The organism is Rhodoflexus caldus, assembly GCF_021206925.1.
Classification (GTDB): Bacteria; Bacteroidota; Bacteroidia; order Cytophagales; family Thermoflexibacteraceae; genus Rhodoflexus; species Rhodoflexus caldus.
Window position 1 is genome coordinate 57,672 of sequence record NZ_JAJPRF010000011.1, and the last position, 57,671, is coordinate 115,342.

General features: G+C 48.6%; 48 protein-coding genes (2 of these 48 cut by a window edge). 21 read left to right on the forward strand and 27 right to left on the reverse strand.

Annotation, left to right across the window (positions count from 1 at the left end):
* Positions 1-249: the 3' portion of a 3-deoxy-manno-octulosonate cytidylyltransferase gene (gene kdsB, locus NDK19_RS12340; protein ID WP_250632200.1), read on the forward strand. 507 nt of this gene lie to the left of the window's left edge; only the last 249 of its 756 coding nucleotides appear in the window; its start codon lies off the left edge, out of view; it ends in the stop codon at positions 247-249.
* A 359-nt stretch (positions 250-608) separates the two neighbouring features.
* On the opposite strand, the gene NDK19_RS12345 is transcribed toward kdsB, so the two are convergent.
* Genes NDK19_RS12345 through NDK19_RS12360 form a run of 4 tightly spaced genes read right to left on the reverse strand, consistent with a single transcriptional unit; the run spans position 609 to position 3,951 of the window.
* On the reverse strand, positions 609-758 hold the full coding sequence (locus NDK19_RS12345; RefSeq protein ID WP_250632201.1) for a hypothetical protein: 150 nt from the start codon (positions 756-758) through the stop codon (positions 609-611).
* A gap of 18 nt (positions 759-776) precedes the next feature.
* Positions 777-1,079: a DUF6787 family protein gene (locus NDK19_RS12350; RefSeq protein ID WP_250632202.1), complete on the reverse strand. Its 303-nt coding sequence runs from the start codon at positions 1,077-1,079 to the stop codon at positions 777-779.
* Positions 1,080-1,090: 11 nt separating this feature from the next.
* Positions 1,091-2,434, reverse strand: coding sequence for a c-type cytochrome (locus tag NDK19_RS12355; RefSeq protein ID WP_250632203.1), 1,344 nt, complete (start codon positions 2,432-2,434; stop codon positions 1,091-1,093).
* Positions 2,435-2,448: 14 nt separating this feature from the next.
* Entirely contained in the window at positions 2,449-3,951 is a 1,503-nt protein-coding gene (locus NDK19_RS12360) for a cytochrome c (RefSeq protein WP_250632204.1), read from the reverse strand.
* 143 nt (positions 3,952-4,094) lie between these two features.
* Here NDK19_RS12360 and NDK19_RS12365 point away from each other — a divergent pair, with 143 nt between their 5' ends.
* Both NDK19_RS12365 and NDK19_RS12370 read left to right on the forward strand, forming a co-directional pair.
* Entirely contained in the window at positions 4,095-5,459 is a 1,365-nt protein-coding gene (locus NDK19_RS12365) for an alanine/glycine:cation symporter family protein (RefSeq protein ID WP_250632205.1), read from the forward strand.
* Positions 5,456-6,643, forward strand: a complete 1,188-nt coding sequence (locus NDK19_RS12370; RefSeq protein WP_250632206.1) for a lycopene cyclase family protein — start codon at positions 5,456-5,458, stop codon at positions 6,641-6,643. Before NDK19_RS12365 ends, NDK19_RS12370 begins: the two co-directional genes overlap by 4 nt.
* On the opposite strand, the gene NDK19_RS12375 is transcribed toward NDK19_RS12370, so the two are convergent.
* The 5 genes from NDK19_RS12375 to NDK19_RS12395 form a co-directional block, all read right to left on the reverse strand.
* Positions 6,624-7,001 (reverse strand): DUF1987 domain-containing protein, encoded by a 378-nt coding sequence (locus tag NDK19_RS12375; RefSeq protein ID WP_250632207.1) that lies wholly within the window; start codon positions 6,999-7,001, stop codon positions 6,624-6,626. The genes NDK19_RS12370 and NDK19_RS12375 overlap by 20 nt on opposite strands.
* Before the next feature lie 9 nt (positions 7,002-7,010).
* Complete coding sequence (locus NDK19_RS12380; RefSeq protein ID WP_250632208.1) at positions 7,011-7,568, reverse strand: SiaB family protein kinase; 558 nt, start codon at positions 7,566-7,568, stop codon at positions 7,011-7,013.
* 94 nt (positions 7,569-7,662) lie between these two features.
* Positions 7,663-8,979, reverse strand: coding sequence for an ABC1 kinase family protein (locus tag NDK19_RS12385; protein WP_250632209.1), 1,317 nt, complete (start codon positions 8,977-8,979; stop codon positions 7,663-7,665).
* A 97-nt stretch (positions 8,980-9,076) separates the two neighbouring features.
* Positions 9,077-9,706, reverse strand: a complete 630-nt coding sequence (locus NDK19_RS12390) for a TetR family transcriptional regulator C-terminal domain-containing protein (RefSeq protein ID WP_250632210.1) — start codon at positions 9,704-9,706, stop codon at positions 9,077-9,079.
* Between the two features lie 418 nt (positions 9,707-10,124).
* A complete protein-coding gene (locus NDK19_RS12395) occupies positions 10,125-10,370 on the reverse strand; it encodes a MoaD/ThiS family protein (protein ID WP_250632211.1) in 246 nt (81 codons plus the stop codon).
* 145 nt (positions 10,371-10,515) lie between these two features.
* Between NDK19_RS12395 and NDK19_RS12400 the strand changes: the two genes are divergently transcribed.
* From NDK19_RS12400 to NDK19_RS12410, 3 genes are read left to right on the forward strand one after another with little or no spacing between them, the layout of a single operon-like run.
* Positions 10,516-11,874, forward strand: a complete 1,359-nt coding sequence (locus NDK19_RS12400; RefSeq protein ID WP_250632212.1) for a porin — start codon at positions 10,516-10,518, stop codon at positions 11,872-11,874.
* Between the two features lie 25 nt (positions 11,875-11,899).
* The gene (locus NDK19_RS12405; RefSeq protein WP_250632213.1) at positions 11,900-12,169 is read left to right on the forward strand and encodes a DUF4212 domain-containing protein; all 270 of its coding nucleotides are present in this window, start codon (positions 11,900-11,902) and stop codon (positions 12,167-12,169) included.
* Positions 12,170-12,201: 32 nt separating this feature from the next.
* Positions 12,202-13,899 (forward strand): sodium:solute symporter family protein, encoded by a 1,698-nt coding sequence (locus NDK19_RS12410; protein ID WP_250632214.1) that lies wholly within the window; start codon positions 12,202-12,204, stop codon positions 13,897-13,899.
* Between the two features lie 121 nt (positions 13,900-14,020).
* Here NDK19_RS12410 and NDK19_RS12415 read toward each other — a convergent pair whose 3' ends face one another.
* The gene (locus tag NDK19_RS12415) at positions 14,021-15,076 is read right to left on the reverse strand and encodes a hypothetical protein (RefSeq protein ID WP_250632215.1); all 1,056 of its coding nucleotides are present in this window, start codon (positions 15,074-15,076) and stop codon (positions 14,021-14,023) included.
* A 94-nt stretch (positions 15,077-15,170) separates the two neighbouring features.
* On the opposite strand from NDK19_RS12415, the gene NDK19_RS12420 reads away from it, so the two are divergent.
* A complete protein-coding gene (locus tag NDK19_RS12420; RefSeq protein WP_250632216.1) occupies positions 15,171-16,049 on the forward strand; it encodes a bile acid:sodium symporter family protein in 879 nt (292 codons plus the stop codon).
* Positions 16,050-16,092: 43 nt separating this feature from the next.
* Here the strand turns inward: NDK19_RS12420 and NDK19_RS12425 are convergent, their stop codons facing one another.
* Both NDK19_RS12425 and NDK19_RS12430 read right to left on the reverse strand, forming a co-directional pair.
* Complete coding sequence (locus tag NDK19_RS12425; protein ID WP_250632217.1) at positions 16,093-16,995, reverse strand: hydroxypyruvate isomerase family protein; 903 nt, start codon at positions 16,993-16,995, stop codon at positions 16,093-16,095.
* Positions 16,996-17,095: 100 nt separating this feature from the next.
* Complete coding sequence (locus tag NDK19_RS12430) at positions 17,096-18,712, reverse strand: hypothetical protein (protein WP_250632218.1); 1,617 nt, start codon at positions 18,710-18,712, stop codon at positions 17,096-17,098.
* A 17-nt stretch (positions 18,713-18,729) separates the two neighbouring features.
* Here NDK19_RS12430 and NDK19_RS12435 point away from each other — a divergent pair, with 17 nt between their 5' ends.
* Positions 18,730-19,692: an FAD:protein FMN transferase gene (locus tag NDK19_RS12435; protein WP_250632219.1), complete on the forward strand. Its 963-nt coding sequence runs from the start codon at positions 18,730-18,732 to the stop codon at positions 19,690-19,692.
* Between the two features lie 203 nt (positions 19,693-19,895).
* On the opposite strand, the gene sufB is transcribed toward NDK19_RS12435, so the two are convergent.
* Entirely contained in the window at positions 19,896-21,341 is a 1,446-nt protein-coding gene (gene sufB / locus NDK19_RS12440) for a Fe-S cluster assembly protein SufB (RefSeq protein WP_250632220.1), read from the reverse strand.
* 196 nt (positions 21,342-21,537) lie between these two features.
* Between sufB and NDK19_RS12445 the strand changes: the two genes are divergently transcribed.
* Positions 21,538-22,602 carry a ferredoxin--NADP reductase gene (locus NDK19_RS12445; protein ID WP_250632221.1) on the forward strand — a complete coding sequence of 355 codons (1,065 nt, stop codon included), beginning with the start codon at positions 21,538-21,540 and terminating at the stop codon, positions 22,600-22,602.
* 115 nt (positions 22,603-22,717) lie between these two features.
* On the opposite strand, the gene NDK19_RS12450 is transcribed toward NDK19_RS12445, so the two are convergent.
* On the reverse strand, positions 22,718-25,846 hold the full coding sequence (locus tag NDK19_RS12450) for a type ISP restriction/modification enzyme (RefSeq protein WP_250632222.1): 3,129 nt from the start codon (positions 25,844-25,846) through the stop codon (positions 22,718-22,720).
* Between the two features lie 206 nt (positions 25,847-26,052).
* On the opposite strand from NDK19_RS12450, the gene NDK19_RS12455 reads away from it, so the two are divergent.
* The 5 genes from NDK19_RS12455 to NDK19_RS12475 all read left to right on the forward strand — a co-directional run bounded on the left by NDK19_RS12455 (position 26,053) and on the right by NDK19_RS12475 (position 31,643).
* Complete coding sequence (locus NDK19_RS12455; protein ID WP_250632223.1) at positions 26,053-27,111, forward strand: c-type cytochrome; 1,059 nt, start codon at positions 26,053-26,055, stop codon at positions 27,109-27,111.
* Positions 27,098-28,567, forward strand: coding sequence for an OprD family outer membrane porin (locus NDK19_RS12460; protein WP_250632224.1), 1,470 nt, complete (start codon positions 27,098-27,100; stop codon positions 28,565-28,567). Before NDK19_RS12455 ends, NDK19_RS12460 begins: the two co-directional genes overlap by 14 nt.
* 3 nt (positions 28,568-28,570) lie before the next feature.
* Positions 28,571-29,923: an OprD family outer membrane porin gene (locus NDK19_RS12465; RefSeq protein ID WP_250632225.1), complete on the forward strand. Its 1,353-nt coding sequence runs from the start codon at positions 28,571-28,573 to the stop codon at positions 29,921-29,923.
* Positions 29,924-30,059: 136 nt separating this feature from the next.
* Positions 30,060-30,581 (forward strand): acyl-CoA thioesterase, encoded by a 522-nt coding sequence (locus tag NDK19_RS12470; RefSeq protein WP_250632226.1) that lies wholly within the window; start codon positions 30,060-30,062, stop codon positions 30,579-30,581.
* 69 nt (positions 30,582-30,650) lie between these two features.
* Entirely contained in the window at positions 30,651-31,643 is a 993-nt protein-coding gene (locus tag NDK19_RS12475; RefSeq protein ID WP_250632227.1) for an aldo/keto reductase, read from the forward strand.
* On the opposite strand, the gene NDK19_RS12480 is transcribed toward NDK19_RS12475, so the two are convergent.
* From NDK19_RS12480 to NDK19_RS12510, 7 genes are all read right to left on the reverse strand, one after another.
* Entirely contained in the window at positions 31,640-32,317 is a 678-nt protein-coding gene (locus NDK19_RS12480; RefSeq protein WP_250632228.1) for a TaqI family restriction endonuclease, read from the reverse strand. The genes NDK19_RS12475 and NDK19_RS12480 overlap by 4 nt on opposite strands.
* Positions 32,314-33,147 carry an aminotransferase class IV gene (locus NDK19_RS12485; RefSeq protein WP_250632229.1) on the reverse strand — a complete coding sequence of 278 codons (834 nt, stop codon included), beginning with the start codon at positions 33,145-33,147 and terminating at the stop codon, positions 32,314-32,316. Before NDK19_RS12485 ends, NDK19_RS12480 begins: the two co-directional genes overlap by 4 nt.
* Before the next feature lie 54 nt (positions 33,148-33,201).
* Complete coding sequence (locus NDK19_RS12490; RefSeq protein WP_250632230.1) at positions 33,202-33,963, reverse strand: sulfite exporter TauE/SafE family protein; 762 nt, start codon at positions 33,961-33,963, stop codon at positions 33,202-33,204.
* Entirely contained in the window at positions 33,963-35,111 is a 1,149-nt protein-coding gene (locus tag NDK19_RS12495) for a DUF2252 family protein (protein ID WP_250632231.1), read from the reverse strand. Before NDK19_RS12495 ends, NDK19_RS12490 begins: the two co-directional genes overlap by 1 nt.
* Before the next feature lie 193 nt (positions 35,112-35,304).
* The gene (locus NDK19_RS12500) at positions 35,305-38,850 is read right to left on the reverse strand and encodes a DEAD/DEAH box helicase (protein WP_250632232.1); all 3,546 of its coding nucleotides are present in this window, start codon (positions 38,848-38,850) and stop codon (positions 35,305-35,307) included.
* Positions 38,851-38,892: 42 nt separating this feature from the next.
* Positions 38,893-39,993 carry an AMP-binding protein gene (locus NDK19_RS12505; protein ID WP_250632233.1) on the reverse strand — a complete coding sequence of 367 codons (1,101 nt, stop codon included), beginning with the start codon at positions 39,991-39,993 and terminating at the stop codon, positions 38,893-38,895.
* A 65-nt stretch (positions 39,994-40,058) separates the two neighbouring features.
* Positions 40,059-41,201, reverse strand: coding sequence for a DUF1573 domain-containing protein (locus tag NDK19_RS12510; protein ID WP_250632234.1), 1,143 nt, complete (start codon positions 41,199-41,201; stop codon positions 40,059-40,061).
* Between the two features lie 89 nt (positions 41,202-41,290).
* Between NDK19_RS12510 and NDK19_RS12515 the strand changes: the two genes are divergently transcribed.
* The 4 genes from NDK19_RS12515 to NDK19_RS12530 all read left to right on the forward strand — a co-directional run bounded on the left by NDK19_RS12515 (position 41,291) and on the right by NDK19_RS12530 (position 47,195).
* Positions 41,291-42,304, forward strand: a complete 1,014-nt coding sequence (locus tag NDK19_RS12515; RefSeq protein WP_317207170.1) for an SDR family oxidoreductase — start codon at positions 41,291-41,293, stop codon at positions 42,302-42,304.
* Complete coding sequence (locus tag NDK19_RS12520) at positions 42,279-43,925, forward strand: ABC transporter substrate-binding protein (RefSeq protein WP_250632235.1); 1,647 nt, start codon at positions 42,279-42,281, stop codon at positions 43,923-43,925. Before NDK19_RS12515 ends, NDK19_RS12520 begins: the two co-directional genes overlap by 26 nt.
* A 6-nt stretch (positions 43,926-43,931) precedes the next feature.
* Complete coding sequence (locus NDK19_RS12525) at positions 43,932-46,313, forward strand: TonB-dependent receptor (protein WP_250632236.1); 2,382 nt, start codon at positions 43,932-43,934, stop codon at positions 46,311-46,313.
* Positions 46,314-46,388: 75 nt separating this feature from the next.
* Positions 46,389-47,195, forward strand: a complete 807-nt coding sequence (locus tag NDK19_RS12530; RefSeq protein ID WP_250632237.1) for a polysaccharide deacetylase family protein — start codon at positions 46,389-46,391, stop codon at positions 47,193-47,195.
* 41 nt (positions 47,196-47,236) lie between these two features.
* Here NDK19_RS12530 and NDK19_RS12535 read toward each other — a convergent pair whose 3' ends face one another.
* The 5 genes from NDK19_RS12535 to NDK19_RS12555 all read right to left on the reverse strand — a co-directional run bounded on the left by NDK19_RS12535 (position 47,237) and on the right by NDK19_RS12555 (position 52,564).
* Positions 47,237-48,808 carry a sulfatase-like hydrolase/transferase gene (locus NDK19_RS12535; protein ID WP_250632238.1) on the reverse strand — a complete coding sequence of 524 codons (1,572 nt, stop codon included), beginning with the start codon at positions 48,806-48,808 and terminating at the stop codon, positions 47,237-47,239.
* Between the two features lie 91 nt (positions 48,809-48,899).
* A complete protein-coding gene (locus tag NDK19_RS12540; protein ID WP_250632239.1) occupies positions 48,900-50,033 on the reverse strand; it encodes a nitrilase-related carbon-nitrogen hydrolase in 1,134 nt (377 codons plus the stop codon).
* 104 nt (positions 50,034-50,137) lie between these two features.
* The gene (locus tag NDK19_RS12545; RefSeq protein ID WP_250632240.1) at positions 50,138-50,734 is read right to left on the reverse strand and encodes a hypothetical protein; all 597 of its coding nucleotides are present in this window, start codon (positions 50,732-50,734) and stop codon (positions 50,138-50,140) included.
* A 5-nt stretch (positions 50,735-50,739) separates the two neighbouring features.
* A complete protein-coding gene (locus tag NDK19_RS12550) occupies positions 50,740-51,120 on the reverse strand; it encodes a heavy-metal-associated domain-containing protein (protein ID WP_250632241.1) in 381 nt (126 codons plus the stop codon).
* 73 nt (positions 51,121-51,193) lie between these two features.
* Positions 51,194-52,564, reverse strand: coding sequence for a UDP-N-acetylmuramate--L-alanine ligase (locus tag NDK19_RS12555; protein WP_250632242.1), 1,371 nt, complete (start codon positions 52,562-52,564; stop codon positions 51,194-51,196).
* Positions 52,565-52,626: 62 nt separating this feature from the next.
* Here NDK19_RS12555 and dnaB point away from each other — a divergent pair, with 62 nt between their 5' ends.
* From dnaB to NDK19_RS12570, 3 genes are read left to right on the forward strand one after another with little or no spacing between them, the layout of a single operon-like run.
* Entirely contained in the window at positions 52,627-55,227 is a 2,601-nt protein-coding gene (dnaB, locus tag NDK19_RS12560) for a replicative DNA helicase (protein WP_394801686.1), read from the forward strand.
* 5 nt (positions 55,228-55,232) lie between these two features.
* On the forward strand, positions 55,233-55,892 hold the full coding sequence (locus tag NDK19_RS12565) for a spermidine synthase (RefSeq protein WP_250632243.1): 660 nt from the start codon (positions 55,233-55,235) through the stop codon (positions 55,890-55,892).
* Between the two features lie 10 nt (positions 55,893-55,902).
* Positions 55,903-56,769, forward strand: a complete 867-nt coding sequence (locus tag NDK19_RS12570) for a hypothetical protein (RefSeq protein WP_250632244.1) — start codon at positions 55,903-55,905, stop codon at positions 56,767-56,769.
* Between the two features lie 42 nt (positions 56,770-56,811).
* Here NDK19_RS12570 and NDK19_RS12575 read toward each other — a convergent pair whose 3' ends face one another.
* On the reverse strand, positions 56,812-57,671 hold the end of the coding sequence (locus tag NDK19_RS12575) for an AMP-dependent synthetase/ligase (RefSeq protein ID WP_250632245.1). It continues 901 nt past the right edge of the window; only the last 860 of its 1,761 coding nucleotides appear in the window; the start codon falls outside the window, past its right edge; the stop codon is at positions 56,812-56,814.

Genomic DNA, 57,671 nt, shown 5'->3' on the forward strand with positions numbered 1-57,671 from the left:
GAGAACTGGCTGCAACACCACACTTTTTACCGCCATGTAGGTATTTACGGCTATCGCAGCGAGGTGCTGGAAGCCATTACGCGCCTTGCGCCTTCACCTTTGGAGGAATGTGAAAAATTAGAGCAACTGCGTTGGCTGGAACACGGCTATCGTATCCAGACAGCCCTCACCAACGAAGACAGTTTCTGCGTGGAAACTCCCGAAGACCTTGTAAGAGCTGTTGAAATGGCGGAACTCTCCGGTATATAAGCAGCAGACAGGGTAAGTTGCCCTGAGGAATTTTACCCTGCACCTGCAATTGCTTTGAATTACGTGAACTATTTAAGTTCTATTGGAAAAGTTATATTTTTACTTAACCTATGTTAGGGTCTGCGGCGTTCCGTCCGACCGCTATGGGGGATTTGCACAAAAACGCAGGTGGTTTGCGCAGGTGTTTTGTGTAAGTTTTTGAAAAACAAATGTTTGCGTATAAATATCCCTGACGGCAGATGAAAGTATCGTCAAAAAAATGATTACATTCTAATTCGCTTAAAAAAATCGGAAAACCTCACGGCAAAGCGTTTGAGTGCTTCACCGCGAGGTTTTCGCAAGACTGCAAGCGGCAGTTCCTACTCTGCCAGCGCGTACAAAACGGTCAGAATGCCCGCTATGAAAGCGGCAGTAGCCAGCAGGAACACGCGCACACTGTTAATGAACATGCCCATTGCCCATTTTTGGTCGTCGGTATAGGGCTTACTGAACACATTTTCGGTTTTCATGGCTCAATGCATTTAAAGTTACTTGTGAGCAGGTTTGTGTAAAAGTTTGTGCCACAGGGCTTTTTCCTTGTTCCAAAAGAATCGGAATTGCCCAAGCAGCGTTCCGTAAACGAGTAATAACAGCTGGTATGAAGGAAACAGGAGGAGCAGGTACGTAACAGTTTTTATCCACACGGGGGTGGCTTCCGTATAGCCCAACAGTTGGAAGACGAACTTCCGCACCCACACTACCGAGCTGCCGGCAAGTGTGAAGGTCAGCAAAACGGCAAGCAGTTGGGCATTGCTTGTAATTTGCCATTTGTTTTTCAATCGCTCAAACATAGGCTTGTAGGTTAGTTGATGTGCAAAATGTATTCGGAAAGCGCTTGCAGTTCATCATCGGAAAGTTGGGCAAAGCCGGGCATTTGGGGCGCATCGCTGCGCTTTTTGCCGGGGGCTTTAATCCACTTTTTGAGTCCTTCGGGGTCATTTTTGTAAATGCTGACCATTTCGGTAACGGGCGGACCAACCACTTTAACATCTTGCGCATGGCAGGCACTGCAATTTTTCTGAAAGACGGCTTCGCCTGCGCTGCCGCCCGCGTCGGCAAGCAGTTCGCCGCTCGGGTTGTTTTGCATGGCTTGGGCGTGTTGCGCTATCAGTTCGCGGTAAGCAGCGGTTTTCTCTGCCATCAGTTCGCGGTGCGGCTCTATGGCATTGGCGCGGTAGATGTGTCTGCCGCTACCCATTACCAATACGGTTACCAGCATCAGGGAAGCCACCTTGCCGAAGTGCCTGTCCAAATGAACGGGGTTGGGCGAAGTCATATCTTGCCACATCCAATACAGTGCAGGAGCTACTAAGGCTACACCTGCCAGCAGCGTAACTACCAGCGTAGGGCTGATGCCTTTGGAAGGCAGCGTGCTAATCAGAATCGGACCGACCAATGCCACCTGAACCGCCAGCGCACCGAACGCCAGCCCGTAGAACATTTTGCGCACTTGGTAGCGGTTCAAATCGGGCAATTTTTCCTCAAATTCATACGATTGCCGACCGAAATACCAAAACAGGAACAGCCCCGTAACCGCCAGCGTGCCGACGATGAAGAACAGATAGCGCGGCAGCACGTTAGGCAACATCAACGCTTCCAAAAAGCCCTTCACCGTTCCCCATTTTTCGGGGAAAAGCATCAGGTTTACGTTGGTCAGAAAAATGAACGGAATGAACAGGAAAATCAGTGCCGATACGCCGATAATGGCTAAATGCAATTCTTTTTGCTGTGCCAACTTTTCCCAAGAATATTTGTGGGCATAGGTCAGCAGGAAAGCCACCGTAACCAACGGAATAATCATAATCCACGCAAGCCCCGTGAGGGCATTGGCAGAGTAGAAATAGATGGTGTACAGCGTGTTGATAGCCAGCAGCGGGGCAACGCCCAACACTACGGCAAGGCTTTTGTTCACCGTAACGGTTTTGGCAATTTCGTGTGCCAGCGCGTCGTAGCCTTTGTTGCGCAAGCCTTTCCACTCAAACCAGAGGGTGAGCAGCACGCCGCCGACCATCAAATCCACGAAAATGATGTGCAGCAGGAACGACACCACCAGCACGCCCACCAAAAACCATTCGGGCATGGGCAGAGGCAAGTCCAAATCTTTCGGAACGGGAACTTGCGCTAATATGAACAGCAAGGTTTTCATGGCTCTTCAAAAAATTATTGTTTCAAATTGGCTTCCGTGTTGCTTTTTTCGGCAAGTTGCTTGTCGTTGCGCTCACTTTCTTTGCGGGCAAGTATGCGTTCGGAAAGTTGTTTAATCTCTTCGGGGGTTGTTTGCACGGGCGTTCCGGCAGTTTGTGCGCCCTCTATGCTTTCAGGATAGACCTGCAACTGCGCAATGTATGACACCAATGCGTCCAACTCTTTTTCATTGCCGGGGAAGGGCGGCATGTAGTAGCGGGCATTGTGCATGTTTTTGATGTAGTTTTTCATTGCTCCTTGCGGGAACGGCTGCCCCTTGCCGCCGTACATGCGGTCAAACACCGAAACGATAGAGTTAATGCCGCTTGTGGTGTGGCAGCGGCTGCACGCTACCATGAACACATCTTTACCCGCTTCTACTTTGTTGGCTTCGGTAACTTCGCGGTGCTTCACGTAGGTGGCAAATTTGAGCACGCCTTCTTTTTGCAAGAGCGGGTATTCATCTACCCGTATGCCGTTGGAATACATGTAGTTACCGATAACGTAGGGTTTGCGGATAAATTCGCGGATGCGCTCAAAGATGCCCGCAAAGCCCAGCATCACTATCACGGGGACTACGTAGGCGTAGGCAGGGACTTGCTGCGGCTTCCAACGGCTTGCCAGTGCCACGATGAAGGAAACGCCCAACGCACCGAATATGAACTTGGTCAGCAGGTTGTACCAATCCTGAAAGTCCTGCGTACCGACCGCAACCGCCATGTTGCCAATCATCAGCGTAGGGATGACTTTGTAGTACCACAGCGAAGCAGCCAACGAAAACGGCATCCAGAACAGCATCCAGCCGCCCAAGAATCGCAAGGCTTTGTAGCGGATTTCTTCGCCTTTTTTGGTGAAAACAATGGTCAGGAAAAGCCCCATTGCGCCTGCCATTACCATTGCCAGCGGCGTGCGGAAGGCAAGTTGCGGCAAATAAATCGGGTTAGTGAAGCCGTGCACCAGCGAACGTTCGGTCAGCCAGTTGCCCGTATCCATCATAAAGCCCAAAATGCCCACAATAATTGCCATGGTAAACCATGAGGCAACACTCAGACCTACGCCCAAGAGAATGTGCTTGCCTTTGCTGCGGAAACTTGCATTGGATTTTTTCCATGTGAGGAAATAAATCAGAATCAGTACGACTTCGGTAACGAATACAATCCATTCGGTAAACCATGCGAAGAAAAACACGCGAATCAGACTGCCGATGGAATAAGGATTGATAAGCGAAGAAGACAGCCAGATGCCCACGCCCGTCATTGCGCCAATGGTAGTGGTGATAACAAAGCCTACAAACATAATTTTGTAAGCCAGTTTGTCCCAGCGCTCATCCTGTGTTTTGAAGCCAAGCCATTCCATAAAAGTTACCATAGGAATGAAACCGACTGCCAGCGCGTGGTTAATCAGCACGTGCAAAATAGCGATGATGGCTATCAGCACGCGATTGTTTAAAAAGTCAAGGTGAAATATAGGAAAGTCCATACGGCTTGTGCATTTTTAGACCTATGCAAAAGTAGCGGCAGGGGGCAGGCAAGTAAAGTCATATTTTACGGTGAAAATGGTACTTTTTACGGTTTGTAGGTCGCAAAGCCTATCTTTGCCCGAAACACCCCCTTTGTAAGCACATGTTAGAAAAATTTGAAGCCATCTGCGTGGCATTCAGCGACTTTGCATGGGGCTACCACTTGGTGGCTTTGCTGGTTGGCGGCGGTATTTTCTTTGCCGTCTATTCGGGGTTTAAGCCCTATCTTTACTTGGGACATGCCGTTAATATCCTGCGCGGCAAATACGACGATAAGGATTCCCCCGGCGACATCAGCCACTTTGCAGCCCTTTCCAGTGCCATTGCCGCTACGGTAGGCATGGGTAACATCAGCGGTGTAGCGGTTGCCATTGCCACAGGCGGACCCGGGGCGTTGTTTTGGATGTGGGTAAGCGCATTTTTCGGCATGGCTATCAAGTTTTTTGACTGTACGCTTGCCATTATGTACCGCGGCAAAGACAGCGAAGGCAACATCCAAGGCGGACCGATGTACATCATCACCGAAGGTTTGGGGCAGCGGTGGAAACCTTTGGCGATTTTCTTTGCATCGGCGGGCATGATTGGTATGTTCCCCGCTTTTCAGGCAAACCAACTCACGCAAATCATCCGCGAAGTGGTGCTGTTGCCCAACGGCTGGGCTTCGGCAGACCCTTTTACCTCTAACCTCATCACGGGCATTGTCATTACGGTATTGGTGTCCTTTGTCATTTTTGGCGGTTTGCAGCGCATTGCCGATGTGGCTTCCAAACTTGTGCCTACAATGGTGGTGCTGTACGTGGCTTCTGTGCTGTTTGTGATTCTAAGCAACATAGAAAACGTTCCCGCTTCTTTTGCGCTGATTTTCAGGGATGCCTTTTCGGGGGATGCCGTGCTGGGCGGTGCTTTGGGCGCGCTCATCCTGACGGGCGTGAAGCGGGCGGCATTTTCCAACGAAGCGGGCATCGGGACAGCACCGCTGGCACACGGGGCAGCCAAAACCACCGAACCCGTCCGCGAAGGGTTGGTTGCCATGTTCGGCCCTGCGATAGATACCCTGCTGATTTGCACCATGACCGCGCTTTCCATCATCGTAACGGGCGTTTGGCAAAACCCGAAAAGCAACGGCGTAGCCATGACGCTGGAAGCCTTTCAGTCAGCCATGCCGGGCTTTGGGCAGTACGTACTGATTGCCTGCGCTGCCATCTTCGCACTGACAACGCTGTTTACTTATTCCTATTTCGGCGGCAAGTGTTTCGGCTATTTGTTTGGCGCCAAGCGGCAACATTGGTACAACTACATCTACGTGGGCAGCATCATCATGGGCGCGGTGGCTTCGCTTACGGCAATGGTCGGGCTGATTGACGGCGCATATGCACTGATGGCACTGCCCAACATGTTTGCTGCGCTTATGTTAGCCCCCAAAGTAAAGGCAGCCATGAACGACTATTTTCAACGGATGGGGAAATGACAAACCACTACGATTACATCATCGCCGGCGGTGGGTTGGCAGGTTTGAGCCTTGCCTATGCCATTGCGCAAAGTCCTGATTTGCAGGATAAAAAGGTGCTGATTATAGACCGCGAAGCCAAAAAAAGCAACGACCGCACATGGAGCTTTTGGGCTGCCGCACCGACGATGTTTGACCACATTGCCCATCGCACATGGAAAAAAATCAACTTTGTTTCCGATACGCTTAACCGACAATTTGACCTGACCCGCTACCGCTATTCCACCATTCGCGGCATTGATTTTTACAGGGAAGTAAACCGCGTATTGCAACAGGCAGCCAATATTTCTTTCACATACGGCGAAATTACCGAAGTAGGGCAGGAGGGTGAGCAGGTGTACGCAACCGTCAACGGGCAGCGGTTCACGGGCAACTACCTCTTTGATTCGCTGTTCAGGGCGGAGCTATTCAGCCCCTACCACGCTGATTATCACTATATCCGGCAACATTTCAAGGGCTATGTCATCCGCACGCCGCAGCCTTTTTTTGATGACAACGCCATCACGATGTTTGACTTCCGAACGGAACAGAAAGACGGCGTGTATTTTTTCTACATTCTGCCCTATGCCAACAATTTGGCGTTGGTAGAGTACACGGGCTTTTCACGCGATTTGCTTCCCGAAGCCGAGTATGACCAAGAGTTGCGGGACTACATCCACAATCGGCTGCAACTGACTGATTATGAGATAGAAGAAACAGAATTTGCCGTTATCCCGATGACTGATTACCGCTTTGAGAGCCGCAAGGGACGCATCGTGCGCATAGGTGTACAAGGCGGTATGTCCAAACCTTCCACGGGCTATGCCTTCATCAGGATTCAGCGGCAAGTAGAACGGATTGTCAAGAGTTTGCGGGAGAACGGCACACCGTTTTACAAAGAGTCTTACCGCCCGCAGTTCAGGGTTTACGATGCCATGCTGCTCAACATCATGCACCGCGAGGGTTGGAAAATCGCAGAAATTTTTTCGGAAATGTTTAGGAACAATCCCATTGAGCGGGTTTTGCGCTTTTTGGATGAACAGACGCACTTTGGCGAAGACCTGCTGATTATGGCATCTGTTCCGCCGATGCCTTTTTTGCAGTCTATCCGCAATCTGTTTTTCAGCCGAAAGCCTGTGAAAAAGATTAAAAAGTATAGAAGTTGAAAGGCAGATTTACGTCTTCGGCAAACTCTTGACCACTCTCGAGCATGTCAAAGTCATTGTTTTGGTAGTACCAATTGACGGTTACTTTGCCTTTTTTGCTGCGCTGGTAGTCTTCCAGCATGTCAAAAATTTCCAGAAAACGGCGAGAGCTGCTGGTGTTGAAGTAAATCATTTTGAAGTTAAAAACGATTTCTCTGCCCGGCGTTGCCAAGTAATCGCGCAGCCATTTGATGATAGGTTGAAAAAACTCTACGGTATATTCATGGTAAGATTCACCGGAAATCTCAAGCACTCCCGACTGCGCGTCGAAGTGCACGGTCGGAATATAATTTGAGCCGGTAATCGAAAAATTCTCCATCTATCTACTTTATTTTTTTTCCTGATTGATTTGTACTGTCAGAATGAAAAAACTGTGCTCATTATCGGTCGGTAGAAATTCGTAGCGCAGGGGATTTTTGGCTTTTCTGATAACGCCTACGAGCCCTGTGCTGTCTTGGTCTTCGGGTGTTCGCAACTGCTGCCTGAAATAGCCGCGCAGTTGCTCATCGTCAAGTTGGTTAATGTAATCCAATTTCTGTTTCAGATAGTCAATTTGCTCGTTTTTTACCGTATTGCCCGAACCAACTGTGAAAGCACTCTCATCGTCATTGGTTGCAATAACAACGATGCCTTTACCGACCATTTTTTTATCAGACTCCGAATAGTCTTTTTCGGCAGAGTAGAGGTTAATGTTTTGTACCAACTCCACCATAACGCTAAAAATCCGCCGTCTTGTTATATCGCTTTCCGCTTGTTCTTTTACGTTTCTGCCCATCATGGTCAGAACATCAGTAGTCATCATACCCTGAAAAGCAAGCAGAATATGATGTTCTTCCACTAACTTGTAAAAGTCGTAAGTCGTATCGTTGTTATTTTGTTGGCTCATTGTAAGCAAATATAAGGGTTTCGGGCAAATTCAGAAATTTAAAAGGTATGACTGTTAAAAAAAATGCGCCGTTTTTTTGCAAACGGCGCATTGCTTATTGCCAACTTGTATGCGTTCTGATATTGGCTTTCAGGCTGTTAAGCATGGAGTAAAGCCCGAAATAGGTGCGGTTGAGGTACAAAGCATCTTTTGCGCCCCGCGCTTTTTTGGATTTTTTGAGTTCGTCCATTTTGGACAAGCGTTCGCCAAACTGATAGAGTTGCATAAAGTAGCTTTCATCGCCAAAATCAAAAGTTTCTTCACGGAATGGGCGAACGGTCAGGTAAATCATTTCGCTGAATGTTTCCATGAACAGTTGCTTGATGGCGGGGCTGTCGTCTTCATAAATGAAACCCAAATCGTAGAAGGTTTGCTCTAAACCTGCGGGGTCATCAAAAATGCGGGGATTGATAACGCGGAAATGGGCTTTATAATAGTCAGGCGGAATAACTTTCACACAACCAAAGTCTATGATGCCCAATGTGCCGTCGGGGCGCATCAGAAAGTTACCCGGGTGTGGGTCGGCATGTACCATCAACATGCGGTGCATTTGGTAGTCATAGAAGTCCCACAGTGCTTGCCCGATTTGGTTGCGGACTTCTTGCGAAGGGTTGTCTTTGAGGAAATCATCCAAGTGCTTACCCGACATCCAGTCCATGGTCAGAATGCGTTTGGATGTATATTCGGGATAATATTTCGGGAATGCCAGATTGGGTATGTGGGTACAGGCTTTGGCGATGCAGTCGGCACGGCTCATTTCCAGTTCATAATCGGTTTCTGCTATGAGCATGTTTTGGACTTCGCTCATGTAGAGGTCTAAGTCGCGCTCATTGAGTCCCAGAATCTGTACGGCAAAGGGGCGCACCATTTTCAGGTCGGAAGCGATGCTGTCGGCAACGCCCGGATACTGAATTTTGACGGCAAAAGTTTGTCCGCCTTTGGTTGCTTTGTGTACCTGCCCAATAGAAGCCGCATTAACCGCATCTTTGGTAAACGTGTCAAATATTTCGTTCGGGTTTTTGCCGAAAAATTGCTGAAAAGTCTTCACTACCAGCGGATAGGAAAGCGGCGGCGCAGAATACTGAGCCATCGTGAACTTCTCCTGATAGGCAGTGGGAAGCATGTTTTTATCCATGCTCATCATTTGGGCTACTTTCAAAGCGCTGCCCTTCAGTTCGCTGAGCGTTTCGTAGATGTCCTCTGCATTGTCGCGGTGCAGGTCTTCGCGGCTGACATTGCTGTCCACCAATCGCTTGGCGTAGTGCTTGATGTAGTTGCCGCCGAGTTTGACACCTGTTTTAACAAATTTGGCGGCGCGTTCGGCTTTGGTGGTTGGTATAGTGTCTTGGACTTTTGGCTTATCTTCTGCCATAACGAGTGATTTTTCTTGTAGGTATGCAAGTAGAATATAACATGCGTCGGGTGCGTGTGCATCCTAACGGTTATGTTGCCTATGTGTAAGCACTTGTTCAACGTGCAAAAACAAATTTGGCGAAGTCAAAGGCCGAATCTGCGATGTTTTTACCTAACAGGTCAAAGGAGAGATTAACGGCTTTTTCAATGGCTGCATCGGTTCTTTCAAAACTTTGGCTGTTGTCTTTTATCCAGAAACCAATGATAAATTCCATTTGCCACCAAAGAAAGCCTGCATAGCGGTCGGTCAGGAAAGGGCGGTCTGTTATTTCTCCGGTATATATGCCGTCGTTGATAATTCCTTTTACAAAACTATCAAAAGATTTTTCTAAGCGGGCAAACAGGTTCGGTTCTCCGCAGAGGCGGCGTTCTAAGCTGCCCCGCTGCTCATAGGTCATTTTGGCAAAACTGCGAACATTTTTCAGTGTTTCTATGTAACCGTAGTACATGGCAAGCATCTTTTCGCGGGCACTGTACTCTTCAAAAACGCTGTCGTTGCGCAACTTGTTAATTGTGTCGTTAAAGGCATCGTCCCATACGGCCTCTTCCAAAGCGGCAAAAGATGAATAGTGGTCGTAAAACGATTTTTCATCCATATTGAGGCTTTGCATGAAGGTAAACACAGAGGCGGGGCGTTTGCCGTGATTCAGTACGTAGCGGATGTATTCCTGCTTGATTTGTTCCATAATGAGGGATGCTGATAGCAAAAACTTTCAATTTTGATTCCACCTATTTTAACTGATTGAGCAGCTAAAAGGTTCTCAAACAATGAAAAACATTGGCTGCCGTTGTTTTTTTCGCGGGGGCGTATATACAAACCTGACAGGTTTTTAAGACCTTTTAGGTTTAAACTGCTGTTTTTCAACAACTTACCAAAAAAGCATTTTTCGCAAAATCACTTACAATTTTGCATAAGTAAGCCCCAACCGGCATTTCGGGATTTGGATGTGGGATTTCAGATTTAAAAAAATCAGCAAAAATATTTTACAAATTAGCGCAATTGGTTTGCGCAAGATTAGGCATGTAACCCTGACGAATCTTGGATGCCCGTCAGGTTCTGCCTATGCCATGCATTCCATTTAGCCAGATGCTCAGGCAATGGTTTTACCCTCCGCTTACAGGCGGAATCAGTGCGATTTCGTCGGTTGGGCGAATGATGTAGTCGGGCAGTGCATACTCGCCGTTGATGGCCACCGCTACCGATTTAAGTGCGCCCATCATTGGGTAAGTGGTTTTCAGTTCGTTGAGCAAATCGGCTACGGTGTAATGTTCCTGTGCAATTTGCCACTCCAACGACGATGTGCTGAGTTGTTCGCGCAGAATCCCGAAAAGTAGAATGGAAATTTTCATGCAAACAAAAATACAATTTACCGCGCCTAACAAAAAATGAACAGATAATTGCTTTGTATGCGGATGCCTTGTTATCTTGTCTTATCAATCAGCTATTCCTCAATTACGCTTTTTGTTGGTTTACCAAAAAGTTTACCTTTTTTTCATGGGCAAATGGCTTCATGCAATTAGCTTTTGTGTAGTATGGTGCGCGTTTTCAATTACTGCCTGCGCGCAGGGCGATGGTCAAAAAGGCATTGACCATTCGTACAAACCACTGACCCTAAAATTGGATGACAGCGGCAACAAGTATGTCCGTTTTATTATTTGGCATCACTTCTGGCTGAGTCGTACGCAGAACAACCCGGGTACGCGTTCCTATACGGGAGAAGATATGCCTGCATCGGTTGATTTTGGGGTGCGGCGTTCCCGTTTTTTGGCCTATGCACAGGTTTCTCCTCGCTTTTTAGTGCTGACCCACTTCGGCATTAACAATCAGAATTTTGCCTCCGGCGGCGCTCCCGGTACAGATGCAACCAATCAGGTAATTTCCGGCAACAAAAAACCGCAGATTTTTTTTCATGATATCTGGACGGAGTACATGATTGCCGATAAAAAACTCTATATCGGTACGGGTTTGCACTATTGGAACGGCATTTCGCGCATGAGCAGCCACAGTACGCTAAATTTTATGACCATGGATGCGCCGATTTTTAACTGGCCGCTGATTGAAAACAATGACCAATTTGCCCGCCAGTACGGCGTATATGCCAAAGGGCAATTGGGAAAGTTTGACTATCGGATTGCCGTTAATAAGCCGTTTCTGTTTGACCGACAGCCGCTGGAAAACCGCGCTTTTGGTACGGCAACCGAAAAAGCAGCGTTCTCGGGCTATTTCAATTACATGTTCAAAGAAAGTGAATCCAACAAACTGCCTTTTTTTGTAGGCAGTTACCTTGGCGCAAAAACGGTTTTTAACATTGGTGCGGGCTTTTACTACCATCCCGAATCTACGGCCAGTCTGCAAAATGGGGTTAAGACAAAGCACGATATCGTGCTATGGGGTGCCGATTTGTTCTACGACCGGCCGTTGAATGGCGGTAAAAATTTTCTCTCGCTGTATTCGGTATTCTACAATTACGATTTCGGCCCTAACTACCTGCGCAATATTGGCATATTGAATCCTGAAATCAATTTTAACCCGACCACCGTCTCCTTTAACGGCCCCGGCAATGCACAGCCAACCATCGGGACGGGGCAAATCTGGTACACGCAGGTTGGTTTTGGGCTTCCCAAGTTGAAAAACGGTACACAGTTTATGCCTTATGCAACGCATACGTGGAAAAATTTTGAGTATCTCAACCAGCCATCTCATCAGTTTGATATTGGTTTTCAATGGTTTATTAATCAGCATAATGCCAAAATATCGCTGCAATATGGCGCAAGACCTGTGTACGACCTGAACCGCAATAAACTTGGCAAACTCTACGGCGAGTGGATTTTGCAAACCCATATTTTTATTTGATTCACCTTTTTACCTACCCACGAAAATGAAAACATCGGAAGAAACCGAACACTTGCGCCAATATTGGCGGCGAAACCTGCGCATCTTAGCCGTATTGCTTGGCATATGGCTGCTTGTATCGTGCTTTTTGAGTATTTTTTTTGTAAAAGAGCTGAATGCTTACCGATTGGGTGGCTTTAAATTAGGCTTTTGGTTTGCTCAGCAAGGCTCTATTTATATTTTCCTTGCATTAATCGTCATCTACGTTCGTCAGATGAACAAGTTAGACAAGGAATTTGATGTTGATGAAAAATAAACATAATCGGCCGCTTTAAACAAATCAATCTCATGGATGTTCAAATTTGGACTTATATCATTGTAGGGCTGAGTTTTGCGCTGTATATCAGCATTGCACTCTGGACACGAGCAAACTCTACCAAAGAATTTTATGTGGCAGGCGGTGGTGTTTCTCCGCTGGCCAACGGCATGGCAACAGCCGCCGATTGGATGTCGGCAGCCTCTTTTATTTCAATGGCCGGCATTATTTCATTTGCAGGCTACGACGGCTCGGTGTATCTGATGGGTTGGACGGGAGGTTACGTGTTGCTGGCACTGCTGCTTGCTCCTTACTTGCGCAAGTTTGGCAAATTCACCGTCCCTGATTTTATCGGGGAACGCTATTATTCCAACGTAGCGCGGACAGTAGCCGTTATTTGCGCTCTTTTTGTTTCGTTCACCTACGTAGCAGGGCAAATGCGCGGCGTAGGCATTGTATTTTCCCGCTTTCTGGAAGTGGATATCAACACGGGCGTAATTATCGGGATGTTCATCGTGCTGTTCTATGCCGTACTGGGCGGTATGAAAGGTATTACCTACACGCAGGTGGCGCAGTATGTTATCCTGATTTTTGCCTACATGGTTCCGGCAATTTTTATTTCTATCCAACTGACGGGCAATCCCGTGCCGCAATTAGGCTTTGGCGGCACACTGGCAGCCGAACCGGGCGTTTATCTGCTCGACAAACTTGATGGGTTGAACCGCGAATTGGGCTTTACCGAATATACCGACGGTTCTAAGGCGCTGATAGACGTATTTGCCATCACCTTTGCGCTGATGATAGGTACTGCCGGATTGCCGCATGTGATTGTGCGCTTTTTTACGGTTCCCAAAGTGCGTGATGCCCGCTCCTCTGCGGGGTATGCGCTGCTGTTTATTGCCATCTTGTACACCACAGCGCCTGCCATTGCAGCATTTGCCCGCACCAATCTGATTCAGACCGTCAGCAATCAGCCATACGCCGCTATGCCTGAGTGGTTCAAAAAATGGGAGACAACCCAACTGATTAAGTTTGAAGACAAGAACACGGACGGCTTGATTCAGTACGTGGCCGATAAGGATAAAAATGAGTTGAAAATAGACAACGATATTATGGTGCTTGCCAATCCGGAAATTGCCAAGCTGCCCAATTGGGTAATTGCGCTGGTAGCAGCCGGTGGTTTGGCAGCAGCACTCTCTACGGCAGCGGGCTTGTTGCTGGTGATTTCCGCCGCAATTTCGCACGACTTGCTCAAAAAGCAGTTGATGCCAAAAATTACCGAAAAGCAGGAGTTGCTCGCGGCGCGTAGTGCATCAGTGTTTGCCGTGGTTATTGCGGGCTATTTCGGCATCAATCCTCCCGGATTTGTGGCGGCAGTAGTGGCGCTGGCATTTGGGCTGGCCGCTGCTTCATTTTTCCCTGCCATTATCCTCGGCATTTTCTACAAGCGCATGAACAAAGAAGGTGCTGTGGCGGGTATGGTAGGCGGCTTGCTGCTCATGATTTACTACATGCTGGCGTTTAAGTTCAATGCCTTTGGCGAAACTACTCCCAAAGACTGGTGGCTGGGCATTTCTCCCGAGGGTTTCGGAACGGTTGCGATGTTTGCCAACTTCTTTATTTCCATTGTGATTAGTGCCTTCACACCGCCGCCGCCCGTGCGTGTGCAACATTTGACCGAAAGCATACGCTACCCGAAAGGAGCCAAGGCCGCATCAGGGCATCACTGATGGCAAGTTATTGCTGATATACACAAACCTGACGGGTCTTATAAGCCCGTCAGGTGGAAGGATTACCCGCAGGTGTGTACACGAAAATCAGGAAAAATTCAGCAAACAACTGATAGTACTTTTACCTCACGTTATCACATTTGCCCGCTTTCCATTGCGAAATACCGTTTCGCAACGCCTCGGCAGCATTGCGGTAAGTCATTCCGTCGCAGCCACAGACAGCCGCAGCGGTAGAGCTTGAATAGCTGCCGGCACGCACATCTGCCGGTCGGTTCTTTTTACACTCCAATTTGTTGAGCCATTCCAAATCATAATTGGCGCGGCTTATCAGTTCGCTGCGTGTACAAAGGCCGGTTTTGTAGGTATAATCGGCGTTTCCGGTGGCATAAATCAGGTATTCTTCGCCTTTGAAAAACAGCCAGTCGCAGGAACTGAACCCTACTTCTATGTAGATATTGCGGTCTTGCAGTACAACGCCTTTCCAAAGTTGGATAACATCAAAAATGGCGTATTTTTTTACGCCCATATCCACAAATCCCGTGATTTTGCCATGAAATACGGCATCTGCATTTTCAAAAGCCTTTTGTACTGAAACAACGGAGTCGCTGCATTTGCAGGCGATGTAGTTATCGTTGGCAAAGTCGCCTTGTTCAATCCGCCCGTCGGGATAAATCATTACACCTCTGCCGTGCCGTTTGCCCATTTTCCAATCGCCCATGTACTTGGCACCGCTCGGCCAAATGCGCACGCCATAGCCGTTGGGCTCGTCGTTTGCCCATGTGCCTTCATGTGAGCCGCCGTCGGCAGAGGTTAATTTGCCCTCGCCGTGTCTTTTATCGTTCAGAAATTCGCCTGCGTAACGGTCGCCGTTTGGCCAGGTGTAGAGTCCGTAGCCGCTGCGTTTGCCCTGCACCCAGTTGCCGTCGTAAATGCTGCCGTCTTTGCCTGTGTAAGTGCCGCGTCCGTCCATCAGGTCGTTGCGCCACATGCCTACGTATTTGCTGCCATCCGGCCAGATGAAAGTGCCGCGTCCGTGCCGTTTGCCTGCGCGGTAATTACCCGCATATTTACCTGTTTGCGTGGAGTCCTTTTTTTGAGCGTATGCCGATGATAAATCAAGACAGAAAAACAGCAAAAAAACTGCCCCGATGCGTAGCAGATGGGTTATTGTCATCATGTTGTGTACTTATCAATGTATCAAACGAATTTAAAGCAAAGTGGGTTATTTGCGGATAACTTTGTTTAAATTTTGCCCACATGGAAATGAAAAAATGATGGATACGGCATTTATTTCAGGCGTTCTTTTTCCTGCCATTCTGGCGGTACTGATGTTGGGCATGGGCATGACGCTCAGCCCTGCGGATTTTAAGCGTGTGGCTGTTTTTCCGAAGGCGGCACTGGCAGGCTTGGCAAGTCAAGTGTTGCTTTTGCCGCTGCTTGGCTGGCTGATTGTGAGCGTGTGGCCATTGCCAACGGTTATTGCCTTAGGGGTGATGATAATAGCTGCCTGCCCGGGCGGTGCTACTTCCAACCTGATTACTTATTTTTCGCGCGGCGATGTGGCGCTCTCTATTACGCTCACGGCGCTTTCCAGTGTCGTAACGGTTTTTTCTATCCCTTTGATTATCAATGCTTCACTTGCTCATTTTACGGGTGAGGGACAGGAAATCCAATTACCTGTTGTCAAAACCATCATTCAAATCATTACCCTGACTGCCCTGCCTGTGAGCATCGGTATGTTGATTAACGGGCTGTTTCCGCGTTTTGCCCGTTGGTTTGAAAAGCCGATGAGTTGGATTTCTGCCCTGTTCATCATATTGGCAGTAGCATTAATTGTGGTTGTAATTCAGCAACGGGGCAGTGTTTGGGATTTTATCGCACAGGCAGGCCCGGTAGTACTGGTGCTGAATCTGGCATCGCTTACCTTGGGTTTTCTGATAGGGAAAATACTTCAACTGCCTGTTAGTCAGTCAATTACCATATCCATAGAAACAGGGATTCAGAACGGCACATTAGGCATTACGATTGCTTCCAGTCCCTTTTTGCTCAATCGCCCCGAAATGGCAGTGCCCGCAGCGGTTTATGGTATTACGATGTGCATCACAGGTGTGGCTGCTATTTGGTTTTTTCGTCGGCAGGCAACCCATTAGCTTGAAAGCGGAGTTGAAATTCGGCACTCTTTCCTAAACGTGTCTACCTAAAATTATCTACCTTTCTGTATGCTTCTATCAAGGCGCGTTCCCCCTCTTTGCCGGGCTTGGCATTGCCGTGCTCCATGCCTAAAATGCCTTTGTAGCCTTTTTCGTAGATGTACTTAAACACGTTTAGGTAGTTGATTTCACCGGTGGCAGGCTCTTTTCGCCCGGGATTATCGCCAATTTGGATGTAGCCGATTTCGTCCCAGCAAAGCTCCATATTGCTGATGAGATGACCCTCGTTTCGCTGCATGTGGTAGATATCGTACAGAATTTTGCATGACGGACTTTTAACTGCCTTGCAAATCATGTAGGCTTGGTCGGAGTTGCGCAAGAACAGGTCAGGCGTATCGCTGAGCGGCTCGAGAACCATGACTATACCGTGCGGTTCCAAAATATCAACAGCGCGGCGCAGGGTATCTATTACGTTGGCTGTCTGGATGCCGATGGGCAAGCGACGCTCAAAATACCCCGGTACTACCGTTACCCATTTGGCATTGACGCGCTTGGCGGCTGCCACGGCTGCCTGACAGGTTTTAAGGAAGTTATCGCGAAATTCGGGCTTGCCTGTGGTGAGTGAGGTTTTCCAATTATCGCCGCCGTCAATCACGAAAACGCCCATTTGCATGTTTAATTTGGCAAGGGCTTCGCCTATTTTCACTTGTTCCGATGCAGGGCGTTGCAGTAAACCGTTATCTTCCAGTGCAGTAAATCCCTCATCTGCCATAAATTTCAGTTGCTCAATCAGGTCTTTGCCTGCGTGTTGCTCAAACATGCCAAAGTGGGGTGCATAGTTCAAATTAAACTTATGCTTGGCAGCAGCACCAAACGATTGGGAAGCCAAAGCAGAAAGAGCCGTTCCTGCAACTGTTGTTTTAATGACAAAATCGCGTCGTTTCATGGGTTTGCACTGAATTTGGAAATGCTGTCCACATTTTGTTGAATATGGCAGATAAATTTTCAGCAATAAAGATACGCAACAAATGCAGCGCGCCAAACGGCTACGGCGTTTTCACGATTTTTTGGGTGAAGTAATACCGCTTGTCAAATATCATCGTAACGGTGAGCACTTGCGGCGGCAGGTGGGCAGGCAGCGAAATATTGAGCCGATTGTCGCCCGCAACTACTACGGTAAGGTTTTTCTCGGCAGCTACGATGCGTCCGCTTGAATCGGTAATGAAATATTGCACGTGAACGGGGCGGTTCAGGTAAAATTCCGCCCTAATTTCCGTTGTTGCGGGGTTGGGCGAAAGTTTCACCCCGTAGTTGTGCTTGCCGTCCATTTCGGCAGCACTCAACGGTGCGGTTTTTGTCAGGCGCACGGCATAAATGCTTGCATCGGCTGTTGTAGTATTGGTTTGGTTGGCACTGAACGGGTTGGCGGAAGGGCTGTTAATGCCGCCCAAAATATGCCCTACGATGAATGAGTTTTGGTTGATGTTGTTCAGTTTGAAAATTTTTGAAGGGTATTGCGGCAAGTTCGGGTTGGGAATGAATTCCGAACCCGCGCCTTTGAGTCCGGGCATTTCTACGGGCAACAAAAATTCTTTCAATGTGCCGTCGGCATAGCGCGTCAGCAGGCTGACGGTTCTTACAAAAGGCACTAAATTGTCTTGCACAAGCGTGTTATCGCGGTAGAAATATTGGCTGATGCCGCCGAAAAACAAGGTGTGCATTTCGTTGGCGGTGCTGTCGTAGAGGCAGGTTTTGGCACTGTGGTAGTGGCTCAGGTATTGGCTGAATGAGGTAACGGGCGTGTAGCCGCGTTCGGTGATGTCCACAGGATAGAGAAAAGGCAAATCCGCATTGATTTGGAAAACCCCTGCCGAAATGGTATATCCAACGCTGCGGTCGGGAAAAATTTGTGGCAACAGGTTAAAATCGCGACGGCGCAAGTGGATGGGGTCGGTAACGGCGCTGTAATTAGCGTAGCTCAATTGCGTGCCGCTGTTGTTGAGTGTAAACTTGCGGATTTGGTTGGTATAGGCTTGCGTAAAAGTAGGGTTGTTCATCGGGTTGTAGCGCCCGTCGAACCTGTGCCCGCCGACCAAGTAGTAGAACCGCCCGATTTTGCCCATTTGTCCGCCCGTTACGGCGAAAACGTCGTCGGTTATCTGTTTGAAAAAGGGCGCAATGTTGTTATTGCCCGATACAATGGCATTTATCAGACCCGATACGCGCACAGAAGTCAGGTGCGGAAAGGTGATATGGTCGTTGGCAGTGGCGGAAAATCCGTAGCCGCCCGTTAGGTAGAGCGTATCGCCGTCCTGATAAAAGTTCATATTCGTAGATTGCATCTGTTCGGCAAGCCTGCCGCTCAGATTATTGACCGAAGTGCGCCAAAATCGCCTTTCGTTCACGTCAATCACCATAATTTCGGTATTGTTGGCGGCTTGCGGGAATGAGGCATTGGGTTGGCGGGCATGGATGCCGTCTCTGCGTCCGCCGATGATGAGCCACTTGCCCTCGTGCTGCGCAAATGCGTAAGAGTGAATGCCCGGCAGGTTGGGAATGACAACGGGTTCTAACGAAACGCTGTAACCGAAGGTGTTTTGCCCTTGCACGCCGTAGCCGATAAGTCCGAAAAACCATGTAATCATCAAAAAATACGGTCGCATACGTCTTGATTTCAATCATGGCAAAGATGGGAAAAATGCCGCACGTGAAAAGAAACTTTTATTACATAATCGGCTGTATGCTGTGGGCAGTTTTGCAGGGTACAAGTCGCGCCCAAGCGCTTGTTTTTGAGCACGGGCAAATGGGAACGCTGTTTCGCATCCAAATCATTGCCGATGACAGCGCCCGTGCGGCAGCGGCGGCAAAGGCAGCCTTTAACCTGTTGGATTCGCTCAACCTCATCATGAGCGACTACCGCTCGGACAGCGAACTCAACCGCCTTTCCGCTACGGCAGGCAGCGGGCAACGAGTAGTGGTCAGTCCCGCGTTATGGGAGGTGTTGCAACTGTCGCAAGCAATTTCCCGATTGACCGACGGGGCGTTTGATGTCAGCATCGGCGCACTGACGCAACTCTGGCGGCGTGCCGTGCGCCAAAAAGAACTGCCCGACCCGCAGCGATTAAAGGCAGCCCTTTCCGCCACGGGCTACCGCTATATCCGCCTCTATCCCAAAGAGCGTAAGGTCAAACTCACCCGCAAAGGCATGAAATTAGACCTCGGCGGCATTGCCAAAGGTTATGCCAACGCACAGATGCAACAGGTTCTGCGTCAATACGGCTTCCGAAAAACCCTGATTGAAGGCGGCGGCGACCTGCTGGCAGGCGATGCCCCCGACGGCACAAACGGCTGGCGCGTGCTGGTGGGCAGCGATACGGTCAGTTTGCAAAGGGCGGCGCTTGCCACCTCAGGCGATGATTTTCGCTTTGTGGAAATTGGCGGACACCGCTACTCGCATGTCATCAATCCGCGCACGGGCATGGGCGTAACGCACCGCACGCGCGTATCGGTCATGTGTGCCGATGCTGCTCTTGCCGACGCGCTTTCGTCTGCTTTTTCCGTCATGGGCGAAGCAAAAAGCAGCCGATATGCCCCTCGCTTGCAGCGAAAATATGATTTTGCGTTTGTTTGGCATTTAAGGTAAGTAAGGGGACGCGAACTATTCACTATCCATTTGATAATCAGTGGATTTTGTGTGAAAATACCCCAAATAAAACATTAGCGTAAAAAACACATCTTTGGATTGTATTTTTCCAAGATTCCATCGCATATTTTGCGTTAAATAAAAAACCTCCCACAGCCATGCGGGAGGTGTAATTATTCAGAAAACATGCTCGAAACAAACGATTAACCTACACTGCCTTCCAAACTGATGGCAAGCAGTTTTTGCGCTTCTACGGCAAACTCCATCGGCAACTGGTTCAATACCTCTTTACAATAGCCGTTTACAATCAGAGCTACGGCTTCTTCGGTGTCAATGCCGCGCTGGTTGCAGTAGAAAATCTGGTCTTCGCCGATTTTTGAAGTAGTGGCTTCGTGCTCTACTTTGGCAGTTTTGTTTTCAACTTCAATGTAAGGGAAAGTATGTGCACCGCACTTGTCGCCCATCAGCAGAGAGTCGCACTGGGAGAAATTGCGGGCATTCTCCGCGCGCTTGCTGATTTGTACTAATCCGCGGTAGGAGTTCTGGCTGTGTCCGGCAGAAATACCTTTGGAAACAATGCGGCTGCGGGTATTTTTGCCAATGTGAATCATTTTAGTGCCTGTATCGGCTTGCTGGCGGTTGTTGGTAATGGCTACCGAATAAAATTCACCTACCGAATTGTCGCCTTTCAGGATGCAGCTTGGATATTTCCAAGTAATGGCAGAACCTGTTTCTACCTGCGTCCATGAAATTTTTGAATTGTCGCCTAAGCAGATACCGCGTTTGGTTACGAAGTTGTAAATGCCGCCTTTGCCTTCTTTGTCGCCGGGGTACCAATTCTGAACGGTTGAGTACTTCACTTCGGCATCTTTCATGGCTACGATTTCCACTACGGCGGCGTGCAGTTGGTTCTCATCGCGCATGGGAGCGGTGCAACCTTCCAGATAGCTTACGTAAGAAGCCTCATCGGCAACTATCAGCGTGCGCTCGAACTGACCTGTGTTGGCCGCATTGATGCGGAAATAGGTAGAAAGCTCCATCGGGCAACGCACGCCTTTGGGGATATAGCAGAACGAACCGTCGCTGAACACGGCAGAGTTCAAGGCTGCATAGTAGTTGTCGTTTACAGGCACCACCGAACCGATGTACTTGCGCACTAATTCGGGATGCTCGCGGATGGCTTCGCTCATGGAGCAGAAAATAATGCCTAACTCGGCCAGTGTTTCTTTGAAGGTAGTAGCTACCGAAACGCTGTCAATCACGGCATCAATGGCAACCCCTGTGAGGCGCTTTTGCTCGGAAAGAGATATGCCGAGCTTCTCGAAAGTTGCCAGCAACTCAGGGTCTACTTCGTCTAAACTGTTGTATTTCGCTTTTTTCTTAGGTGCAGAGTAGTAGATAATATCATTGAAATCCACCTGTGGATAGCTAACGTTTGGCCATTTCGGTTCTTTCATGGTCAGCCATTGGCGGTATGCTTTCAAACGCCATTCGGTCATCCATTCCGGCTCTTCTTTTTTGGCAGAGATGAAGCGGATAATGTCTTCGCTCAATCCTTTGGGAGCTTCTTCGGTCTCAAAGTTGCTGACAAAGCCGTATTTATACTCCGAATTGGTGAATTCTTCTAAAATCTGGTTGCTCTGATCCATATGTTTCCGGTGGAATAAAAAGTAGTATGAGTACGCAAAGATACTAACAAACAACTATTTAAAATTGTTCTAAATACAAGTAAAACAAAAAAATTTCGCTGCCGAACAATTGCGAACAGATTCGGGTTAATTGCTTAATTTTGAAGGCTTAGCATGATTCGCCCCGTAATTTTGAAAAAATTGTAATTCGTTACACATGAAGCAGTACAACCTCAAAGTAAAAGATATTACGCAGGAGACCGAAGATACCGTAACACTGCATCTCAAACAACCGCTTTTCAGCAAAATCAAATATAAACCCGGGCAATTTTTGACCCTCATACTCACCATCAACGGTAAAAGTGTGCGCCGTGCTTATTCCATGAGCAGTTCTCCGCACGTAGATGAAACTCTTTCTGTGTCTATCAAGCGCGTGGAAGGCGGGCTGGTTTCCAACTATGTGAACGACCACATCAAAGTTGGCGACTACGTGGATATTTTGGAGCCCATGGGCAATTTCTTCTTGGAGCCAGATAAGAACTTAAAGCGGCATATCGTGCTGTTTGGCAGCGGCAGCGGCATTACACCACTGATGTCTATTGCCAAAAGTGTGCTGCTGATAGAGCAGCAGAGCGTCGTGTCGCTAATTTATGGCAATAAAACGATGGAAACGGTCATTTTCCGCCAAAAATTGGAGGAAATGCAGAAGAAATACGGCGAACGTTTCAAAGTTGTTCATGTGTTGAGTCGCGCCGAGGATAACGACTGGCACGGCTATAAGGGACGGATAGATAAAACGCTGGCCATCAATGTTTTAAACCTGCTTCCTAAGTTTGATGCCGATAAAACCGAGTATTTTATGTGCGGCCCCGAAGGCATGATGGATCAGGTAATGGAGGCTTTGCACTACCTCAGAGTGCCCAAAGAACGCATCCATCGCGAAAGTTTTTTCAGCCCCGTTGCCGAAGAAGCCAAAGACGAGGCCGCACTGAAAGCCTCAGGCATTACCGAGCAGCAGGTTACTATTATTCTGGATGGCGATGAGTATCAGGTAACGGTTAAACCTACACAATCTATTTTGGATGCAGCGCTGGATGCAGGGATAGACATGCCTTACTCTTGCCAAAGCGGCCTTTGCACAGCCTGTCGCGGCCAGAAAAAATCGGGCGAAGTGAAAATGGATGAAGACGAAGGTCTTTCTGAAACCGAAATTAAAGAGGGCTATGTACTCACCTGCGTATCGCATCCGCTCAGCGAAAATGTGGTGATAGAAATTGGATAATCAGTTGATTACCAATAGATGAAATCCTAAGGGTGAGGCCTGCCCTTAGGATTTTTTGTTTGATGCCGAACAATCAGGTAACGACTTTTCAGGCATCTAACCCATGGTTCAAAGCCTACCAAACAGCATTTTCAACAGCGGCAAACAGGCTGTCGGCTTGCTGTTGCAGTACTATGGTGGTGGCAATGGCGGTTGCTATTTTGCAGTAGGTAGCAGGGTCATCCATCTGTCTGCCTTTGCGGTCTTTCAGGTATTTTTCCAACACCTGATAACCGCCGATATGATAGCGCCACATTTCGGGTGTTACTCCGTGAAAACGCTGTTGGTCATTAATCCATATGCAGGCTGAGGCCTCGTCGTAGCGTGGTTTTTCAATCACGTCATCTCCTTTGCCAAGATATTTGACAATTGGGCGGTTGAGTTCGGTGCTTTGGAGCATGTGTAGTTGCGCTAACTGATTGCCAAGCGCTGCCATTTGTAAAAACAAAGTTTGGTCTTTGGCAAAGGGTATGCGTGGGAAGTCAATTTTGAGAAACTCACCGTATTTGGTGCGGTAATGGTTACTGTACAGTACGCCATAACAATAGTAGAAAATCTGCTCGGGAGTAGGGCGCTGCCCATAGGTACTTGCGAGCCGCTCAAAAACCTGCGTTGCAATGTTAGGCTTCCGGCTTATGTACTCCTCCTCAGGCTCAAAAAGTATCATTAACGGCATCCCTGTTTTTTTCTTTTCCTGACGGGATGGGTAGAGGTAGAGGGGAGCTATTTCCAAAGCTCCTTTCGCACTAAAAAAAGCGCGATTATCAACGATGTTATTCACCACAAGCGCATGAGTATATAGACCTTCACCTGAAAATTGCCTCATGTAACACAATCCGATATTCTCTTTCAACATATGCTGCATTACCTCTCTGCGCGGCCAGTCAATTAAATCATCGGAGTAGGCAATAAATCTTTTGTCAAACGGCCGATAGGTGAATTGCTTTATTATCTGATGGACATCGCCTTGCGACATTAACTTTTTTCTTGCATCTGCCAGTTTCCAGTCGCGGTTGTCTTTCAGTGCAAAAGTTTGGGCAACCAGCTCATCGGGTATGTTTCTGTTGGTGAACAGGCGGAGTCTTTCCTCTAAATCTGCCGCTTTAAATGTAACCACAAAATCATCGCGATGTGTTTTGATGCCTGTTGAATTGACAGGAAAAATATCAGGGATACTCAACCAGTCATTGTAGTGCTCAATGCCTTGTGTGGCCTGTTTCACAAAGAAATAGTGTGGGCTTACGGGCTGCAAACTGTCATAATCCGACAGGTTAAATGCAGCATTATCCAACCATTCATACTTTGATTTTCTGCGTCCGAATATATCGCGGTGGAATACTTTGCAGCCCTTTGCATGGGGTTGTTTAACGAAAATAGCAATGGCTGTACCTTTGGTTATGTCAAATATGTTTTCGTCTTTGCTGCCGTCGGGTGATTTTTCTTTCTTCTGGCTGTCGCCGTGCAAATCAATGATGTAAATTTCATTGAAAGTCTGCATCAGGCTTTGCCTCATACCCGGAAACGTAACATTGCTCAGGTAGCCGTGGTTGGTAATCATCGCAACCACACCTCTGCCGGCCTTTTGGATTTTCCACTGGGCAAATCGCAGAAACTTTACGTAGTCGTCCTGCAACAGTTTGGGGTTTTTCTCTTGCAGTTTTTGTCCGTCTACTTTGTAATAACTCTGCGCCCCGTCTAAATCGTGTTTAAGCAGTTTTTCTGTCCATTCGCTGTAATTGGCCGAATTGGCACTGTAAGGCGGATTACCCATAATTACCAGAACAGGCTCACTTTTTTTGATTCTGCCGGCCTGATGGCTTTCTTCGCTGAGGCTTTCCAGTCCGGGGATTTGGGTTTGTTGCAGGTCTTCCATGTCGAGCGTATTGGTGAGGTATAGTTTGAATCGCTCGTCATTGCGCATCGTATAGCCCAGTTCTTCCAGCAAAAAACTGATTTTGATATGCCCGATGGCATAGGGAGCCATCATCAGTTCAAAGGCATAAAAATTTTTGAGGATGTGCTCGCTGATAAACTTTTTTGTGCCGCCGTTGCCGTATTTGTCCTCAAATTCGCTGACTGCCAATTTAATGGCTTCGGCAGGGAAAGTGAGTGTACCGCCTGCGGGGTCAAGCAGGGTAACTTCGCGTGCTGCCAGCCCGTCGGCAAGCCCGAAATGAGTGTGGAGAATGCTGTGTACGCTGCGCACAATGTAGCGCACCACCGGTTCGGGCGTATAGTAAACACCGCGTTTTTCGCGGGTAGAAGGGTCGTATTCCGTCAGAAAAGTTTCGTAAAAATGCACAATCGGGTCATCGCCTTTACCTGCTTTGTAGTATTGGTGCAAAATGTTTTTGACATCCGCTGCGTTGAGTACCTCGGCAATGTCATCCACCATTACTTCCATATTGGGCGGCAGGTCGCTCTGCGACACAAAACGAAAAATATTGCGCAAAATTCCTATTGTTTTAGGAATCAGGTCATAAGCCAATTTTCGGTTAAACCCGTTGGTGCTGCGTGTCCGTGCGGCAAACAGCCCGTAGGTGATGGTTTGTGAAAACAGGTCGGCAAAATCAGTTTCTTTCAGGTTGGCCACCAGAAATCGTTTGAACGTATCGTAAAAACCGTAGAGTTCGCCTCTGCCGCTTTGCCGCTGGGTCATTTCGAGGCTGATGACTTCATCGCGCAGGAAGCGGGTACGCTTGGCTAATTCGCGGGCAAGTTCTTCGGAAGTACGTACACGGGGCAGCACAAAGCTGAAGAACTTGTCCAGCAGTGCGAGCAGTTGCGCTTCGTTTTCCACAGGCGGTGCAATTTTCTGTCGTGCCAATCCGCTGCGGGCAATAAAGGTTTTGTTAATTAATTCACCGTTGCGATAGAGGCGAAACTCATAAAAATCGGTCAGGATGAGGTTAGGAAAAGTGCTGCGATAGCGCCTGAGTTGTGCACTGTTTTCAACTGCATCTAAGTTTTCGCCGGGTTTTTTGGCTTCTATGTAGCCCACAATATTTTCCTTGCCGTCCCAGATGCGGAAGTCGGGGTTGCCGGCTTCGGTTTGTTTGGGTAGCGTAGTAATATGTATATTTTTCCTGTTGATACTTTCTGCAAATGCCTGCAAGAGCGATTCCAAAGTGGTGTAATAGCTTTCTTCGCGCGCATCGCCGCGTTCTGTCTTGTCAAAAATTGCTTGCAGATAGGTTTGAATCATTGCCGACAGGTATTTGTTATATAAGGTGTATCTTATTGACTTGCACAAAATAAAGGTTCTTTGCCGATATTCTGATTGGCGGGGGGGGTAGTGTACCTGCACTGTCTGAGGTTTGTGCCGTAAAAACAATTTTTTCTCTGAAACGCATAAACAAATTTAAATATGTATATATTTGCATCTGAAAATGACCGCTCTTACAGAATCGTATGGAAAATCAAGACTGGCTGCAACGCTGGAGTACGGCAACTTATCAACTCACAGCGCTGATTATCATTGTATTAGTATTTTTCTTGGTTCAGATTTGGTTCTTATTGAATCCGCCTGCACCCAAGCAAGATTTAACCAATCATCCTTTCTTACAACAGGCTGCCGAGAATCCGGTGCCTGCGGTAGCAGTGGCGGCACTGTGGAAAGCACCAGACATCGGTAGTTTGCCTGCCAACGAATCGGGGGACAGCATTCGCTACGGCCGCGAACTGATTGCCAACACTGCGGCTTATTTCGGCCCTAACGGTTCGCTGGGGCATACTACCAACGGCATGAACTGCCAAAACTGCCACTTAGACGCTGGTACACGCCCTTGGGGCAATAACTACGGTGCCGTTTGGAGTACTTATCCTAAGTTTCGTGCGCGTTCCGGCAGCATGGAAAGTGTGGAAAAAAGGGTGAATGACTGCTTTGAACGAAGCCTGAACGGTAAACCCCTGCCCGAAGACGGCAAAGAAATGAAAGCCATTGTTGCTTACATGCGCTGGTTGGGGCAAGACGTGCCCAAAGGCAAAGCCCCCGAAGGCAGCGGCATTATAGAACTGCCCTACATGGACCGTGCGGCAGACCCCGTAGCCGGTAAGGAGCTCTACGAACAGAAATGTGTTGTTTGTCATCAAAAAGACGGTCAGGGCGTGCTGGCTCCTGATGGCAAAACCTACACCTATCCGCCGTTGTGGGGCGAGCACAGCTACAATGTCAGTGCAGGTTTGTATCGCCTTTCCCGACTGGCCGGCTACTTGAAAGCCAATATGCCGCTTGGTGCAACTTGGGAGAAGCCGCAATTGAGCGATGAAGAAGCATGGGATATTGCCGCTTATGTCAATTCTATGCCGCGCCCCGAAAAGCGTTTTGCCGGCGACTGGCCTGACATCAGCAAAAAGCCGATAGACCATCCGTTTGGCCCTTTTGCCGACTCTTTCGGCGAAAAACAGCATAAGTTCGGTCCTTTCCGCCCTATCAAAAACTGGTACAAGCAGCAAAATGAGAAAAAATAGCATTGGTGTTTGGGGGGCAGTGGCGGCAACATTATTTTTTGCTGCCCCCGTTTTTGCACAACATCATCAGGAGCAGCACTCGTCGCAACACCAACATCAGGCAGACAGCCTGCACAGCGCAACCGAGGAGGAGGAAGAACCGATTCTGCATTTTCCTCCGCCAAGAAACGAGTTTCGCTTAGAGGTGCGAAATTTCACTTCCGCAACCATTAACCACGGTTTGCTGGCCGATTATGCCGCCAACGGGATTTCTATTGCGCTAGACTATCACTCCCCTTCGTGGCACGGCTTTTCCTTTGCCTTTGGCGGAGCATTGATTGAGAATCCCTTCCATACCAAACACATTTGGGAAAAGGATTCCATAGCCAACCAGCACAGCCGCTACGAAAGCGAGCTGTTTGATTTGGGCGAGCCTCACAAACATTCTGACCTGACACTGATGGAGGAGATGTTTCTCCGCTACACAGGTAAAAAATTCACTGCATCGGTTGGCAACCTGTTGTTGAAAACGCCATTTATTAATCCGCAGGACGGCAGGTTGCGGCCTACGATGGTGCGTGGTTTTTGGACAGAGATGCAGTTAGCCAAAAAACTATTTGCAGAAGGCGGCTGGCTGACACATGTAGCGCCGCGTTCAACCACCGAATGGTACAAAATGGGCGAATCGCTGGGGGTATATTGGGCGGGGCTTGCACCTAACGGTCAATTGTCTAACTATCGCCATCACGTTAAAACCAAAGGCGTAGGCATTGCAGCCCTCATTTGGAAAGGGCATGAAGGTAAGTTTCAGTTATGGAATACCTATTTTGAAAACGTAACCAACACATTGCTAATGCAAGCCGATGTTCCGCTGGCGCATAGCATACATGGCGAGGCCAGTTGGGAGTTGGGCGTGCAGTTCATGCGGCAAGACGTGATTGGGCAAGGCGGCAACCCGCAACCTGAATTTGCTTATGCCGAGCAGGGCAAACACAGTCAGGTGGTATCGGCACAACTGCTCCACCGCTTCGGGAAAAACCGATGGAAAGCGGCTTACACCAATATCAGCGGCACCACGCGTTTCCTGATGCCGCGCGAATGGGGCAGAGAACCATTTTATACCTTCATGGAGCGCGAGCGCAACGAGGGACTCCGTACCGTCAATGCGTTCATGACCGAACTGCAAACCGACTGGTTGCCCAAATGCTTACAAAGCAGCCTTGGTGTAGGTTATTACAACCTGCCTTCGCCGCACAATGCCGCCTATAACAAATACCAAATGCCTTCTTTTGCACAAATTAATGCTGAGTTGAATTATCGTGCGTCATTTCTGAAAGGTTTGAGTTTACAGGCATTGTACGTTTATAAACACGCAATGGAAGTGGAGGATATTCCAATGGAATTTCTGCACAACCGCGCCAACATGCACCTTATCAACTTTGTGGTGCGCTACGAATTCCATCAGTATGCTAATTAAGTCATGAAACAATTTTTTACACTTGCAACTACTTTTTTAATTGTGCTGTCTGTACAGGCAACGCCTCCTGATACGCTGCAACACCTGTTGCGCAAAGGGAAATTTGAAGTGCAAGCGCGAACCTTCTTCATGGCAACCATCAATGAGGGCAGTCTGAAAGATTTTTATGCGCTGGGTGCGGGCATTGGCGGTAGCTATGAAAGTCCGCGCTGGAAGGGCTTACAGGTAGCAGTTTCGGGGTTTGTATGGGATAATCTGGCATCATCTAACTTAGCGCCACAAGCCAATGTAATTAATCGCTACGAGGTGGGGCTGTTTGATATCACCCGACCCGAGTACACAGGCACGCTTGCCCGTTTTGAGCACTTGCGGCTGATGTATCACTACAAAAAGTCATCCCTTACGCTGGGGCGCATGTTGTTGAAAACACCTTTTGTCAATCCGCAGGATGGCCGAATGCGCCCCAACATGCAAGAGGGCATATGGTTAGACCTGAAAGGCAAAAGCAAGTTGAAAGGGCAGGGAGGCGTAATTTGGGCGATGTCGCCGCGCTCTACCGAAAAATGGTACAGCATTGCCGAAACCTTTGGCATTTATCCGCAGGCGCGAGCCGTAACAGACCGCCCGGCGCAGTATGCGGGCAATATGCCCCGTCAGCCTTTGGCAATCGGGCAGTTGGCCTATGCCCTTTCACCAAAGTCGGAAGTGCAGTTTTGGGCGTATTACATGCCCCAAACCTTCTACACGCAATTGCTGCAATGGGAAGGCAGCCGTAAAAACGCCACAGGCAAAAACGAATGGCTGTGGGGCGTGCAATGGGCTTGGCAGCAGGGATTGGATACCCGTGAAAATATCACGCCCGAACAGCGCTATATGCCCCAAAATCATCGCGCCTGGGTAGCCAGCGGACGCATTGGCCGCCGCATCGGCAAGCAGACTTTTACGCTGAACTACACCCACATCGGCGAAGGCGGGCAGTGGCTGTTCCCCCGCGAGTGGGGGCGCGACCCATTCTACACCTTTATCCCCCGCGAGCGCAACGAAGGTTTTGCCAATACCCACGCCATTACGTTCAACTACCAAACCGCATTGACGCAAAAGCTGCAAATGCAACTTTCCCTTGGCAACTATTCTGTTCCTTCGCCTACTAATGCTGCTCAGAATAAGTATGCAATGCCTGATTATCAGCAGTTTAACATCAATTTGCAATACCGTCCGCAAGGATTTTGGAAAGGGCTGGAAATGGAATTGCTCTACATGATTAAAAACAACGCAGGCGACCTGACCAATGAGGCATTTATCATTAACAAAGTCAATATGAACCACATCAACTGGGTGGTGAATTACAGGTTTTGAAAATTGCCCGAGTGGTGCAGAAGCGGGTAACCTGTCGGCTGTATCCACCGATGCTTATTGGGGCAGGTACTGTTTGCCGACAGGCTCATCCACTTGCATAAAATGCCTTAACTTGCGGCAAATTTCACTGACAACCATGAACAAAAAGAAATTTGCCCGCGAGTCGGAAGTGATTATGACCGAAATGGTACTTCCCAACGATACCAACACGCTCCATAACCTCATGGGCGGGCGCATGATGCACTTTATTGATATCGCTTCGGCAATTGCCGCACAGAAACACTCCAACCGCACCGTGGTAACGGCTTCTATGGACAGCGTTTCCTTTGAGAAGCCGATTAAATTGGGCAATGTAGTTACCATTCGGGCAAAAGTTACCCGCGCTTTCAACTCTTCAATGGAAGTTTATGCCGAGGTAAGCGCAGAAGATATTCCTTCGGGAACTAAACAGATTACCAACAAAGCATTTTGTACATTCGTAGCCGTTGACCAGTCGGGCAACCCGATTCAGGTGCCGGAATTAGTTCCTGAAACTGCCGAAGAGCAACGCCTCTATCAAGGGGCACTGCGCCGCCGTCAGTTGCGCCTCATTCTGGCAGGCCGCATGAAACCCGACGATGCTACCGAATTGAAATCGCTTTTTGTGGATAATGATTAGTTGGTAATCTGCTTTTAGGGATATGCAAGCCCCTGCCGGCGTTTTGATTAAACACTTAATTTTTTCGCTATGCAATACGTTCGCTTTGGCAATACGGATTTGGAAGTAAGCCGCATCGGTTTTGGTGCTTGGGCTATTGGCGGCGAGGCAGAAGTAGGCGGCATCCCGATTGGCTGGGGGCCTGCCGATGATGCCGTTTCGGTAAAAGCGCTGCACAAGTCATTAGACAGTGGCATTACCTTCTACGACACCGCCGATTTTTACGGCTTGGGACATTCCGAAGAACTCATCGGCAAAACTTTCGGCAATCGCGCCGATGTGGTGGTTGCCACCAAAGTAGGGCAGCGCCAAGGCGAAGGCAATACTATTCAGATTGATTATTCGTTGGAGTATGTACGCAAAGCCTGCGAGCAGAGCCTGCGTCGCCTGCGCCGCGACAGCATTGACTTTTATCAGTTGCATGTTGCCAAAGTGCCCAACCTGCAAAACGGCGAACTGGAAGGCTTATTGCAGGATTTGCAAAAGGAAGGAAAAATCCGTTGGTACGGCATCTCATTGGTAACTTTTATGCCGGAACCCGAAGCCGAATTTTGCTTGGAAAACCGCTTTGGACACGGTTTTCAGGTTGTGTATAATATTTTCAACCAACTGATTACGCCTTATTTGGCACAGATGCAGCAGGGCGGCTATGGCGTCATCGCGCGGATGCCTTTGCAATTCGGCTTGCTAACAGGCAAGTTTGATACAAATACTGCTTTCCTTCCAAGCGACCATCGCAGTTTCCGACTGACAAAGGCTGTTTTGCAGGAAGCCGCAAAGTTGTTGCAGCCGCTGCAAAAAATGGCTCAGGACTACGGGATGAACCTTGCACAACTGGCATTCAGTTTCATTTTGTCCAATCCTGCCATCAGCACCGTTATTCCGGGGATTCGTACGCCCGAGCAGGCAGTTCGCAATGCGGAGCTTCCGCCTGCACTCAGCCCCACCGACCGCGATTGGTTGGTGCAATTCTGGCAGGAAGACTGCCGCAACCTGTTTGCCGCTATGAAACAGGCAGGCTAACGGTAAATAAAACCGGTGGCTGTCGTACCAATAATATTATCATTCAGGATGCGCCCTGACAGCATTTCATTTTTGAGATATTCCAGATAGCTGCGCGTGTAGATGCCAAAGCGATTGGGCAGGTATTCTAATGAATTGAATCTACCCAATGAGAGGGCATAGGGAAGATTGACATGAATACCGGAAACGGCATTACCTTGTTTGTGCTGTACCTTGTAGCGACGGTACGACCATGCCCTGTCGGTATCAACAAAAATATGGATGTTGTAGGCATTGCCATTGAAGCGGATTTGAAAATCTACGCCTGTTTTATCAAGCGCCACGTCGCGTATTACATTTGCCGAACCGAAAAAATCTTGTGACAGATAATAGGCATGATATTCGGTCAGCATCCCAAATTGCGTTCTGTAAAGCCGGGCTTCTAAGCCATTGCACAAATCTGTCCATGCAATATGGGGAAATGTTTGTTTAAGCAGATGGCTGTTATTCGTTAAGTAGTATTCATAGAAGGCCTTGAAATTCAACAGTTTGCCTTCTTCAAAAAAAGCCTTGTGTAACCAGGTGGAAGGATTGAGCGCGCCACGCAAATCCTCCTCAAATGTCTTAATTTTATACAGCGTTGGATTGGTTTGCAGGCTTTTTAGAAATTCGGTAAAGCGGTTTAAATCGCTCATTGGCCAATATTTTTTGTCATTTCATCAAACAAGCCAAGCAAGCGCAGCGTATTGCGCCCGGGTTTACCGTTGGCTATCGGTTTGCCATCAATAGTAGTAATCGGCATAACGCGCTTGGTTGTTCCTGTGGTAAAAATTTCATCGGCTTGCCACAGTTCCTCTACCGTAACGGGGCGTTCTTCTACTTTGTAAATGTCTTTTGCCAGTTGCAGCGTAACATGGCGCGTAATGCCTTTCAGGATGTTGGCATCGGGCGTAACCAGCGTGTCGCCGTGGAACAGGAACAGGTTGCTGCGGCTCAGTTCACTTACTAAACCATCCTTGTGGAAAAGTACATCTACTGCTCCGGCAGCCTTGATTTGGTTGCGCAGCATAATCAGCCGCACGTAGTTGGTGGACTTGATTTCGGGCAGTTCGCGCAGGTACTCATCGGTGATGATATGGATGCCTTGTGTGAATTTTTCGGGTGCTACGTAAGGAATATCTTCTGTGATAATCAGCAAATTAGGAGTTTCGGCGGGTGTAACGCCGTCGGGTGTATAGCCGCCTGTCAGCACCAAGCGGAACGAAATATCCCGTATGCCCGTGCGTTGGTGCAGGTCATCCATTTGCCGCCAAACAGCATCCTTGCTGAACGGGAAAGAAATACCCATCAGTGCGGCGGAGCGCTCAAATCGTTGCAGGTAGAGGTCGCGCATGAAAGGCCGACCGCCATAGGTGCGGCAGTAGTCAAAAAGCCCGTAGCCGCGCAGCAGCCCGATGTCGTTAATGAAAATCTGCCCTTTGTCGGCGGGCATTATCTCTCCGTTGATTGAGCAAAAATGAGCCATAAGAAGCGAATGGATAGAATTAGGGAGGTAAAAGTACCAAATTTAGCGGCAAATTTAGCCTACCAGTCGGTAAACCGCTTTGCCCAGCATCACCAGCGAAAGCACGCTAAGCACGATGCGCTCCCATCGGTGATAGCTGCCGTCGCTTATCTTTTTGAGCCATTGGTTGCCCAATACAGCCCCCAAAACCGTTACGGCAACTAACGCAACCATCAGACCGGCATATTCCCCGAAATCAAAATCAACCACCCATATAAACGTAGGAATTTTAATTACGTGTGCCGTGAGTTGGCAGGCGGCTTTGGTGGCCACGGTCTGTTCTTTTTTGAGAGCTGTTTTCAGGAAAAAGGGAGAAATAAACGGCCCCACCACACCTACGAGCATCCCCAGAAAGCCCGAGGCAAAGCCAAGAGCCATAAACACATACAAAAAACGGGTACTGACTGCTTTTACCGCCGTACTGTGTTGTTTGGGCGGTATCACGTTCACCATAACCAAAATGGCAAGGCTCATCAGCAATTCCAGCCAATACGGATTGGCATATTGGATGCATAAACCGCCCAGATACGCGCCCACAGGCAATGGCAGGATGAAACGCCACACGATGGGCACATAGACCTGACGCAGCGATACCGCCACTCGCGACACATTACTCACCAACTGCACAACAGCGTGAATAGGAACGGCAGCACGCACCGACAAAAACAAATTGACCAATACGAACAGCATCATGCCGCCTGCCACTCCAAAAACAGCAGAAAAAGCAGCAGTAGCCAATGCGCCCAGTAACAAAAAAAACAGGGCTGCGGCGCTCATTATTTCTTCACTAATTTGCGTGGAAGCACTTTGGTTTTTTGCAGACTTTGTACGTAAAAATTATGTGCAGAAATGATTTCACTGCTCATCTGCTCCGCTATGGCTACAAAGTCTGTGTAATTTTTTGACAAATGTTCCAATAGTTTGCCTGCTTCTTCGGGCTTTACCGACTTGCGGTGTGCCTGCCCTAATTGCGTACCGACCGAGTAGGCCAAGTCTAACTGTAAAGTAACATCTAAGCGGGTTTTGATTTTATACGAAAACGTAGGAATGGCACGTCCCCAGTACTGTTCGCCGTTGTAGGTCGCATAGCCGAGCCGCTCTTCCACATGCGGTGCATACAATTCAGCAGCTTTATTCATGCGTATGCCGTGGTGCTCGTAGGGGTTGTGATACCATTCATTGTCTACATCCTGATATACAGACTTGATATCCAATAAGATACGGTCGGTATTCGGCTTTTCTTCTTTGGGAGCAAGCACAACCAGAATACGTTTGTTTTGCAGCGTTCCTTCTGCCTTACCTGCTCTTTCAATAAAGTAAGTGTCCAACAAATCGGTTTCGCTGCGGCTTTCCAGATAGGAGTTTAGAATGCCCACTACTGCCGGGTCATCGGTTGGCAGCGGGTTTTCTTTGAGCTTTTTTGCCCAGTTATTGTCGGTTTTGAGATAGTCATTAACCGATTTTTCCCACTGTTGCGGCTTGATGGCTTCCAGATGGCTCAGGCTCTTGTAGTCCAAATCGGCATGAGAAAAGCTGCGCACATAGCCTTCGTAAAGATAGTCAAGCACGATATCGGGCAAAAACTTTTTGATTCCCTTTTGTTTGCGCAAAGCGATGGAAGAAAGCAAACGCACGATATCCCATGCGTAAGGGCCGAACCGCGAGCGGTCAAAGTCTATCATAGCCGCGCCGCGCTCGGTTTTTACATAGTTTTCCAAATGCGGATTGCCGTGCAGAAATACTTTGGGCATTTCCGAGTGGTCGGCGAGCTGCGCAAATCGCTCCTGCATACGGATGCACATGGTGCGAAAATAAAAGAAGACCCCTCTGTCTTTGTCCAAGTAGTTCTTAATCATCACTACGGTATCGGTAGCGGGGTCTTTGGAAAAAAAGTTTTTGCCGGGTTTCAACAGTGCTTTCGCCATCTCATAAAACAGGGTTTTTGTTTGTAACAATTTATTAACGCAAACTTAACATGAATTATTTGAAAAAGCAGCGATAATTTTGGGTGTTAATAAATTGAAACAACTTAGCCTGTCTTTGGGAACGCTGATTTTTAGCGGATAACGCGGGTTTACGCTGATTTTTTCCTGTAAAAATCTGCTATTATCAACCCGCCTACTCGGGCTTGAAGATATTCATCAAATCATCATCGGAAAGATTGCCCATCCATTGCTCGCCCTCAACTACGCTCAGGTTGGCAAGGGCCTTTTTAGCCGACTGCATTTCGTTGATTTTTTCTTCAAAAGTCCCTTTGACAATCAGGCGATGGACAAACACATTTTTGGTTTGTCCGATGCGATAGGCGCGGTCGGTTGCCTGATTTTCCACCGCAGGATTCCACCACAAATCGTAGTGAATTACCCGTGTAGCTTGGGTCAGGTTGAGCCCTGTGCCTCCTGCTTTCAGCGAAATAATCATCAGTTTGGCCTGCGGCTCGTTCTGGAAAATTTGCACCAACTCATCGCGCTGTTTGGCAGAGCAACCGCCGTGGAAGTACAGCGGCGTAAACCCGAAGCGCTCTTCGTGCATCTGCATCAGCAGCTCACACATTTCGGTATATTGGCTGAAAATCAGCACTTTCTCGTTGTTTCCATAGATTTCTTCCAACAACTCCATCGTGCGCATAGCCTTGCCCGAAAGAGCGGTATCGCCGGAGCTTTTCTTGTTGAATTGTGCCGGATGGTTGCAAATCTGTTTCAATGAAATCAGTATTTTGCCTACTACTCCCAATCGTTGAAGCCCCTTCACGCTTTTGAGCATTTCCATCAGTTGCTCGTAGGTTTTGGTGTATAAAGCGGCCTGTTCTTTGGTAAGGGTGCAGTATTCATCTATTTCTATTTTATCGGGCAAATCGCTGATGATACTTTTATCGGTTTTGAGGCGGCGCATGATAAACGGCTCGGTAATGCGTCGGAAACGGTCTAAGAGTTCCTGGTCTTGTGTAGTTTCAATCGGCATGGCATAGGTGCGTTGAAAGTGCTCGCGCCCGCCTAAGTATTTGGGCTGTGCAAAATCCATAATACTCCAATATTCCATCAGTCGGTTTTCCACAGGCGTACCGCTCATGGCTATCCGCAACTTGCTCTTGATTTTTTTAACTGCTTTTGTCTGGTCTGTGGAAGGATTCTTGATATTTTGCGCCTCGTCAATGACTGTTATCAGCCATTTTTGCTTGTTGATTTCTTCCCAGTCGTTACGCAACGTACCGTAAGAGGTAATCAGCACGTCAAAAGTCGTTGGATGCGGCAGGCTGCGTTGCGCCCCGTAGAACATCTCCACGCGCAGACCGGGTGCAAAGCGACGGATTTCTTTTTGCCAGTTGGTCAGTAGGCTGGTAGGTGCTACCACCAGTGCTTTTTGTTTGTCCAATTCACCCTCTTCTTTGAGTTTAGCCAACAGGGTGATGACTTGCAGGGTTTTGCCCAAGCCCATATCGTCGGCCAGAATACTGCCCAAGCTCAACTTCGCATTCTTGTAGAGCCACTCAAAGCCGCGCACCTGATACGGGCGAAGTTGTGCTTGTAAATCGGTAGGAAGGGGCACAGCTTCCACAGCCTTTAATGCTTCTATATGCTCTTTCAGGCCGCTGTCTATACGCACCTCTGCTCCGTTCCACTCCTCTGCAAAAAGTGCCTGCAAAGATTCCTGAGGGGACAAATCACCTGACTGTTCCAGAAATTTTTTCAGCTTTTCAATTTCTTTGGGGTCAATCAGTACATAACTACCGTTGATTTTGGCAAGACCTGTCGTATTAGCTATCAGCCGGTTAAATTCTTCATCTGAAATCGTTTGATTGCCCAGTGCAATGGAACGTTTCAGTTCCAGATTATGGATATTCAGGTAAGAAGTCCTCTCCTCGTTAAGCCCCTCCAACCTACTCATGCTGAGTACCGGTTTGAGTTTGAGCAGGTTTTCCATCTCTTTGGGCAGCATGACGGTAATTTGCAGCAGGCGCAAAACAGGCAGCACGTCTATAAAAATCCGCGTAAAATCGTTGACGGAAATAAAGCCCACATCTACCCCTTGCGACATCAGCACAGGTGTTATTTCCGACATATGGTGGCTCAAAATGGCCAAATCCTGCAAAATGGATACGCGATAGGGCGCATATTCGGCATCCCTGAACAGTTTGAAAAGCTCTACGGGATGTGCTGCCGCGGGGTCGTCGGGCAGTTGGAAAAGCAACTCCATTTCCAGCGAATCCTCCCGCGTATCGCTTTCCATTACTTTCAGGATGGGTTTTGCCTGTTTTTCGGGCAGGTAGAATACGCGCAGCCACAAGCGGATATTTTGCGGCGTTTCTCTTCGGTCTAAATCTTTGGCGTTGATGAGTGCCGCCGCAGAGACGCAAAAAAATGCTGACAGAATATCATCGGTGTTATCAAGCCCGCGCACATTGCATATCTGATGGACGTGCAGCGTAATTAAATAGGCCAGTAACTCTGCTACCTGCCTTTCAGGAGGAAGAAACCCTACGTCCTCTTTGCCTTGCTTCAATACCAGCATATTGGGCGGTATCACTTCCGCCAATTGGCGGATAATTTCGGCCACTTCTGTAATCAATAGAGCAGGTAACCAGCGAAAGGCATATTTATCTTTTGTAACCTGATGCAACTGAGGAATAATGCCGCCCTGCCTGAGCAGCAGCAGCGTAAACTTATTGAGTGTGTAAAAAGCCTGCACGTCAGGCGCATAAAAACTCAGATTTTCTGCCTGCAAATGGGTGAGCCATGTTAAAAAATCTTTACCTGTACGCCAGTAATGCGGCGATTTATCCGTCAGCGCTTCTATGGTAGGCGCTTTGTCTTTTTCTACGATGAAATGCAGGCGGCGCACCGACATAGGCACGGGCAACAGATTTTCCTGTTGTCTGTTGTTGCGTACCTTGGGCGCAAGCATCGCAGCTGCATTATTTTGTAAAATTCTGATTTGTTTGGCATAAACATTCCGAAAATCAGCCTTGCCGCTGTAAAAAGCCGGCCGTTCACTCAAAAGCATAATCAGCCGCTGCGATACATCAGGCACTTCCAGCGATATATGCGCAAGTTCTGCCACATCTGCCTGCAACTCAAAAGGCAAGGGCTGCCTCCCTTTGCTAATCATTGTAAACAGGTCTGGAATATCATCGTAGATGCGCGGGATAACATAGCCGCGTTTTTCCAATTCATCGCGCAAGTCCAGCCCCCTGAGCGCAAAAACCAGAAAGGGATTTTGATCTATCTGATTGGCTATCATGTAGATAACTGCCGCCTGATGCTTGCACGGGCTGGCATGGTCAGGGCAACTGCACTCGCTTTGCACCTCGTTCCATGACTTGGGAAACAACCTGATGCCTTTTTCCATCAAAAGCGTGCGATACAGGTCTATCGGCAGTTCGCCTGTCAGCAGATTAGATAAAAAGTAGGTATTATCAATAATGGCGCGCATCAGGCTTTCTTTCTCGCGTGCCGAAAACGGCGCAAGGGAGAGTATTACGTTGTAGGGCTTTGGGTTTGAGCCGGCTACTTTTGCACGCGCTTTGCCATTAACAAAGTTAATTTCTTCTACATGACCATCGGCAGCATAAGCCTTTCCTCGCGGCAAGCGGTTCTCTCTGTCAATATTACTTAGCGCATCTAACCACTGATTGCCCCACCAGGTGTTTCCGAATGTATTTCGCATGATATGAATTTATTTGATTAGTCTGAAAAGATAATATGATTTTTACATACTGTCAATAGTTTTTTGCACCTCTCGTCTGCTTACTTTTCCCGTTGCTGTTTCAGGAAATTGTGGCAGGCAGAAAATACGTTGCGGCGCATGGTAGCGCGGCAATTTTTCTTTTAAGTATTGCAAAAGATATGTTGCGGACAGTTCGGTATCCGTTTCCACAATCAGTACTACACGTTCCCCCAGCCGCTCATCGGGCAGTGAACTAATAATGAACCGTTTGCCCGACAGTTCGGGCAGTTGCAACCGTTGAATTTCCTGCTCCAATTGTTCGGGGAATATTTTCACCCCGCCCGAATTGATGACAAAATCGGCACGCCCCTCAAAACGAAAGCAGTCAGCTTGGGTAAAGGTTATTACATCATTGGTGTAAACCCATTGATTGTCAGTAACTTCTCCTTTGAGCATCAGGCAACTGCGCTCATCGGTTTGGGCGGTAATGCCGGGCAGCAGCCTGTATGCTGTTTCGGGCGAAGTACCATTGACACGCCGCAGAGCAATATGCGAAACGGTTTCGGTCATACCGAAGGTGGCGTAAACAGCGGCACGAGTTTGTTGCGCTGCTCGCTCCAATTCGGCACTCATGGCAGCGCCGCCGATGATAACCTTGCCGCAACGGTCTAAAACAGATTTATCGGGTTCATTTTCAAGGCTTTGCTGCAATTGCAAGGGTACCATTGCTACAAAATCAAAGCCTGTTTCGGTAGTAAAATTTTGCAAGGGATGCGAAGACGGCGCAACCAAGTCCATATGCAACCCGATTTCCCAACCACGCGCCAGCATCATAATGCCTGCAATGTAGGCAGGATTGAGGCACACCAATGCCGATTGTCCACTGTGCAGTTGCAAAGTTGCCGCCGTTCCGTGTATGCTTGCCAGCATCTGCCTGCGGCTTACGGTAATGGGCTTGGGGATGCCCGTAGAGCCGGAAGTTTGCAAGTGGAAAAGCTCCTCACCGCGCAGCCATGCACGGCTGAACCGCAAAGCCGCCCGATATACAGCCTCATAGCTTTCTAATTGATTATCAGTTGCTTGTAGGATTTCATCGGCTGTCCATACAGGTTTTTCGGGCAGGTCGGCGAGGCAGAGTTGCATGGGGACTATGTTTTACCCCAAAATTCGCACTCCGAAGAAAAGAACGCAAAAATTTGCTCTGCTGCTTATTTCGTTCCTGCAATAACATTAACCTGCATTTCAAGCATTTGCTCGGGTTGCTGCTCGTCGTTGCTTTTAATGACAAAGCGGCGAATTTGTTTGCCAAGCGTTCCGTTGTGGATAAACCGCACTTGAATAACGGCAAACTCCTGCGGAGCAAGCGAAAATTGCTTTTCGGAAATAATTTCGCAACCCGGGAAGGGTTTTATGTCAAGTACTTCCAGCGGTTTGCCGCCCTCGTTGTAAATTACAAATTCAGTAACCAAGCCCACGTTGAGGTAAATATCGCCAAGGGTTTGTACTGTTTCGCTCAGTTGCATACGCGGCCCTAAATCGGGGTTAATGGTGCCGCTGCCGGTGCGGGGCATCCCTGCCGGGGCAGATTTGCTTTCCTCACTGAAAAGCATTTCCCCTGCCGAAGGCACAATATTGGCTATCATGTTTACTTCCACCCGCGGCTGAGCGGCATTTTTGGTAAACAAAGCTACATTTTCCTGAAAAAAGCCTGCCGATTTTTTCAACTTGGGGTCGTAGGTAACTACAATGGAGCCGATTTTGCCGGGCGGAATGACCAATGAAGAGTCAAAATAGACGCGGATATGCGTCGGAGTTTCTATGCGGTTGGTAAAAACGATGGTATCATTGCCGGCATTGTACATCTCAAATCGCTTGCTTACAACCGCCTGCCCGGTAATGCTGCCAAAATTCAGGTTTTTATGGCGAAAGCGCAGCACACCGCTGATGTAAGGAAACGAAGCCTCAGGAGTAGCAGGTGAGGGAGCAATATAACCTTCTAATTTCAGCGTAAAAGTGCGCGGCTGTGGGTCGGTAATGTGCACCGTGAAAATTTTCTGAAAAGGCCCCAACTTGTAAGGGGCAAACACAACCTTGATGGAGCCGGACTTACCCGGTGCGATAGGGGTTTGGGTAAAAGATGCGGTACTGCACGAACAATCGGGGATGACTTTTTGGATATTCAGCGGCGTAACTCCTTGATTTTTAACGATAAACTCATGAATAACGGGAGTTTCTTCTTTGCTGATGCGCCCTACGTTTTGTACTACTTCCGAAATCTGTATTTGTGCAAAAGCGATGCCTGCCGACAGCAACCAGCAGCAAAGCCATCCTATCCAACGTCCGAATTTCATGCTCTAACGATTTTTTTCAAGTGCTGCAAACATAATTGAATTTTAAGAGTTGTTTTGTTTAACCTGTGCTTTCTCCGCAACGAAAGGCTGTGAGCAGCCCTCTGCCGATTGCTTTTCCGACATTTGCCAACAACAAAGAAAACAACGCCTGCAAAGATGCTCTGCGGCAACTTTGCGATTTGGGGTATTATTTCCCGTTGGCGGGCTTGTACCTGTTGGTTGCCTTAATGGGTAATTCGCGGGGTTTTCGGACAGATGCGCCAACGATTTGGCAAAAAAGAGTTATCATTACGAGAAATTACCTCTCAAAACGTATGAATCTGAATCTGCAACATAAAAAGGCCATTGTTTGCGGCAGCACGCAAGGGATAGGCAAAGCGGCTGCCATCGGGTTGGCGCAATTAGGCGCAACCGTTACGCTGCTGGCACGCAACGAAGAAGCACTGCAAGCCACACGCAAAGAGTTGCCAAGCCCTAACCACCAGCAACACAGCTATATTTGCGCCGACTTTGGGCATCCCGAACAGGTGCAACAAGCAGTCAGCGAGTGGCTGAAAGAACATGGCGGCGCACACATCCTCATTAACAACACGGGAGGCCCTCCGGGTGGTCAGGCGATAGATGCAGCACTTTCCGAATATACCGATGCCTTTACCAAGCACCTGATTTGCAATCAGTTATTGGCGCAAATGCTCGTGCCTTACATGAAAAGCGAAGGTTTCGGACGAATTGTAAACATTATTTCCACCAGTGTACGCGAGCCGCTGGCAGGTTTAGGGGTGTCTAATACCATTCGCGGTGCAGTGGCAAGCTGGTCTAAAACCATCTCCATGGAGTTGGCAGCTTTCGGCATTACGGTAAACAACGTATTACCCGGCTACACCAAAACAGGTCGTTTGGCAAGCCTCATCAAAGCCCGCAGCCAACAGCAGGGCAAAACCGAAGACGAAATTGCACAGGGGATGCTTGCCGAAGTGCCTGCCCGTCGTTTTGCCGAAGCAGAGGAGGTAGCCAATGCGATTTTGTTCCTTTGCAGTCCTGCGGCAGCTTACATCACCGGCATCAATGTGCCCGTAGATGGCGGGCGCATTCGGGCTTTGTGAGCGCCTGTATATCAGCATATTGCCCGAAGCTGTTTATCTTTGCCGCGTACTTTCAGGAAAAAACTTACGCATGGCAAAATTGCTTCGCTATTGCCTTATAGGCTGTCTGATGTGCATCTTTTTACAGATAGCACATGCGCAATCTTTACAGGAGTTTACCAACAGTTTTCAGTTAGGCAAAAAGCTGATTGACGAAAAAAATTATACGGCAGCCAAAAGTACCCTTGCCAATGTACTCAAAGATGTGCCGCAGAATCCGTACTACAAACATGCCGTATATCTCTATGCTTTGGCAGATTATCACACAGGTGAATTTGCACGCTGTCGCGAAACACTGGTTAATTTTCTGAACCGCTACCCTGCGTGGGAGCAGGCTGACGAGGTACGCCTGCTTGCGGCACTTGCCGCCTTGGCAGCCAATGACTCGAATGATGCCAATGCGATGGGCAGCGCATTGAAAGACAGTCAGTTGCGCAAAGTGTTTGACAATGCGCGCCTTGCCTACCAGCAAAAAAACGGAGGCAGTGCCGCTAACAGCACGCCCGTAAACAACCGCCCGGCCGTTACCAAAAAAACTTACCACGTTGCGGTTATGCTTCCCTTCATGCTCGCGGAAACAGATGCGACCAAACCCGGCAGGCGTTTCCAGTTTGTGTATGACATGTACGAAGGGATGAAAATTGCGCAAGAGGATTTGGCAAAGGAAGGTATTGATATTCAGTTGTATCCCTTTGATACCGAGCGCAACAATACCGTTATCAGGCGCAAATTGGAAGAGCAAAAAGGACTGGATTTACTCATCGGGCCGTTGTATGCCAACAACGTAGAGCCAATGGGTGCATATGCCGCTCAACATAATATCAGCATTGTCAATCCTTTTGGCACAGGCGCAGAGTTGCTCAAAAATGCACATACGCTGTTGGCCGAGCCTTCGCCTGTGGCTATGGCACAACAGGCCGCCGCTTTTGCCTCCGCACAACTGCCCGGCAAAACGGCCATTATCTACCACGGCAATACTTCCGAGGATTCGCTGATGGCCTATGCCTACAAACAGGCACACGAACGCAACAACGGCCGCACGCACATCATCCGTTCGCTAAACCCCAAGATGAACTTTCAGCGCATCATCAGCGAATTGGATGCCGCCCCTCGCAGCGACTCTACGCACATTTTCATTTGTGCTCGACAGCCCGCTGTTGCCGTAAGCATAGTAAGCGCCTTGCTTTCTTCCAAACGCGTACTGCCCGCCATTACTACGCAGGATTGGCTGAATTATGATTTGTTGAGCTACGAACAGTTGCAGTTGGCGCGCATGCACTTTATCATGCCCGACTTTGTACGCGAAACACCCGCCAAAACCCGTTTTGACAAGCTGATTGTAGAACGAACCAACATGGTTCCTTCCAAGTTTTCATACATCGGCTACGAAAACGTTTACTTTTTCGGGAAAATGCTGCACAAATACGGTGTCAATTTTCAGCAATTTTTGGCACAGGAGTCGCCCGCCGAGGGCATTATGATGCCCGGGTTTGATTTCCGCAATGGGCGGGAAAATATTCGGGCAGCTATTTGCACCTTCAACGGAGGCGTTTTCCAACAAGTATTCCCATTGGCGAAATAAAAAGACATGATGCGTTGTGCGGTTGGGTTGCTCTTAGCATTGTTAGGATACATGCCGCTGTGGGCACAGGTATTGCCCGTTCAAACCGTGCGCGGTACAGTAACCGAAAAAGAAACAGGCAATAGCCTGCCCGGTGTGGTTGTGCTGCTGCAAGGTGAAAATTTTTCGCAAAATACCGTCAGCGATGGTCAGGGAAATTTCCGATTTGACAAAGTGCCCGTCGGGCGCTATCGGCTGGCTACGCAAATCATCGGCTATGAGAGTTTTATAACAGAAGTGGCTGTCAATTCCGCCGCGAAGGAAGTGATATTGCAGCTTGCGCTGACCGAACAAATCAGGCAATTGGCCGAGGTGGAAGTCAGAAGCGACCGACAAGGTTCGCAGGTACTCAATGAAATGGCAACCGTAAGCACCCGCACATTCTCTGCCGCTACGCTCAACCGCTATCCTGCCTCTTTGGGCGACCCTGCACGCATGGCAACCGCCTTTGCAGGTGTGAACGGTGCAGGCGATTTCAGTAACGAAATCATCATTCGGGGCAATGCTCCTAACGGCCTGTTGTGGCGGTTAGAAGGTGTGGAAATTCCTTCGCCTAACCATTTCACCAACGAAGGCGCATCGGGCGGCGGTGTAAGCATCCTCAGTGCGCAGGTGTTAGGCAGTTCAGACTTTATGACAGGTGCTTTTGCCGCCGAGTACGGCAATGCGATATCGGGTGTATTTGATATCAACCTTCGCCGCGGCAACAACACCCGCCGCGAATTTACCGCACAGGTGAGCGGTATAGGCGTTGAAATGGCAGCAGAAGGGCCTTTCAGCCGCAAAAAGGCAGGGAGCGCATCGTTTCTGGTCAATTATCGCTATTCTACCGTGGATTTGGTGCGGCGGTTAGGCATTGAACTGCCCGACGGTACGCTCACTTTTCAGGATTTATCATTCAACCTGCATTTTCCGCTGAAAAAAGGAGGGACGATTGCTGTTTTTGGCATTGGCGGACTGAGTGCGCAAAAGCAGTTAGCCCTGCGCGATTCTGCCCGTTGGCGCAACAACAGCGACCGCACCGACCGCATTTTTGACTTCCAAATGGGTGCGACAGGTATTTCGCATCAGGCAACCATTGGCAAAAGAGCATTTTTCAGACAGACCCTTGCCCTTACCTATGGCGGCAACGGCGAATACGAAGCCCGTTTAGGAGCGCGTTACGTTGTGCAACCCCTCCGCGACAATAACTACGGCGAACAGCGCCTTGCATGGGCAGGCAGCCTGAATTATAAACTCAGCCCCCGCTGGACGGTTAAAACGGGGGTGTTCATCAATCGTTTGTCGTATGATTTGACCACGAAAAGGCAAAATACGCCCGGCAGGCCGCTGGTAACTCAATTGCAGGAAGCAAACAGCGCGCTGCTGTTGCAGGCGTATATGCAATGGAAATTCCGCATCAGCGAGCAACTCACCGCCTTGGCAGGTGCCCATTTTACCCATCTGGGCTTCAACGGCAGGCAGGTTACGGAGCCTCGCTTGTCTTTGCGTTGGCAACCTGCTGAAAATCATACGTTTATGGCAGCCTATGGCAGGCACAGCCGCATGTTAGCCTTAGGAACGTACTTTGCACAGCAGCAGGTGCGCAATGTAGGCACTGTACAGCCCAATAAAAATCTGGACTTTACCAAAGCCGAACATTGGGTGGCAGCGTGGGAATGGCAACCCCAACCGAAATGGCACACCAAAATGGAGTTGTATTACCAGCAACTGTTCAGCGTACCCGTGCGCACGATTCGCAACAGTAATTTTTCGCTCATCAATCAGTCAAGCGGTTTTGTGTCCGATAGCCTGACAAACCGCGGCAAAGGCAGGAACTATGGCATGGAACTCACCGTGGAGCGGCAGTTTGACGGGCAATGGTATTTGCTCAATACGCTTTCGCTGTATGATTCGCGCTATGCAGGTGCAGACGGAATCTGGCGCAACACACGTTTCAACGGCAGACACGTCTGGAACATAGTGGCCGGCAAAGATTTTATCAAAAACAAAACCGACCGCAAGGGCAGAAGCATACAGCGCATTATCAGCTTCAATGTGCGCAGTGTATGGTCGGGCGGCTTTCGCTATACACCTATTGACGAAGCCCGCTCCCTGCGCGACAACACCGAGCGGCGGATAGAGTCGCAGGCATTTGAGGCACAACTGCCCGACTATTTCCGTTTAGATTTCCGAATATCGTTCCGCAAAAACCGACCGAATTACAGCCGCGTGTTTTCTCTTGATTTGCAAAACGCTACCAACCATCGCAACGTGGCACGTTATTACTACGACAGCAACCGACGCGCCATGCGCACCGAATACTGGCTGCCGATTCTGCCTGTTCCGGCTTGGCGCATCGAGTTTTAAGCAACGAATTTTGTAAAAAAACACCGAAAAAAGGAACGTTTCAATCCGCAGCGGTATCAAGGGCTAAAAAACCCTATGAAACCTCTGTCGGCAGTTCTGTTGGTCTTTCTGCTGTGTGCATTTGTGCCCTCTCATCCGCGCCCTTCATTGCGCAATCGGTTTACTTCCGAAAAAATGCAGGCTTTTGCCCGTGAAGTACAGCGGCAGGCATTGCTTTATCCGAACAGTTGCTTTCTTGAAAAAATTACTGACAAAAAAATAGCGGCTATTACGTTTGACGATGGCCCCGACAGCCTCTACACGCCACAAGTGCTGCAAATTTTGGCCAAGGAAGGGGTAAAAGCCACTTTTTACGTTACGGGCGACAGCATTGCCAAATGGGAAAAGGTATTGCAACGAATAGCTGCTGACGGGCACAGCATCGGTATGCACGGGCAAAGTCATCGCAACTTGCGCCAATTGCCGCCCCGCGAGTGGCAAGCGGAAATCCTGCGTTGTCAGGCAACTGTCAGCCGTGTAACAGGCAGGCAGCCTATGTGGTTGCGGGCACCTTTCGGTGCAGTCAGCGATGAGCAGATTGAGTGGTGCGCTGCCCGCAATATTCGCATTGCTAACTGGTCGGTAGACAGCGAAGACTGGGAAAATGCCAAAGAAAATACCTCCAAAGCCATCGCACGCCGCGTGCTGAGCTATTTGCATCCGGGAGCTATTATTTTGCTGCACAGCGCAGGCGGGCGCAAAAAACGCACCGTAGCTGCATTGCCTGTTATCATCAGAGGCATGCGCGAAAAGGGGTATGAGTTTGTTACCGTACCGCAGTTGCTCGGCCTACCCGATGATGTTCCCTTAACTGGCTCTGCTTCGGAGGGCAAAAGGAAGTGAGCAAATCATGATTAAAAATACGAACCAATGCTTTGAAAAGTCTATCGGCCGGAAGAGAACTTAACCGTGATTTCTTTGCTTTCTCTCAGCCCGTGTTTAACGGATTTGGCAGAAATGGTCATACCCGGTTGCAGTGTGATGGGACGCGTATAATAATGCCATTCGTTTTCCCAGTCTAATCTGTACAAAATGGCAGCGCCCTCGGTCGGGCTGCTGATGCTGATTTTGTTGTCTTTGGTTTTGGCAAAATGAGGCTCTTGACTCACGGGTTGGCTGGTGCTTTTCCAAAGCATGGCGCGCATTGCTGCCTCGGTCAGTCCGCCAAGGTCTCCGGTAGCATTGACCCAGTGGTCGCAGTAGTTTCTCATGCGTTGCAAATCGTTCTGATAATCAGGATGATTGGCAAGATTTTGCTGCTCCCATGGGTCTTTGCTCAAATCATATAACTCCTCGATGGGTTTAATGCTTTTTGTAAGCAAAACAATGCTGCTGTTGGGGGCTGCCTCTGCAAGCAAGCGATGGCTGCAATTTTCCTGCAACAGGTGATAGGGGATAAAAGGCAGGTCTTTGCGAAAATTGCGAATATATTTCAGCGAACCGCTCCTGACGGCTCTTATTCGGTCAGGGTGTTCGTTGATGCGGTCGGAAGAGGTAACAACAGCCGTGTGTGCTTGTTTGCTGTTAATCAGATGCAGCCCCGGGAAACTCAAGCCTGTATTCACTTTGGCAATAGCCAGCGTGGTAGGCATCAGGTCTGCAAGGCTGACTATTTTTTTGACATGTGCTGCTTTGCCTTCGGGTGTGCGCACCAGCAGCGGCACACGAATATTTTCTTCATACAACAACTGAGGCGCACAGGAACAGCGAAATCCGTTTTCTCCAAATACGAACACATAGGACTTACTCAAAAGCCCCTGTTGTTTTTCTAATATCTCCCATATTTTGCCCAATTGTTCATTGGCAAATGCAGCGCGGCGGTAAGCATTTTGCCATTCTTGTTTCGCCTCGGCATTATCCGCAAAATAGTGGGGCAGGCGAACCTTATCCGAAACAGCGTATTTTCCCAAGGCCTCGTTAGTAGGGGCAGCCAGTCGGATATGCAAAAAAACAGGTGTTTGGGCAGCTACCCGTTTGAGTTGGTAAGACAGCGTATCTGTTAAAAAACGTGAATCGTTATAGCTCATTTGCCATATGCTTGGAGGTAATTTGAGACTGTGCTGCCCAAACTGCATGGTAAAATAGCCCTTCATGCGCATTTCTTCTACCAGCCAGTGGTGTTTCCCGGGAAGGACGGCATTCTCGCCACCATTACCCGACGATTGGTGCATTGCTCCAAAGGTGGTAGGGTAAAGTCCGCTTTGTATGCCTGCCTGCGAAGGAATGGCAGCAGCAGCCATTGCGTAAGCATTTTCAAACCATAGCGACTGTTTGACTACCCGATTGAGGGCAGGCGTTTTAATAATGCTGTCGCCGGGGCGAAAAGTAACACCCGAGAGTTCCTCAAACGAAATCCAGATAATGTGTGGCAAAGAAGCCTTCCCTTGTCCGCAGGCAATGGATGCAATGCAAAATGAAAGCAGGAAAAAAGCAGATATGATTACTAAGTAGCGCACGCTATTAGTTCAGATGATAACAAAAAAACTGAAACGATAGTGTGCTTTAATACGCAGGAGATTTTTGACAAAAGTACAAATTAGTCTATGATTATTGCAACCACAAGTTAAAGATTCTGCCTTTTTTAATAGCAGGAGGCGAAATATTTAATGTATCGTTTTGCAGCGTCAGTATGCGGCCTTCGGGGTGCATATCCCAAATATCCCCTGTAAAAAATACGTTGATACCCTGATGAATACCCGCACGCGGGGCACGCTTACCCATGCTGTACTTCGCCCATGCTTCCCCTTCGCTGATACGCCGATAGTCGCTCGTATCCACGTCGGAGGGGGCAGCAAATCCGTTGTAGCCTTGCCATGCTCCGCGCCAAACGCTGTCCGTATCGGCAAGAGAAGGCACGGCAATCAAATCGGCTTTGCCCGACAGGTGCTCATAGGCTTGCGGATACCAACTATCGGCGCAGATGAGCACGGCCAGCCTGCCTGCGGGCGTGCTGAAAACAGGTATTTGTTGTAAATCTGCCTGACATGTGAACCCCTGTTCTGCCTTAATGGGGAATATTTTTTTTACCAATGGCGGCATAATTTTCCCGTTGGCATCAAAAACAGCAGTCATATTGAAGAGTTGCCCTCTTCGGGTGCGCAATTCTCCGTTTTCAATGAATGGCTCCGGCAGCACTACGGAACCTGCCACAATGGTGCAGCCATATTTTTTGGCAAGGCGGCTGAATATGTTGTAGTAAGCCTTGCAAACTTTTTCGGCTTTCATGGCAAATAAACCGTGTGCCATACGGTCATTGACCGGCGGGGCTGTGAGGGCATAGTAGCCTGCCTCAAACAGATTAGACAACGCCATCAGTGTCATTGCATCCGTAATGGTTGGCTGCTCATACAAGGTGCGTTTTTCGTGCATCGCTACCAGCCATGTACCGATGTATTCGGGAAATACAACTACGGTTTTTGCATGGATGCCTCCTGCTTGTTGCAGGGCTTCCATGTAGCTATCCAGTAGGCCGAACAGTCGGCTTTCCGTGCCGTAGTCCTGTGCGGTGAGGTAGGGTTGGATGCCTGCCAAATTGCCTTTGCCGCTATCCGTTCCCTGTTGAACAAGTTCTGTTTCAGGCATTGGAGCGGCTGAAATTTTGTCTTCGGCTGTTCTGTCTGTGGTTGTCCAGTAGTAGTAAGCGGCAACTACGGCAGCGATAACAAGCAGTGTCTTTTTCATACCTGCGAAAGCTACACGTAATGCGGCAACCAAACAAAATTTTTACCGAAAAACGGATTTTCAGGAGGGATGGGCAAAGTTCTGTACTCCCCAACACTTGATTACTACAACAAGACCTCCCGCATCAGTTCATCAAAGGGCAAAGGTTTGAGATAGAGTTGGTCTTCGTAATAATGTGCCATCAGGCGTATAAAGCTGGGCTTATCGTCTATTTGGATGTATTCTATGATGACATTGCCGTAGCGCTGGTCGCAACGCTGTACTTCTCCATGCTCTACCCGTAAATCTACGGGAGGCTTCAAATAATGCTTTTCTATTGTTTCCGAATAGTCCGGGCGGATGAAAATGCGGCGGTCGGAAGTGTAAAGTTTATAGCCAATTTGCAAGACCTGTTCTTTCAGGTGGTCAAAAAAGAACTGAAAAGCATCTGCACCTATTTTAGGATGATAGGTAAGGGCAATGCCGTTGCTGCCGTCTGTTTTCAGCAAATGTACCTGCAAGTCTGCGGTTTGTTTGTCTTTTTTCAGTTGCCATGCTTCCCATACCTCATAGGCGAGTTTGCGATGAGCGCCGCTGTTTTGCCACAGAAAAATCTTGTTGCGGTAAATCTCGTTGCGCACCAACGCCTCCTCAACCACCGGCAGATGGTCGGGGAGGCGTTTGGGAAACAATTGCTCAAATATGCGGTCAAAAAAAGACATTCGGATTAGTGCTTGTGGTTGCTGTGGTCATGGCCATCGTGGTCGTGGCCGCCTTTTTTACAGCAATCGGGCAACTTTTTGTAGGCTTTTTCATTGGCAGCCACGTCGTCCGCATCATAACCGATATTGGAAAGAGCCTTGCGCAGCACTTCGGGATTGGTTTTGTCTTTCTTGTAAACTACTGTCAGCGTATGATTGTCCAGATTCAGTACGGCAGACTTAACGCCTTTTTCAAGCCCCATGCCTTTTTCAATGCGTTTTTTGCACATTTCGCACTGGGAAGAAGTTTTAATGGTGATGGTTTCTGTGTCAGACTGCGCAAACACGTAGCCGCTGATGACAATAATAAGGGCGGAAAACACCGCCGCAAAGAATTTTTTATTCATGGTCGTTGCGATTTTGTATGACAACTGATGTATCTACAAATATAACTCCATTTCGGTTGGCGTACAATAGCGGCTATTTTTCCAGCACATGTGCCGTAAGTTGCCCCAAATCGGTTTGGTCAAATGTGCCGGAGCTCATCATCAGCAGGTTTTTATCCTGCCATTTTTGCGAGAACAGATAGTTGCATAAGTCTGCCCCGTTGGTGAAAACCCTCAGATTCGGATGGTCAAAGGCAGCCTGAATGGTTGCTTCGTCAATAGGCTCCATGCGCTTGATTTCCAAGGTCTTAGGGCTGTAGCAAACAATGGCTTCGTCTGCTGCCTGCATTGTGTGTTTGTACTGCGGCAGGAAGTGCTTGCTCAGGCTGCTGTATGTGTGCAGTTCGGCACAAGCCACGAGTTTACGCTTCGGGAACTGTTCTTTTACGGCCTGAATGGTTGCCTCAATTTTAGAAGGGGCATGGGCAAAATCGCGGTAAACGGTAGTATGGGCGTTTTGGCCAAGCAATTCCAAGCGTTTGGCTGCACCCTTGAAGTTTTGAATGGCCTCATAAAATTTTTTGTCATGAATACCTAAGCGGTTGCACACCAACCGTGCTCCATTGAGGTTTTGCATGTTATGCTTGCCGAAAACCGATACAGGCACTTTGCCATGGTGCGGGGTATGCAGCAGTGTTTTGCTATCGCTTACCTCATGCTTGTGCGTTCCATAAGCAATCAGATTAACATCACTGCGCATCTGATTAGAGGTGCTCACAATTGTGGCAAGGTCATCTTCTTCGCAATAAATCAAAGTGCCTGCCTTGGGCGTTTGTACGGCAAAGTTTTCAAACTGACGCACGTAGTCATCAAAAACAGGGTAAACATTGATATGATCCCATGCAATGCCCGTAATCAGTCCTATGTGATGTTTGTAGTGCAAAAATTTGGGGGTCGGGTCAATCGGAGAGGAGAGATACTCATCCCCTTCAATAATGATGACCGGGGCATCTTCGGTCAGGCGAACGGTGCTTTCAAAACCCGGCACCATTGCTCCGACCATATAGTCAAATTTTTTGCCGTGAAAATTCAACACGTGCATAACCATTGCCGTAGTAGTGGTTTTGCCGTGGCTGCCGGCAATAACCACGCGCTCCTTGTGCCTGCTTTGCTCATAAACGTATTCGGGATAGGAGTACACCTTAATGCCCAACTCCTGTGCACGCAGCAACTCAGGATTATCTTTGCGGGCGTGCATTCCTAAGATGACGGCATCCAAATCCGCTGTGATTTTTTCGGGGAACCAGCCTTCCTCGGCGGGTAAAATGCCGTGAGCAGCCAGCCTGCTGCGCGAAGGCTCATATATTTCATCGTCCGAACCACTTACCTGATAGCCTTTGAGCTTGAGGGCAACCGCCAGATTGTGCATGACGCTGCCGCCGATAGCCGTAAAATGTATTTTCATGCAAAAATGTTCAAGGCTTCAAAAATAGCGTTTTAGTGCATATATTCATGTAATTTTACACCATGAAGGACGACAAATCTACCGGAAGGAAAACGCGGCGCACAACCCAACAGGCTGATTTAGCGATGGTTGGCATGGGCAAAGTGCCGCCGCAGGCAATTGAGTTAGAAGAAGCGGTACTGGGTGCGCTCATGCTGGAACGCAACGCCCTGACCGAAGTGATTGAGATTTTGCAACCTGCCGCGTTTTACAAAGAGGCTCATCAGGCTATTTATCGGGCTATTTTGGCACTGTTCAACAAGTCTGAGCCGGTAGACTTACTAACCGTAGTCAATCAACTTCGCAGCGAAGGCGAACTGGAACTGGCAGGCGGTGCAGCCTATATTACTCTGCTGACCACCAAAGTCAATTCGGCAGCCAATATTGTTTATCACGCCCGCATCATTGCCGAGCAATACATGAAGCGCGAAATGATTAGCATCGCGGGAAAAATGTTGCAGGATGCATTTGAGGACACCACCGACGTGTTTGAACTGATGGATCAAACCGAAAATGCCATTTTTGGGCTTGCCGAAACCAACATCCGCCGTAACTATCAGGACATGCGCAGCATCATGGGCAGCGCCCTGCGCGAATTGGAAGCCAAGAAAGCACACAAAGACGGGCTGACGGGTGTTCCCAGTGGCTTTTCTGCCTTAGACCGCATCACCTCGGGCTGGCAAAAATCCGATTTGATTATTCTGGCTGCAAGGCCGGGCATGGGTAAGTGCTTGGGTAAAGGCACACAGGTATTGATGTACGATGGCACACTGCGCAAAGTGGAAGACATCGTTGCAGGCGATTTGCTGATGGGGCCTGACTCTACGCCGCGCCGCGTGCTTTCCATCGGGCGCGGACGCGAGCAAATGTATTGGATTCATCAGAACAAGGGTATCAGTTACCGCGTCAATGAAAGTCATTTGCTTTCGCTCAAGCGCAGCCGCAACGAAGGAAAACACCGCAAAGGTGATATACTGACCATTTCGGTACGCGATTGGCTCAAAAAATCGCCCAAATTTCAGTCTAACTACAAAGGCTACAAAACAGCCGTAGAGTTTACCGATAAAGCGGTGCCTCTGGAACCTTATTTCATCGGTTTATGGTTAGGCGACGGCAACCGCTCCGGTGTGCGTATCACCAATCAGGATGCGGAGGTAATTGCGTATTTGGAGCAATACGCTGCCCTGCTGGGTTTACAACTCTCCATTAGTCGGCAAGCGCAAAAAACACCACAATACAGCATTACCAAAGGTACTCGCGGCAGGCAGTATTTCTATTCCGTCCAAAATGAGCTGCGCAAACTCACCCTGCTGGATAATAAACACATCCCGCAGGCCTATCTGCTCAACAGTCGCCCCAAACGTTTGCAACTCTTAGCAGGGCTGATTGACAGCGATGGTTACTACGATGCAAAATCCAACCATTACGAAATCGCGCAGAAGAACAAAGAGTTAGCCGAACAAATTAAGTTTCTGGCCGATTCTCTTGGTTTTCGCACATCGTTGAAAGCAAAAAAAGCTCGTTTGAAGTCTTCCGATTATGAAACTACGGTCTATCGCGTGCGCATGTGGGGTAATCTGGACGAAGTGCCCGTGCGTGTGGAGCGCAAAAAAGCACGTGCTTGGGCAGCCAAAGTAGATTGGCAAGTAACAGGCATTCGCGTAGAAAAGGACATTGTGGACGACTATTACGGTTTTGAGTTGGACGGCGACCGCCTATTTCTGTTAGCAGACATGACCGTAACGCATAATACCGCCTTCGTACTCTCTGCCTTGCGCAATGCAGCGGTAGATTTCGGCAAACCTGCCGCCATTTTTTCGCTGGAAATGTCCTCGGTGCAGTTGGTAAACCGTCTGATTTCGGCAGAGGCAGAGTTGGAAAGCCAAAAGTTGAAAACGGGCAAATTAGCTGATTACGAATGGGAGCAGATTGTGCACAAAACGGCGCGATTGAGTGCTGCACCTATCTTCATAGACGACACCCCCGCACTTACGGTGCTGGAACTGCGCGCCAAAGCCCGCCGCCTCAAATCGCAACACGATATTCAACTCATCATTATTGACTACTTGCAACTGATGAGCGGCGACAGCAGCAAAAACTCAGGCGGCAACCGCGAGCAGGAAATTGCCTCTATTTCGCGGGCATTAAAACAGCTTGCCAAAGAGTTGAACGTGCCTGTGATTGCCCTTTCGCAGTTGAGCCGTGCTGTAGAAACCCGCGGCGGCGACAAACGCCCGCAACTCTCCGACCTTCGCGAATCGGGCGCCATTGAACAGGATGCCGATATGGTAATCTTCCTCTATCGCCCCGAGTACTACGGCATTACGGAAGATGCCGACGGCAGACCGACCAAAGATGTAGGCGAAGTCATTATTGCCAAAAACCGTAACGGTTCGCTGGAAAGTGTCTGGCTGAAGTTTTTGGGGCGTTACACCAAATTCGCCGACTTAGACAGCGCCGACTTCGGCACTTTCGGCAGCGGTACTTTCCAACAGGCAGGCAGTGGCACTTATGGCTCGGCAATGGGACAATACCGCCCGCAAGACTTCGGCAGCAGTCCTGTCGGCGGCACGCTCAGCAGCAAAGCCAACGACTTGCCCCCACCCGATGATGTGCCATTCTGATACTTATGTTGTTCAAAAAGTGGGTAAGCTATTTGCTGCCTTGGCGGGAAAAAACCTATGAATCGCCCTTTAGCGGCCGTTTGGAAATCAATTGGCAGCAAGGGAGGCGGGTACTAGACACCGCCGATAGCAATTATTCCTACGGCTCGTTGCAGCAAATTTTGCAACGCGGCTTGCAAGAGGCAAATTTTCAACCAACAGCCGGCAACTTACTCTTGCTGGGTTTAGGCGGCGGCTCGTTAATTGAAACGCTGCGCCTCCATTTTGGCTATCAAGGCCTGATTACGTGTGTGGAAATAGACCCTGTCGTCATCCAAATTGCCCGCGAAGAGTTTCATATTGAACGCTTCGCACCGCTGACCATTATTTGCGATGACGCAATAGCCTATGCAGCCTGCACAGAATCGCAATTATTTGACTGGATAATAGCAGATATTTTTATTGGCGATACAGTTCCCAAGGCATGTACGCAACCTGACTTTTTGCAACATCTCATCCGGCTTTTGGCAGATGGCGGCAAGTTGTTGTTTAATACGATGCAAACTACTTTTCCCGTGGCAGAGCTTATTGCCATGGAAGCGTATTTGCAGCAAAACAACTTAAAAACCCGTATCTTACGCCGTGTAGAGTACACAAACAATCTGCTGCTGGCAGAAAAAAACTAACAACCAAATTATGAAAACGACAATTGCATGGTGTTGCCTGATGCTGGCAATACTCTCAAAGGTACAGGCACAGATGCCCCGCAATTTATCCGGCAAATGGATAGGTTTTTTGACACAAGACGATGGCGGCATTGCAGACCGCTACCACTTTGAACTGGAACTGGATGCCAATGAAAAGGGTAACTGGTCAGGCTCTTCTTTTTCGTTCATCAAACAAAAAGGCGGTAAACGCTATGTGTTGCGCTTAGAGTTAGAGGCCTCCATCAAAGGCGACACGGTATTTTTTGAAGAATTCCGCGAATTGGAATATGTCAATGAACTGAGTACCAACAGTTCGTACTGCCTGAAACGCGCACGTTTGCATTGGGTGAATGAGGGCAACGGCAAGGGATATTTCAGCGGTCGCTGGGAGGGCACGGAACCCAAAAGCGGCAACCGATGTGCACCCGGCAAAATAGAACTGCGCCGCCCCGCAAATAATACGGCAGAGATAGATACGCTCACCACTGTTCAAAACGGCAGAATAGTCAGCATAGAAGACCGCAAGGTCAAATCAGGCCACAAGTTACTTGTAGCAAGCAATAACCTGACCCTGAAAATTTTTGACGAAGGTAAGGAAGACGGCGACGTTGTTTCGCTGCTCTACAACAATCAATGGATTCTGAAAAATTACAAACTCCGCAACGAAACCCGTATCATTAAATTGCAACTGTCGCCAGAGCGGCTGAATAACTTTCTGATTTGCTATGCAAACAACATAGGCAAACAGCCGCCTTGCACAACAGCTATTATTGTTTCGGATGGCAAAAAGGAAAAAAAGATTGTACTCAACTCCGACATGAAAACCTGCGACATTATCTACTTTGAGGCAGAGTAGTAAAAAAAATGCCGCCTGCCAATCACAGGCGGCATTTAGGTTCTAAGTGTACATCTCCTCAATGTAATTGGCGTATTTCTGATGAATAATCTTGCGTTTCAGTTTCAGCGTTGGAGTCAGTTCACCTGTTTCAATACCCCATGGCTGGGGCAACAGGCGAAACTTCTTCACCTTTTCCCATTGTCCGAAGTTGGCGTTGTAGTTTTCTACCTCTTCTTCAAACTTAGCAATCACTCGCGGATTTTTAACCATTTCGGCATCGGTAGAGTAGCTGATTTCCATGGCCTGACACCAGTTACGCAGGTTTTCAAAAGAAGGCACAATCAGTGCTGAGGGGAAGTTGCGACCTTCACCCACGACAATAATTTGTTCAATCAGCAACGATTCTTTGAACTTGTTTTCCATTACCTGCGGAGCAATGTACTTACCGCCCGAAGTTTTAAACATTTCTTTCTTGCGGTCAGTGATTTTCAGGTACTTACCCTCCACAATTTCGCCTACATCGCCTGTATGAAACCAGCCGTCTTTAATTACTTCGGCTGTCATTTCGGGCTGATTGTAGTAGCCTAACATTACGTTATCGCCTTTGCAGAGGATTTCGCCATCTTCCGCAATTTTAACCTGTACGCCGTCAATCATTTTGCCCACGCAGCCGATTCGCACTTCGGAAGCAATGGCAGGCGTAGATGAAATAACGGGAGAGGTTTCCGTCAGCCCGTAGCCTTCGCAGATAGGGATGCCTGCTGCCCAGAAAACACGTGCCAAGCGCGGTTGCAGCGCTGCCGCCCCCGACTGTATGGACTTAATGTTACCGCCCAGTGCTGCCTGCCACTTACTGAAAATCAGTTTGCGCGCAATGCTCAACTGCATGTTGTAAGCAAAGCCCATATCTTTGGCAGGGT

What these genes read in the sequence shown, in the direction of transcription:
- sufB (WP_250632220.1), bottom strand. Translation starts at nt 21,341, where the DNA reads ATGGATCAGAGCAACCAGATTTTAGAAGAATTCACCAATTCGGAGTAT.
- NDK19_RS12450 (WP_250632222.1), bottom strand. Translation starts at nt 25,846, where the DNA reads ATGATTCAAACCTATCTGCAAGCAATTTTTGACAAGACAGAACGCGGC.
- NDK19_RS12405 (WP_250632213.1), top strand. Translation starts at nt 11,900, where the DNA reads ATGAAAACATCGGAAGAAACCGAACACTTGCGCCAATATTGGCGGCGA.
- NDK19_RS12500 (WP_250632232.1), bottom strand. Translation starts at nt 38,850, where the DNA reads ATGCGAAATACATTCGGAAACACCTGGTGGGGCAATCAGTGGTTAGAT.
- NDK19_RS12510 (WP_250632234.1), bottom strand. Translation starts at nt 41,201, where the DNA reads ATGAAATTCGGACGTTGGATAGGATGGCTTTGCTGCTGGTTGCTGTCG.
- NDK19_RS12520 (WP_250632235.1), top strand. Translation starts at nt 42,279, where the DNA reads ATGGCGGGCGCATTCGGGCTTTGTGAGCGCCTGTATATCAGCATATTG.
- dnaB (WP_394801686.1), top strand. Translation starts at nt 52,627, where the DNA reads ATGAAGGACGACAAATCTACCGGAAGGAAAACGCGGCGCACAACCCAA.
- NDK19_RS12525 (WP_250632236.1), top strand. Translation starts at nt 43,932, where the DNA reads ATGATGCGTTGTGCGGTTGGGTTGCTCTTAGCATTGTTAGGATACATG.
- NDK19_RS12390 (WP_250632210.1), bottom strand. Translation starts at nt 9,706, where the DNA reads ATGGAACAAATCAAGCAGGAATACATCCGCTACGTACTGAATCACGGC.
- NDK19_RS12470 (WP_250632226.1), top strand. Translation starts at nt 30,060, where the DNA reads ATGAACAAAAAGAAATTTGCCCGCGAGTCGGAAGTGATTATGACCGAA.
- NDK19_RS12555 (WP_250632242.1), bottom strand. Translation starts at nt 52,564, where the DNA reads ATGAAAATACATTTTACGGCTATCGGCGGCAGCGTCATGCACAATCTG.
- NDK19_RS12530 (WP_250632237.1), top strand. Translation starts at nt 46,389, where the DNA reads ATGAAACCTCTGTCGGCAGTTCTGTTGGTCTTTCTGCTGTGTGCATTT.
- NDK19_RS12415 (WP_250632215.1), bottom strand. Translation starts at nt 15,076, where the DNA reads ATGATGACAATAACCCATCTGCTACGCATCGGGGCAGTTTTTTTGCTG.
- NDK19_RS12350 (WP_250632202.1), bottom strand. Translation starts at nt 1,079, where the DNA reads ATGTTTGAGCGATTGAAAAACAAATGGCAAATTACAAGCAATGCCCAA.
- NDK19_RS12570 (WP_250632244.1), top strand. Translation starts at nt 55,903, where the DNA reads ATGAAAACGACAATTGCATGGTGTTGCCTGATGCTGGCAATACTCTCA.
- NDK19_RS12410 (WP_250632214.1), top strand. Translation starts at nt 12,202, where the DNA reads ATGGATGTTCAAATTTGGACTTATATCATTGTAGGGCTGAGTTTTGCG.
- NDK19_RS12385 (WP_250632209.1), bottom strand. Translation starts at nt 8,979, where the DNA reads ATGGCAGAAGATAAGCCAAAAGTCCAAGACACTATACCAACCACCAAA.
- NDK19_RS12425 (WP_250632217.1), bottom strand. Translation starts at nt 16,995, where the DNA reads ATGAAACGACGCGATTTTGTCATTAAAACAACAGTTGCAGGAACGGCT.
- NDK19_RS12370 (WP_250632206.1), top strand. Translation starts at nt 5,456, where the DNA reads ATGACAAACCACTACGATTACATCATCGCCGGCGGTGGGTTGGCAGGT.
- NDK19_RS12475 (WP_250632227.1), top strand. Translation starts at nt 30,651, where the DNA reads ATGCAATACGTTCGCTTTGGCAATACGGATTTGGAAGTAAGCCGCATC.
- NDK19_RS12480 (WP_250632228.1), bottom strand. Translation starts at nt 32,317, where the DNA reads ATGAGCGATTTAAACCGCTTTACCGAATTTCTAAAAAGCCTGCAAACC.
- NDK19_RS12495 (WP_250632231.1), bottom strand. Translation starts at nt 35,111, where the DNA reads ATGGCGAAAGCACTGTTGAAACCCGGCAAAAACTTTTTTTCCAAAGAC.
- NDK19_RS12465 (WP_250632225.1), top strand. Translation starts at nt 28,571, where the DNA reads ATGAAACAATTTTTTACACTTGCAACTACTTTTTTAATTGTGCTGTCT.
- NDK19_RS12400 (WP_250632212.1), top strand. Translation starts at nt 10,516, where the DNA reads ATGGGCAAATGGCTTCATGCAATTAGCTTTTGTGTAGTATGGTGCGCG.
- NDK19_RS12365 (WP_250632205.1), top strand. Translation starts at nt 4,095, where the DNA reads ATGTTAGAAAAATTTGAAGCCATCTGCGTGGCATTCAGCGACTTTGCA.
- NDK19_RS12550 (WP_250632241.1), bottom strand. Translation starts at nt 51,120, where the DNA reads ATGAATAAAAAATTCTTTGCGGCGGTGTTTTCCGCCCTTATTATTGTC.
- NDK19_RS12380 (WP_250632208.1), bottom strand. Translation starts at nt 7,568, where the DNA reads ATGAGCCAACAAAATAACAACGATACGACTTACGACTTTTACAAGTTA.
- NDK19_RS12490 (WP_250632230.1), bottom strand. Translation starts at nt 33,963, where the DNA reads ATGAGCGCCGCAGCCCTGTTTTTTTTGTTACTGGGCGCATTGGCTACT.
- NDK19_RS12420 (WP_250632216.1), top strand. Translation starts at nt 15,171, where the DNA reads ATGATGGATACGGCATTTATTTCAGGCGTTCTTTTTCCTGCCATTCTG.
- NDK19_RS12445 (WP_250632221.1), top strand. Translation starts at nt 21,538, where the DNA reads ATGAAGCAGTACAACCTCAAAGTAAAAGATATTACGCAGGAGACCGAA.
- NDK19_RS12455 (WP_250632223.1), top strand. Translation starts at nt 26,053, where the DNA reads ATGGAAAATCAAGACTGGCTGCAACGCTGGAGTACGGCAACTTATCAA.
- NDK19_RS12355 (WP_250632203.1), bottom strand. Translation starts at nt 2,434, where the DNA reads ATGAAAACCTTGCTGTTCATATTAGCGCAAGTTCCCGTTCCGAAAGAT.
- NDK19_RS12505 (WP_250632233.1), bottom strand. Translation starts at nt 39,993, where the DNA reads ATGCAACTCTGCCTCGCCGACCTGCCCGAAAAACCTGTATGGACAGCC.
- NDK19_RS12545 (WP_250632240.1), bottom strand. Translation starts at nt 50,734, where the DNA reads ATGTCTTTTTTTGACCGCATATTTGAGCAATTGTTTCCCAAACGCCTC.
- NDK19_RS12345 (WP_250632201.1), bottom strand. Translation starts at nt 758, where the DNA reads ATGAAAACCGAAAATGTGTTCAGTAAGCCCTATACCGACGACCAAAAA.
- NDK19_RS12540 (WP_250632239.1), bottom strand. Translation starts at nt 50,033, where the DNA reads ATGAAAAAGACACTGCTTGTTATCGCTGCCGTAGTTGCCGCTTACTAC.
- NDK19_RS12430 (WP_250632218.1), bottom strand. Translation starts at nt 18,712, where the DNA reads ATGCGACCGTATTTTTTGATGATTACATGGTTTTTCGGACTTATCGGC.
- NDK19_RS12435 (WP_250632219.1), top strand. Translation starts at nt 18,730, where the DNA reads ATGGCAAAGATGGGAAAAATGCCGCACGTGAAAAGAAACTTTTATTAC.
- NDK19_RS12565 (WP_250632243.1), top strand. Translation starts at nt 55,233, where the DNA reads ATGTTGTTCAAAAAGTGGGTAAGCTATTTGCTGCCTTGGCGGGAAAAA.
- NDK19_RS12485 (WP_250632229.1), bottom strand. Translation starts at nt 33,147, where the DNA reads ATGGCTCATTTTTGCTCAATCAACGGAGAGATAATGCCCGCCGACAAA.
- NDK19_RS12395 (WP_250632211.1), bottom strand. Translation starts at nt 10,370, where the DNA reads ATGAAAATTTCCATTCTACTTTTCGGGATTCTGCGCGAACAACTCAGC.
- NDK19_RS12360 (WP_250632204.1), bottom strand. Translation starts at nt 3,951, where the DNA reads ATGGACTTTCCTATATTTCACCTTGACTTTTTAAACAATCGCGTGCTG.
- NDK19_RS12375 (WP_250632207.1), bottom strand. Translation starts at nt 7,001, where the DNA reads ATGGAGAATTTTTCGATTACCGGCTCAAATTATATTCCGACCGTGCAC.
- NDK19_RS12460 (WP_250632224.1), top strand. Translation starts at nt 27,098, where the DNA reads ATGAGAAAAAATAGCATTGGTGTTTGGGGGGCAGTGGCGGCAACATTA.